Genomic DNA, 56,141 nt, shown 5'->3' with positions numbered 1-56,141 from the left:
CCCTCGTCGTGATGGGCGCCCTCGACCCCGACTGGGTCGACCCCGAGGCCGAGGCCCGCTCCATCGTCGCCGCCCTGCCCGAAGGACAGGGGTCGTACGTGATGATCGAAGGCGCCGGGCACTACCCGCACACCCAGTTTCCCGAGGAGGTCGCCGCCGCGATTCTGCCCTTCCTCAAGGACCACGCCCGTGCCTAGGGCCTCCCTGTCCCGGGAGGCCGTCGTCGGCCTCGCGCTGCGCGTCGTGGACGAGGAGGGTCCCGCCGCGCTCACCCTGGCGGCGGTGGCCGCCCGTGCCGGAGTGGCCACGCCGTCCCTGTACAAGCACGTGCGGAACCTCGCCGAGCTGCGCGAGCTCCTCTCCGCACACGTGATGGGCGAGATCTCGGCCCGCATCGGCGACGCCGTGCTCGGCCGATCGGGCGACGAGGCCCTGCGCGCCCTGATGGCCGCCTGGCGCTCGTACGTCCGGGCCCACCCCGGCCGCTACGCGGCCATGATCCAGAGCCCGCAGCCGGGCGTGGCCGAGGCGGGAGGACACCTGGTGGACGTCATGTCAGCGGCCCTGCGCTCCTACGACCTGACCGACCCCGAGACGGTCCACGCGGTCCGCTGCCTGCGCTCGGCCGTCCACGGCTTCTCCCTGCTGGAGGCCGCGGGCGCGTTCGGCCTGCCCGAGTCGCTCGACGACACCTACGAGCTGCTCACCCGCATGGTCATCGCCGGCCTGCGCGAGCCCCGGCCCTGACCCCGGAACGTCCCGCGCGGGGATCGGGACCCCGAGGCCGGCCGGAACGCCCGTATCGGGAGGTACGGCCCGCCGCCGCGCGGAAGATCCCGGGACCGGTCCCGGGATCCGCGGGGACGGGGCGTCTGCGTACCGCGTGCTCAGCGGTGCGGGCGACAGGACCCGGGATCCGCGGGAACGGAGGTCCCGGAACCGGCCGGAACGCCTACGCCGGGACGTACCGCTCGTCGCCGCGCAGGAGGTCCCCGGCCCCCGGGACGGCCGGCTCCGGCGCCTCGGCGGGGTCGTGGCCGAGGCCGGTGATCCGGTTGCCGCTGTCGACGTGGACGATCCGGGGCCGGAAGCTCCTGGCCTCGGCGTCCTCCATCTGGCCGTACCCGATGATGATCACCAGGTCGCCCACGTGGACGAGCCGGGCGGCGGCGCCGTTGATGCCGATGACCCCCGAGCCGCGGGGGCCGGGGATCGTGTAGGTCACCAGCCGGGCGCCGTTGTCGATGTCGACGATGTGCACCTGCTCGCCGGGGAGCAGTCCCGCGGCGTCCAGCAGGTCCTCGTCGATCGTCACCGATCCCACGTAGTGCAGGTCGGCCTGGGTGACGACGGCCCGGTGGATCTTGGAGGTGAGCATGGTCCGGAACATGCCTGAAGAAGCCCTTCCGTGTGGTCGCGCCGCCCCGTGGCGTGCACGCCTGATGCGGAATATATCCGAGCCCGTCCCGGGATCTGTTCGCCGTGTGCTCCGTTCCCATCGGATTCCACAGGGGCGTCCGGTCCCGTCACGTGACGGGACCGCGGGCCGTGCTCGGGAGACGCGCGGAGATCTCCCGCACCCGCCGCGTCGCCGCCCCGATCGCCGCGGGCCGCCGCCGGGAGACGCGCGGAGGCGTCAGAGCGTGACGGTCACGTTGTCGATCAGCCGGGTGGAACCGACCTTCGCCGCCACGGCCAGGATCGCCTCCCCCTCATGGTCGTCGCCGGCCTCCTCGAAGGTGGCCGGGTCGACCAGGACGAGGTAGTCGAGGGACACCGCGGGCTCGCCGTCCAGGACCTCCCGCGCGGCCCGGCGGATCTCCGCGGGCGTCCGCCGCCCAGCCCCCGCGAACAGCGCCCGGGACAGGCTCAGCGCGGCCCGCCGGTCGTCGCCGGACAGGTACCGGTTGCGGCTGGACAGCGCCAGGCCGTCGGCCTCGCGGACCGTGGGGCCGCCGACGACCGCGACCGGCACGTCGAGGTCGGCGACCATCCGGCGGATCATCGCGAGCTGCTGGGCGTCCTTCCGGCCGAACACCGCCACGTCCGGCCGTACCAGGTTGAACAGCTTGAGCACCACGGTCAGCACGCCGTCGAGGTGGCCGGGCCGGAAGGCGCCCTCGGCGATCGTGCCCATCCGCCCCGCCGACACGCCGACCTGCCGGTCCGGCAGGTACATGTCGTCGGCGGAGGGCGCGAACACCACGCTCACCCCCTCGGCGGCGCACACCGCAAGGTCCGCGTCGAACGTCCGGGGGTAACGGGAGAAGTCCTCGGCCGGGCCGAACTGCAAGGGGTTCACGAAGACGCTCACGACGACGTGGTCCGCCCGCTCCCGGGCCAGCCGCATGAGCGAGCGGTGCCCCTCGTGCAGCGCGCCCATCGTCGGCACCAGCGCCAGCTCCGCCGTACTCCGGGAGATCCCGCCGTGCGCCCCGAGCGCCCGGCGCGCCTCGGCCAGCTCGGCGCGGTTGCGCGCCACGATCACGTCCATATGTTGCCTCCCAGCGCGTCCAGGAGGCGCTCGGCGGTCTCGGGCTTGAGCAGCCCGGCCGCCAGCGCCCGGTCCGCCGTGAGCCTAGCGAGCGCCACGTAGGCGTCCGCCGCCTCGGGAGCGGCCAGGATGAGGGCGTCGATGTGCTTGCGCACCGTCCCGGCGTCCCCGCGCACCACGGGCCCGGTCAGTCCCGCGAGGCCGAGCCGCAGCACGTTGTCCAGGGCGGCGCCCAGCAGCGGGCCGAGCATCCTGCCCGGCTGCTCCACGCCGATCCGCCCCAGGAGGTCGGCGGACTCGGCGACGAGCGTGACCATGTGGTTGGCGGCGCCGGCGAGTGCGGCGTGGTAAAGCGGCCGGTCGGCGTCCTCGATCCAGACCGGCTCGCCCTCCATCTCGATGACCAGCGCCTCGGCGACCGGGCGGAGCGGGCCGGGCGCGGTGACCCCGTAGGAGATGCCGACGAGGCGGCGCAGGTCGTCGTCCCGGCCGGTGAAGGTCATCACCGGGTGGAGCGCCAGCGGCAGCGCGCCCGCCTTGGCGGCCGGGTCCAGCACGCCCAGGCCGTACGCGCCACTGGTGTGGGCGACCATCTTGCCGCGCAGGTCGGCGCCGGTGCCGGCGAGGCCGGAGACCAGGTCCGGCAGGACGTCGTCGGGGACCGTCAGCAGGACGAGGTCGGACTGCGCCACCACCTCCTCCGGACGGCACGGGGTGACGCCGAGCCGCTCGGTCGCCCGTTCCCTGGAGGAGTCGGAGACGCCGCTCGCCGCGACGATCCGGTGGCCCGCCCGCGCCAGGGCCGCACCGAGGGCCGAGCCGACCCGGCCGGCCCCGACGACCCCGACGGCAAGGCGCGCCGGATGATCACCTGCGTCCATGTTGTCCTGTCCTTGACCGCATCGGGGGCTCCGTGTCCAGTTGACCAGAGTAACGGGCTCGGCTTTCCCGGCCACGCACCGGCACGTGCCGGAACGCCCGCGCCGTACGGCCATGCGCTGAGTGGATCATCGGCCCCCGTGGAACACCGCCGGACCGGTAGCGTCGTGGGCGTGTGGCTCACCTGGCGCGTCGCGATGGAGCAAGCGCTCTACGGAGAGAACGGCTTCTACCTGCGGGAGCGTCCCTCCGGGCACTTCCGGACCTCCGTCGGCGCCTCCCCCGTCTTCGCCGAGGCGGTGCTGCGCCGGCTGGTGGCGGTGGACGACGCGCTCGGCAACCCGCCGGTGGTCGACCTGGTGGACGTCGGCGCCGGTGAGGGCGAGCTGGCCGCCCGGGTGCTCACCGCCGCGCCACCCGGCCTCCGCGAGCGGCTGCGGGCGACCGGGGTGGACCTCGCGTCCCGGCCGCCCTCGCTGCCGGCGGAGATCCGGTGGGCGCACGCCGTACCGAACGGCGTCCGCGGCCTGGTGATCGCCAACGAGTGGCTGGACAACGTGCCCCTGGACGTCGCCGAGCAGACGGCGGACGGCCCCCGGCTGGTCCTGGTGGACCCCGTGGACGGCGCGGAACGCCTCGGGGAGGCCCCCTGCGACGCCGACCTCGCCTGGCTGAACCGCTGGTGGCCGATGCGGTCGCCCGGCGAGCGTGCCGAGATCGGCAGACCGCGCGACGAGGCGTGGGCCTCGGTGATCGTACGGCTGGCGGCCGGGGAGGCCGTCGCGATCGACTACGCGCACTCCCTGGCCGAGCGCCCGCCGTACGGCACGCTGACCGGTTACCGCGACGGGTCCCTGGTCCCGCCGGTGCCGGACGGGTCGTGCGACGTCACCGCCCACGTGGCCCTGGACGCCTGCGCGGCGGCCGGTGAACGCGCCGGGGCCGGCGGGGAGACCGGCGACACGGGCAAGGCCGGGGACACCGGAGAAGCCGGGACCACCGCCGGGGCGCGGAGCACACACGCCGGGGGTGGCGGAGGCGTCGGGGGCGTCGGGGGCGTCGGGGGCCTCGTCACGACGCTGACCACCCAGCGCCGGGCGCTCCTCGGCCTCGGCGTCACCGGTACCCGCCCGCCTGACGAGCTCGCCCGCACCGACCCGCGCGGCTACCTCCGGGCCCTCGCCAGAGCGTCCCAGGAGGCGGAACTGATCGCCACGGGCGGCCTGGGCGACTTCGGCTGGCTGGCCCAGTCACGTCTCTGATCCGGCCGTCCCTCCCGGTTCCTCCCGGTCCAGGGCGTCCAGGGCGTCCAGGGCGTCCAGGGCGTCCAGGCCGAGACGCCTGACCCTTCTCCGTCGCGAATGAACTTTCCGGAAATCTCGTTTTTTCCGGGAACCGTGGATGGGGTCCGCGGCAATCACAGGTGTCAGGACGGACAGCGAGAGGCACCAGATGCGACAGGAGAGCCGGGCGGCGACACCACCTCGGCCCGCAGCCCCGGACGGGACCGACGACGCCACGGTGATCACACGATCCCGGTACGAACCCGAACAGTTCGCCGTACTGTTCGCCCGCCACGCGCCGGCGCTCAAGCGTTACGTCATCAGGCGGCTGGGCCAGGACCCGGCCGAGGACATCGTCGCCGAGACCTTCACGCTGGCCTTCCAGCGCCGGGAGTCGTACGACCCGGCCTACGGCGACGCCCGGCCGTGGCTGTACGGCATCGCCACCAACCTCATGAGGCGCCACCGCCGCCAGGAGATCGGCATGTACCGGGCGCTGAGCCGTACGGGGACGGACCCGGTGGTCGAGCCGTTCACCGACGAGGTCGACCGGAGGGTGGCGGCGGACGGGCAGCGGCGACGGCTCGCCGCCGCGCTGGCCGGGCTCTCCCGGCCGTACCGGGACACGCTGCTGCTGGTCACGTGGGGTGATCTCAACTACGAGCAGGCCGCGCTGGCGCTCGGCGTCCCGGTGGGGACAGTGCGCTCGCGGATCAGCCGGGCCCGGGAGAGGCTGCGCCGGGCGCTCGGCGGCGTCGATCCGGCCATCGAGAACGAAAGGGAGATCGGATGAATGAGATCGAGCTGCTCACGAGCCTGCGGGACGAGGTCCCGCACCGGCCCGACGTGCGCGCGGAGGAGCACCGGCTGCTCGCCGAGATCCGCGACGGCTCCCCGTCCCCGGGCGGGCGGCCCTCACGTCCGGCGTTCCGCCCGCGCTGGGGTCTCGCCCTGGCCGGGGCGGGCCTCGCGGCGAGCGCCGTGGTCGCGCTCCAGGCCGGAGGGACCGGTGGGATCGGCGGGACCGGGGAACCCCGGGAGCGGCCGGCCGTCGCCGGGCCGTCGGCCGGCCGGCCGCCCAGCGCGGCCGTCGTCCTTGAGAACGCCGCGCTCGTCGCCGCCCGCGCCGAGGACGCCGACATCCGTCCGGACCGGTGGGTCTACCGCAGAGAGTCGCAGCATTTCCCGAACGGAGGCCTGCCGACGTTCGAGACCTGGACCCGGATGGACGGGCGCAAGGAGGCCCTCCGGGAGGAAGGGGGAAACCTCAAGATCGGCGATGGGGAGAAGGGGCCGACGAACCCCGTCAGGACCCAGCGTGACGTGGACGCCCTGCCGACCGATCCGGACGCGCTGCTCGCGCACTTCCGCGGCATGGAGCGGGACATGTCCCCGCTGTCGATCTGCCAGCCAGATTGCCCGGCCGGGACCGAGACGGACGTCAAGGCGTTCGGGGCCATCGGGTGGTACCTCAAGTACGGTCCCCTCATCTCCCCGGAGAAGACCGCGGCGATGTACCGGGCGCTGGCGAGGATCCCGAACGTCAGGATCGAGGAGAACGCCACGGACGGAGACGGCCGTACGGGGGTCGGCGTCGTGCTCGACCTCGGGCCGGCGGGCAAGGGGTACTACATCCTCGACGCCCGGGACTACCACTACCTCGGCACGAAGGTCGTGAACGGCGACGACACCGCCGCCATGTCGGTGCTGGGCTCCGGCGTCGTCGACGAGCCCGGCCAGATCCCCTGACGCGACGGGCTCCGGGAGGTCCACCCCGTCCGGACGTGACGGTCGCGGGGGCGCGTCACACGGGGTGGACCATGGCGTCATGGCTGCTTCGCCCGCGATGATTCGCAGCCATGACGCGATGACCGCCGGGGCGATGAGTTCTCCTCCTCCGGGCGGTCTGTCCCCGGGTAGGGACGCACACGCCCGGAGAAGGAGGACATTCCCATGTTCGAGCCGATCACAGAGCTGCACGAGGGGTTCAGCGAGCCCGGCGCCGAGGCGCGGCCGTGGCGGGAGGTGGCCGGCGTGCTGTCGGCTGCGGAGATGTTCTGGCTGTCGACCGTACGCCGCGACGGGCGGCCGCACGTCACGCCGCTCCCGGCGATCTGGCTCGACGGGGCGCTGCACTTCAGCACCGGCCCCGGCGAGCAGAAGGCGAGGAACCTGGAGCACGACCCCCGATGCGTCCTGACCACCGGCACCGACCGGCTCAGGTCCGGGCTCGACGTCGTGGTGGAGGGGACCGCCGTACGGGTGACCGACGAGGAACCGCTCGGCAGGCTCGCGGAGCGGTGGAAGACCGAGCTCGACTGGGACTACGAGGTCGCCGACGGGATGTTCCGCGGCGGCGACGGCCGGCGGGCGCTGGTCTTCGGCGTCACCCCGGCGAAGGTGCTGGCCTTCGGCAAGGCGCCCTACAGCCAGACCCGCTACCGCTTCCCCGCCTGACCGTCACCGGTTCCCCCGGCGGCCTCTCAGGCGCCGACGGTCCCGTCCACGCCCTCGCGCAGGAGGTCGGCGTGCCCGTTGTGGCGGGCGTACTCGTGGATCAGGTGCAGCATCACCAGCCGCAGCGAGACCTCCTCGTCCCACCTGGGGTTGTACGCCGTCACGTCGAGCGACTCGGCCTCCCGCTCGATCCGGCGGGAGTGCTCCACCTCCGACTGCCAGGCGGCGAACGCCTCCGCGCGGGTGGACGCGCTCGCGTCATAGGCCACCTGGTAGTCGCCCTCGTCCGACCAGACGAGCGGGACGTCCTCGCCGTTGATCACCTTGCGGAACCACGTGCGCTCCACCTCGGCCATGTGGCGCACCAGGCCGAGCAGCGAGAGCGTCGAGGGCGGCATCGACCGCCGCCGCAGTTCCTCGTCGGACAGGCCGTCGCACTTCATGGCCAGCGTCGCGCGGTGGTAGTCGAGGAAGGCGCGCAGCGTCTCCCGCTCCCCCGCGGTCAACGGCGGCCCGATCCGCTCCGTGGTCACTGCCTGCCCCTTCCGATCGGCGGTTCCCCGGTGCCGGGCCGTACCGCACCGCAAGGACGGCGTGATCGCGATGTTCACCGGCGGTCCCCCGGCGCCGGGCTGTACCGGCTCCGAGCCCCGGCGCGTGCCCGCACCGCTCCGGGAGAACATAGCGGCCCGCCGTCACCGCGAGTCCAGGCGGCCCCCGCCGTACCGGCGTCCTCCGGAAGGTTCAGTCAGGAATCGCGTAGGTGTACGACCACACGAACCGGCTCGCCGCGTGCACCCCACGCGCGTACTCGACCACCTGTCCATCGGCCGTACGGGTGACGCGCCGCACCTCCACGACCGGTTCCCCCGAGGGGAGATCGAGGAGGAGGGTCTCCTCGGCGGTGGGCATGCGGGCCTGGATGTCCTCGGTGATCTCGTGCGGGGGAAGACCCTGATCGGCCAGCACGCGGAACCCGCCGCCCGGACCGGCGATCCCGGGCGCGGGATCGACCAGGGGCGTGCCCTCGACATGGGCGGGCAGATAGTACGAGGTCATCGTGTGGGTGGGGACACCGTCACGGGTCATGACGCGTGCCCGTTCGTACACCGGAGAGCCCGCCTCGACACCGAGCGCGGCGGCGACCGGTTCATCGGCGGCGACAAGGGACACGTCCTGTGTCTGGTGTCCCCGCTGGCGGGTGGAGTCGCTGTCCGGAGCACCGGTGGCGAACGCCTCGACGCCGGTCTGCTCCCAGCGGTGCCGCGCGTAGCGGTCCGGTCCCAACCGGCGGATCGGATACGACTCGCGCACGTAGGCGCCCGAGCCGTGCCGGGTGACCACCGACCCTTCGTTCCTGAGCAGGATCAGCGCCTTGCTCGCCGTACTCCGGGACACGTCGTAACGCTCGGCGAGATCCCGGACGGAGGGCAGCCTGGCTCCGGCGGGCAGACGACCGGCCGCGATGTCGTCGCGCAGATCGGCCACGATGCGCTGCGCGGGTGACTGAGGATCTGGGTGCATATGAGCACCCTACCGAAGTGTCGTAGGCCATTTCCTTGACGACAAGCCTGACCGGCCTTAACTTTATGTGTCCTACGACACTTAGATGGACCCGCCAGGACGCTCGCAACGCCTGACGGGCCCTTGATCAGGAAGCAGCTCCTGACCCATGACGAACACTGGTGCTCCGGTGCTCGACCGAGCCGCGATCAGCGGATGCGGTTGTTTCGCCGACGGGCCGCCGATGCCGATGGGATGTGCCCACTGCGGGCACCCGCCGTACGGGCACGGCTGCCCCGGCCGGGCCGCCGACCACGACTACGCGCAGCCATCCGGCGAGCTGATGGCCGAGAGGATGGATACGCATCACCGGCTGGAGCCGAGGCGCGTGCCGCGCTTCGCGCCGCCCGTCGTCGTGGCGCCGGCCGAGGTGATCCCCCTGGTGCCCGCCCAGCGCCGCTCCGAGCCGACCGTCCCGGCGGTCCGGCGGGTCCCGCCCCCCGTCCGGCAGGCGCCGACGGCCGGGCGCCCGCTGGACGCGCGACCCGCCCTTCAGGCCCGCGCACCTCAGGTCCCCGTCCCGCAGGAGCCCCGGGGCGTGGCGGCCTCTGTTCCGCCCGCTGTCGGCGCGGGCAACGAGATCCCGGTGATCACCGACGTGAGCGGTGAAATCCGCCCTGTCGCCGGCACGAGCGGCAGAACCAGCACGCCCACTGGAACCGGCCCGTCCGGCGTCACCGACGTACGGACAGACGCTGGACACGATGACGGAGGTCCGACCCGTGGAACAGCCCGAGACAGCACGACCCCGACCGGCGATTCCCGGGTGGCGAATCATCCGCAGCGACGCCGGACGGTTCTGGGCCAGCCGGGAACGACCCTTCGCCGAGGGGTCACGGTGGGACGGCCCGCCGTACCGAACCGCCTGGATGACGTGTCCGCCCCCTGAACCGGCATGGCGGTGCGGAGCGCCCCGTCCCGCACCGCCATGCTTCGCATAGAACGAAGATGTCTTCGCTTATACCGAATATCGAAGGGTTGCCTGGAGGGTCGCAAGGCAATCGACCGACTCAGGTCGTCGATCGCCGATCTGGTCAGGTAAAGACCCTCGCGAATTCAAAGCGTGGTCAAGCGAACACTTATAGTGTTCACGTCATGCCCACCCGAGAACACGAGATCTGGCTCGAACTCATCAAGGAACGCCCCACCCTCGCCGCCGATCTCCTCGACTGCGTCCGCCCCGACACCGTCCCCGCCCACACCCACGCCCGCATCGAATCGGCCGACCTCAACGACCACAAACCCACCGAATACCGCGCCGACACCGTCGTCAGCCTCCGCGACGAGCACACCGACATCGTCGCCGCCGTCATCGTCGAGGTCCAACGCCGCAAAGACCTCCACAAACGCTGGAGCTGGCCTGCCTATCTCGCCACCTTGCGCGCCCGCCTGCACTGTCCCGTCCTGTTGCTGATCATCAGCCCCCGCCCCGGCACCGCCGCCTGGTGCGCCCAGCCCATCGCCCTCGGCCACCCCGGCCTGACCCTCACCCCCCTGGTCCTGGGCCCCGACCGGATCCCCGCCGTCACCGACCCCGCCCAGGCCCAGGACAACCCCGAACTGGCCGTCCTATCGGCCCTCGTCCACGGCCACGGCGACGACGGCGAGAAAATCCTCACCGCGATGCTCCACGGCCTGGACCACCTCGGAATCGACCAGGCGCAAGGTTATATTGACGAAGTGCTGGCCATGCTCCCTGTAGCGGCCCGCCAGATCCTGGAGGCGATGATGCGCACCGGCACCCGCGAGTACAAGAGCGAATACGCCCGCCACTACTTCGGACAGGGCAAGGCAGAGGGCATCGCCGAAGGCGAGGCCAAGGGCGAGGCCAAGGGCGAGGCCAAGATGCTGCTGCTCGTCCTGACCGCACGCGGTATCGACGTCCCCGACGACGTCCGCGCCCGTGTCCTCGAATGCACCGACCTGGATCAGATCGAGCAGTGGGGCCGCCGCGCCGGAACGGTCGCCACCATCGACGAACTCTTCGGCTAGCCCGACGTCGTCCCGGCCTCCCCTGGGGGGTTCAGATCGTCACGTTGAGGGCCGTGAGGCCGCGGATGACGTAGCCGGGGCCCCAGGTCGGCTCGGCGGTGAGTTCCATCTTCGGGGCCCGGCGCAGCAGGGCGCCGAACGACTCGATCAGCTCGATCCGGGCGAGCGGCGCGCCGAGACAGAAGTGGATGCCCGCGCCGAAGGAGATGTGCGGGTTGTCCACCCGGCCCACGTCGAGGCGCTCGGGGTCGGCGAAGACCTCGGGGTCGCGGTTGGCCGAGCCGAACAGCAGCGCCACCTCCGAGCCGCGCGGGATGTCGATCCCTCCCACGGTGATGTCCTCCAGCACCCAGCGCTCGAACATCTGCAGCGGGGTGTCCCAGCGCATCAGCTCCTCGATCGCACCGGGCAGCAGGCCGTGGTCGGCGCGCAGCCGTTCCAGCTCGGCCGGGTTGCGGAACAGCGACCACCAGCCGTTGCCGGTGACGTTGACCGTGGCCTCGTGGCCGGCGTTGAGCAGCAGCACACAGGTGCCGACCAGCTCCTCCTCGGTGAGCCGGTCGCCCTCGTCGGCCACCTGGGCGAGCGCGCTGATCAGGTCGTCACCGGGGTCGGTACGGCGGGCCCGCGCCAGCTCGACGAGGTAGGCGGAGAACTCCTCGGCCGCGCGCACGGCGGTGTGCTGGGCCTCGACCGAGGGGTTGAGCTCGTACATCCCGCAGATGTCGGCGGACCAGGGCCGTAGCAGGTGCCGGTCGGCCTCGGGCACGCCGAGCATCTCGGCGATCACGGTCACCGGGAGCGGCTCGGCCACCTCGGAGATGAGGTCGCCGCCGCCGCGTTCGGCGAACGCCTCGACCAGCTCTCCGGCGATCCGGGCGACCTTGGGGCGCAGCGTCTCGACCATGCGCGGGGTGAACGCCTTGGAGACCAGCCGACGCAACCGGGTGTGCACCGGCGGCTCGACGTCGAGCATCCCGGCCCTGATCACCCGCCAGAACGGGTCCTGGAACTCCGGGTCGTCCGGCCTGCCGAACTCGGCGTGGGTCGCCACGTGCAGGTAGGACCGGCCCAGCCGGCGGTCACGCAGCAGCGCGTTGACGTCGGCGTGCCGGGCGATCAGCCACTGGCCCGTCGGCTCGAAGAAGCCGACCGGCCGCTCGCGCCGCAGCTCGTCGTAGACGTCGTAAGGGTGGGCGACGAATTCCGGATTCCAAGGATCAAAGCGCACGTAGACATCGTAATGTCCCAGGTGGCCGGGCCCCAAGACCCCGGAGATCCGCGAGACATCTGTCCGCATTCCGAGACACGGAGCTTGCGGCGGGGCCGCTGTCGTCGGTTATAGTCCCGGGTAGGTCATGAGTGCCAGCGACAAGCCCCGGCTAGCTGGCCGGCAACCCTCGCGTCCGCGGCGGGGTGCCCCGGGTGAGGACCTGGTCCGGCGCGAGGTGCGCCGGGCAAGCGCGGGCTCCACGCATCAACGCCGTGGCTTGGGGTCCGATGACCTCATAAGGAGCACGGGCGTGTCCACTCTGACGATCTTCGCCTCCACCGCCCCCGCCGACACCGCTTCCGGCGACGCGGCCGACTGCACCACGCGAACCGCCGCCGGAAACGCCCCGGCCGCCCCGGAAACCGCCGCCCCCGCCGCCGCAAGCGCCCCGGCCGCCCCCGGAACCGCCGTACCGGGAACCACCCTCCCCGGGACCCGCGTGCCCGAGGCCCGGCGGATCCCCGCGGTGCTCGGCGCGGACCTCGAGGTCCCGGTCCGCGGCGGCCGGCTGGTCCCCTACGCCAACTTCGACTACGCCGCCAGCGCGCCCTGTCTGGAGCCGGTGAGCGCCGCCGTCGCCGCCGCGCTCCCGGCCTACTCCAGCGTCCACCGCGGCGCCGGCTACGCCTCCCAGCTCACCACCGCCCGCTACGAGCGGGCCCGGCACACGGTCCGCGCCTTCGCCGGGGCCCGCCCGGACGACGCGGTGGTCTTCACCCGCAACACCACCGACGCCACCAACCTGCTGGCCCGCTGCCTGCCCGAGGGGACCACGGTCGTGGTCTTCGACACCGAGCACCACGCTTCGCTGCTGCCGTGGCGGCGTGCCGTACGGCTGGCGCCGCCGGCGTTCCCGGGTGAGGCGGTCCGCGCCACGGACCGGGCGCTCGCCGAGATCGAGGGCCCCAAGCTGCTGGTCGTGACCGCCGCCTCCAACGTCACCGGGGAGCTGTGGCCGATCGCCGCGCTGGCGCACATCGCCCACCGGCACGGCGCCCGCGTGCTGGTGGACGCCGCCCAGCTCGTCCCGCACCGCCCGGTCAACCTGACCGCGCTCGACCTGGACTACGTGGTCTTCTCCGGCCACAAGCTCTACGCGCCGTTCGGCACGGGCGCGCTGATCGGCCGCCCGGACTGGCTGTCCGGAGCCGAGCCGTACCTGCGCGGCGGGGGCGCGGTGCGGGCGGTCACGGACGGCGGGGAGGCCGACTGGCACGACGACCCCGAGGCCCGCCACGAGGCCGGCACCCCGAACGTCCTCGGCGCCGTCGCCCTCGCCGCCGCCTGCGACGCGCTGACCGCGACCGGCTGGACCGCGCTGGTCCGCGAGGAGGAGCGTCTCCTCGCCCGGCTGCGCGCCGGGATCGCCGGGATCGAGGGCGTCCGCGAGCTGTCCCTGTGGGACCCCGCCCACCCCCGCGTCGGCATCGTCTCCTTCACCGTGGCCGGCCGTACCGCCCGGGAGGTCGCCGAGGTCCTGTCCTCCGAGTACGGCATCGGCGTCCGGGACGGCAGGTTCTGCGCCCATCCCTTCGTCCGGCACCTCCTGGACGCCCACCGCCCGGACACCGAGCCTCAGGACGCTCACCACCCGGGCGCCGACCATCTGGACACGCGCCACCAGGACATCCACCACCCGGACACCGAGCCCCGGGACGCCGTCCGCGGCACCCGGCGGCCGGTCGCCGCGGACGGCGGCTGCGACGACGGGACCGCCTCGGCCGTCCGCGCGTCGATCGGCATCGGCACCACCGACGAGCACGTGGACCGGTTGGTGTCCGCTCTGCGGGAGATTGCCGCGCGACGCTGACGTGGGAGCATGAGCCTATGAGTGAGCGTCGCACCGAAGGGGCGTCCCGGGAGCTGCACGTGGGCATCGGAGCCGGAGCGGAGGCCGTACGGCCGGCCCCGGCCGACGGGCCGGCGGCTCCCGGCGCGCAGGGCAAGGAGCTCGCCACCGAGGACATGGTCCTCAACATCGGACCGCAGCACCCCTCCACCCACGGGGTGCTGCGGCTGCGGCTCACCCTGGACGGAGAGCTGATCAGCTCGGCCGAACCCGTCGTGGGCTACATGCACCGCGGCGCGGAGAAGCTGTTCGAGGTGCGCGACTACCGGCAGATCATCGTGCTGGCCAACCGGCACGACTGGCTGTCGGCGTTCGCCAACGAGCTGGGCGTGGTGCTCGCGGTGGAACGGATGATCGGCATGGAGACGCCGCCCCGGGCCGTCTGGACCCGCACGCTGCTGGCCGAGCTGAACCGGGTGCTCAGCCACCTGATGTTCCTCGGCTCCTACCCGCTGGAGCTCGGCGCGATCACCCCCGTCTTCTACGCGTTCCGTGAGCGCGAGACCCTCCAGGCCGTGATGGAGGAGGTCTCCGGCGGGCGGATGCACTACATGTTCAACCGGGTCGGCGGCCTGAAGGAGGAGCTGCCCGAGGGCTGGTCGGAGCGGGCGGCGCGGGCCGTCGCCGACGTGCGGCGGCGGCTGCCCGACATCGAGAACCTGATCGTGGACAACGAGATCTTCCTCGCCCGCACCCGCGGGGTGGGCGTCCTGGACCGCGAGACGATCATGCAGTACGGCGTGAGCGGCCCGATCGCCCGTGCCTCCGGCGTGGACATGGACCTGCGCCGGGACGAACCCTACCTCGCCTACGGCGAGCTGCCGGTGCGGGTCGTCACCCGGGAGGCCGGCGACTGCCACGCCCGGTTCGAGGTGCTGCTGGAGCAGGTGAAGGTCTCCCTCGACCTGGCCGACGCCTGCCTGGAGCGGCTGCGCGAGCTGCCGCCGGGGCCGATCAACCAGCGACTGCCCAAGGTGCTCAAGGTCCCCGAGGGCCACACCTACGCCTGGACGGAGAACCCGCTCGGCCTCAACGGCTACTACCTCGTCTCACGCGGCGAGAAGACCCCGTGGCGGCTGAAGCTCCGCTCGGCCTCCTACAACAACGTCCAGGTGCTGCGCGAGATGCTCCCCGGCCACCTGGTCTCCGACATGGTGGCCATTCTCGGCTCGATGTTCTTCGTGGTCGGCGACATCGACAAGTGACGCCGCCGGGGCCGGGGCGGGGCCTCTCCGGTGAGAGCCGGGCCGCGACGCCGGACCCGGCGGGTCACCGAGACCCCGGCCTCAGCTCCCGGCCTCCCGGCCCTTCTCGGTGGGATCCTTGGGCACCCGGCAGCAGTGCTCCAGGTACAGCGCCGCGCAGACCAGCACCACGCAGCCGACGAACGAGCCGCCGGCGATGAAGAAGTCACGGCGTGGCACGCCCTGTTCCAGCAGGTCCGCGGTGTAGAAGGCGAACCCGGCGAAGACGCCCGCGAAGACGGCGCCGCCGTACGCCGACGCCTGGGCGAGGGCGGCCAGGCGGGCCACCGCCATCGGCTCGACGGGTTTGGTGTCCGGCCTGCGCTCGATCCGGGCCTTGGTCATCCACCCGGTGTACGCCTCGCCGAGCGCCAGCAGGAAGACGGTCGGGATCGCCGTCCACGGCACGGTCGGCAGGGACGAGTAGAACGGCTTCAGCGCGACCCAGGTGAGGACGCCGAACACGACGATGAGCCCGACGATCACGTCGGGGCGGCTGGGCCTCACTCGGGCCTCTGCAGCGTCAGATCCGCGCGCGGCCGCACGCCCTCCTGGTCCAGCCCGGCCAGCAGGTCGGTGACCCGCCGCCCGGCCAGCGTCGCCTCCGGATCGACCCGCGACCACGGAACCAGCACGAACGCCCGCTCGTGCGCCCGGGGGTGCGGCAGCGTCAGCTCCGGGTCGCCGGAGACGACGTCCCCCACCGTGATGAGGTCGACGTCGAGGGTGCGGGCGCCCCAGCGTTCCATCCGGATCCGCCCGAAGGCGTTCTCCACGTTCTGGGCGCGTTCGAGGATCGTCCGGGGGTCCAGGGAGCTCTCGGCGATCACCACCGCGTTGAGGTACGGGCCCTGTTCGGGGCCGCCGACCGGGTCGGTCTCGTAGACCGGCGACACCGCGACGAAGCCCAGCCCCGGCGCGTCGAAGAGCGCGTCCAGCGCGCCCTGCAGGGTGTCGAAGCGGTCGCCCAGGTTGCTGCCGAGCGCCAGCACGACCTTCATCCGCGGCCCTCCCGGCTTCTCCTGATCGTCACGACCACGTCGTCGAACGGCAGCGGGATCGGCGCGGCCGGCTTGTGGACGCTCACCTCGGCCGACTCCACCGGCTCGTACGCCAGGCAGACGTCGGCCAGACGCCGGGCGAGCGTCTCGATCAGGTCTACCGGCTCGCCCTCCACGACCTTCACCAGTTCCTGGGCGAGCTCGCCGTAGTGCACGGTCCTCGTCAGGTCGTCCGCTGCCGCCGCGGGGGCGGTGTCGAGGAAGAGCGTGACGTCCACGACGAACTCCTGACCCAGCTCCCGCTCGGCCGCGAGCACGCCGTGCCGTCCTCTCGCCCGCAACCCCCGCACGCTGATCCGGTCGGTGCCTGTCGGATCTGTCACGCCGCCTCGTCCTCCTCCTCGTCGTCGTCGCTCTGCAGCACGGGCGAACCGTGGTGCAGCCAGAGCCTCCAGCCCTCGGCCGTCCTGACGAAGGTGTTGCTCGCCACCACCTTGCCCGCGGCGAAGCTGGAATCACCTTCGTCGCCCGCGGTGAGGATGTTCTCCTCGCAGGTGAGGATGGCGACGTCGCCCATGACCATCACCCGGACGTCGGTCAGCACGAACTGGATGTAGGGGGTGTTGGCCATGAGCAGCGCCCAGGAGCGCAGCACCTCCGGGCGGCCCGACACGATCGGCCACCCGGGATGCACGCAGCTCACCTGCCGGCCGTCCATGTCCTCGGCCCAGATCTCGGTCATCCGGTCGAGGTCGGCGTTCTCGATCGCGGTGTAGAACGACTGGTTGACCGTCTCGACGGCGGTGGTGTCGACGCTCATGCTCTCGCTCCCTGGACGGCTGCGGCGATGCGGACGGCGTCCGCGTTCGGGCGTACGTTGTGCACCCGCACGCACCACGCCCCCTGCCGGGCGACGATGGCCGTCACGGCGAGCGTGGCGTCGTCGCTGCGGTCGAAGGGCCGTGGCGTACCGTCCGGATCGGCGAGCAGCCTTCCCAGGAAACGCTTCCGGGACGCTCCGATGAGCAGTGGGTAGCCGAGCGTGGCGAGCCGGTCGAGCCCGCCGAGCACGGCCCAGTTGTGCTCGGCGTTCTTGGAGAAACCCAGTCCCGGGTCGAGCACGATCTGCTCCTCGGCGACGCCTTCGGCCAGCACCGAGGCCACCCGCTTGGCCAGTTCCTCGCGTACCTCGGTCACGACGTCGCCGTAGACCGCGCGGTCGTTCATCGCGTGGCTGTGGCCGCGCCAGTGCATGACCACGTACGCCACGCCGGTCGCGGCGACGGCCCTCGGCATCTCCGGATCGGCCAGCCCGCCGCTGACGTCGTTGACCAGCACGGCCCCGGCGTCCACCGCGGCGCGGGCGACCTCGGCCCGCATGGTGTCGACGCTGACCGTGACGCCCTCGCGGCTGAGCTCCCGGATGACCGGCTCGACCCGGGCCAGCTCCTCGTCGAGCGGCACGCGCGCCGCGCCGGGCCTGGTGGACTCCCCTCCCACATCGACGATGTCGGCGCCCTGCTCGACCAGCTCCAGACCGTGCCGTACGGCGACCTTCGGGTCGAACCAGCGGCCGCCGTCGGAGAACGAGTCGGGGGTCACGTTGACCACGCCCATCACCAGGCACCGGCCGCGACCGGGCACCCCCGGCACCTTCCACGTAGTCATGCCGACAAGCCTAGGCGTTCCCCATGCTTCGCCAATATCGTGGGTCCGGCTTGCGAGAGGACGGGTCCGTTCCGGCCGGTCGGGGGGACGGGCGGCGCCGGGACGGCGCAGAGAGCGGTGGACGGCACTTCTCGCGATCATCTCCCGCGTGGGTCGCCTTTCCCGGCCAGCCGATCGAGGAAGCGCTCGGAACAGGAACTCGGAGCATGCCGGACGGCCGGCAAGTGTGGCGATACTAACCCGATCCGGGGAGGCCCGACAGGTCTTTCCGCCCGGCCCGTACGGCGAAGCCCCGCCGGAACCGCGGGGGCGGCACCGGCGGGGCTTCGAGGGCCGGGCCCGGTGGACGGGCGGCCCGGTGGATCCAGTGGGTCCGACGGACTCAGCGGATGATGAGCGACATCGCCTCGGCGCGGGTCTTCTCGCTGTTGCGGAAGTCGCCGCGCACCGCCGAGGTGATCGTCTTCGCGCCGGGCTTGCGGACCCCGCGCATGGTCATGCACAGGTGCTCGCACTCGATCACGACGATGACCCCCCGGGGCTCAAGCACCCGCATGAGCGCGTCGGCGATCTGGGAGGTCATCCGCTCCTGCACCTGCGGGCGGCGGGCGTACACGTCGACCAGCCTGGCCAGCTTGGACAGGCCGGTGACCTGCCCCTTCTGGTTGGGGATGTAACCGACGTGGGCGACGCCGTGGAACGGCACCAGATGGTGCTCACAGGTGGAGTACACCTCGATGTCCCTGACGAGCACCATCTCGTCGTGGTCGACGTCGAAGACCGTGGTCAGCACGTCCTCCGGCGTCTGCCGCAGCCCGGCGAACTGCTCGGCGTAGGCGCGGGCGACCCGGGCCGGGGTCTCCTGAAGGCCGTCCCGGTCCGGGTCCTCACCGATCGCGATGAGGATCTCCCGGACGGCCTTCTCGATCCTGGCCGAGTCGATGCTCGCCGGCTGTTCGGGCTCCACGCTCAGCTACCGTCCCTCGGGGCGGTGTCCGGGTAGGCGCCCGAGGTGCCCGCCGGGAGCGCGCCGTTGCCGGACTGCTCCTTGGGGGTGAGGATCGGCGGGCGGTTGGACGGCAGCCGCTTGCCGTAACCGGAGTAGGAGGGACGCTTCTCCCTGACGACCACCGGGGCGAAGATCTGGAGGACCTGCTCCCGGGAGAGGGTCTCCTTCTCCATCAGCTCCAGCACGAGGTTGTCGAGCACGTCGCGGTACTCGACGAGGATCTCCCACGCCTGGTCGTGCCCGGACTCGATGAGGCGGCGGACCTCCTCGTCGATCGCCGAGGCGATCTTCTCGGAGTAGTCGCGCTCGTGACCCATCTCACGGCCCAGGAAGACCTCGGCCTGGCCGCTGCCGAACTTGCGGGCGCCGAGCTGCTCGCTCATGCCGTACTCGGTGACCATGCGCCGGGCGATGGAGGTGGCCTTCTCGATGTCGTTGGAGGCGCCGGTGGTGGGCTCGTGGAACACGAGCTCCTCCGCCGTGCGGCCGCCCAGCAGCATCGCGAGCTGGTCCATCATCTCCGAGCGGGTCGCGAGGAACTTGTCCTCCATGGGCAGCGTCATCGTGTAACCGAGGGCGCGGCCGCGGGACAGGATCGTGATCTTGTGGACCGGGTCGGAGTTGGGCAGCGCGTGCGCGACCAGGGCGTGACCGCCCTCGTGGTACGCGATGATCTTCTTCTCCTGGTCCGACATGACCCGGGACTTGCGCTCGGGGCCGGCCATGACGCGGTCGATGGCCTCCTCGAGGGTCTCCATCGTGATCAGCTTCTGGTCGGCGCGGGCGGTGAGCAGCGCCGCCTCGTTGATGACGTTGGCCAGGTCGGCGCCGGTGAAGCCCGGGGTACGGCGGGCGATGACGTCGAGGTCGACGCCCTCGGCGAACGGCTTGCCACGGCCGTGGACCCTGAGGATGCCCTTGCGGCCCTCCAGGTCCGGACGGTCGACGGTGACCTGACGGTCGAACCGGCCGGGACGCAGCAGCGCCGGGTCGAGGATGTCGGGCCGGTTGGTCGCGGCGATGAGGATCACGCCGCCCTTGACGTCGAAGCCGTCCATCTCGACGAGGAGCTGGTTCAGCGTCTGCTCGCGCTCGTCGTGACCGCCGCCGAGACCGGCGCCGCGGTGACGGCCCACCGCGTCGATCTCGTCGATGAAGATGATCGCCGGGGCGTTCGCCTTGGCCTGCTCGAACAGGTCGCGCACCCGGGAGGCGCCGACGCCGACGAACATCTCGACGAAGTCGGAACCGGAGATCGAGTAGAACGGCACCCCGGCCTCACCGGCGACCGCCCTGGCGAGCAGGGTCTTGCCGGTTCCGGGCGGGCCGTACAGCAGGACGCCCTTGGGGATCTTGGCGCCGATCGCCTGGAACTTGGCCGGGGCCTGCAGGAACTCCTTGATCTCCTGGAGCTCCTCGATGGCCTCGTCCGCGCCGGCGACGTCGGAGAAGGTGGTCTTGGGGGTGTCCTTGGTGATGAGCTTGGCCTTCGACTTGCCGAAGTTCATCACCCGCGAGCCGCCACCCTGCATCTGGTTCATGACGAACAGGAAGATCAGCACGATGAGGATGATCGGCAGGAAGCTCACCACGAGGCCGACGAGGATGTTCTCCTTCGGCACGTCGACGGTGTAGCCCTTGGACAGCTTTCCGGCGTTCTGCGCTGTCTGAAGCTGGTCGGCGAGCTGGACGCCCTGCCCGGTCACCCACGAGGAGTAGTAGCGCTTGCCGTCGGCCAGTGTGACCTCGATGCGCTGGTCCTTGTCGATGATCTTGGCGTTGGCGACCTTGCCCTCGTTGATCCAGCTGACGATCTGGGACGTGTCTTTCTTCTCGAAGTTGCCGTCACCACCCCACATGGTGCTGACGAGCAAGAGCAAGACGACGATGCCCAGGATCCACAGCAGTGGCCCACGTGTAAATCGCTTGAGATCCATCCGATGCGGAACCCCGGCGGGCCCGTCCCTTCCTGACCATGGCCTGGAGACCCCGGGCGAGCCCGGGGTTGCGGCATCCCTAACCGCTTCCAACTGACTACCCAGAGACGGCGCTATAGACCTTCTCTTAGAAGTCCGAAGGTACACCGACGTGCCGTGCGGGGTAACCGCTGTGGCAGCACCGGCTTTGCCCTACCAACGTACGTCAGGTGGGTGTGTGTTCCCTGCCGCGGTGGGCGATGTCGCCTTTTCGGACGGCCCGCTTCGCGCAGGGCGTACTTTTCAGGCCTCTCCGTACACGTGCGGCGCGAGAGTCCCGATGAAAGGGAGGTTCCGGTAACGCTCGGCGTAGTCCAGGCCGTACCCGATCACGAACTCGTTGGGGATGTCGAAACCGATGTATTTCACATCGATCGGAACCTTGACCGCGTCCGGCTTGCGCAGCGCGGCGCAGATCTCCACGGAGGCGGGGTTGCGCGACTTCAGGTTGTGGACCAGCCACGAAAGGGTCAGGCCGGAATCGATGATGTCCTCGACGACCAGCACGTGACGGCCCGCGATGTCGGTGTCGAGGTCCTTCAGCACCCGCACGACGCCGGAGGACTTGGTGCCGGCGCCGTAGGACGACACGGCCATCCAGTCCATCTGGACCGGCAGGTGCAACGCCCTGGCCAGGTCGGCCATGACCATGACCGCCCCCTTGAGCACGCCCACGATCAGCAGGTCCTGGTCCGCGTAGTCCTCGTCGATCCGGGCCGCCAACTCCTTGATCTTGGCCTGGAGCTCGTCCTCGGAGATGAGGACCCGCGCGAGGTCCTTGTCCATGTCGGCTGCGTCCACCTGGGATTTCCTTACGAAGCGGGACTGGCTGGCTGTCTGGCGAACACCAGGGTGCCATACCGGCGGACCACCCCAATCCCCCCGGGGACCTCCACGCGCCGCTGTCCCCGCCAGCCGGTGACCAGGCCGTCGATCCGCAGGATGTGCCCGGCCGCGAGCGTGCCCGGGGGTGAGCCCGACTCGACCGCGGCCCGCCGCAGCACCCTCCGGCGGACCGCCGCGGGCGCCTTCTCCAGCTCCGGTACGGCCAGCGCGACCCCGCCGATATCGCTAAGAGCGCAATCGGCGACGACGGCGCGGGCGTAGACCTCGTCCGCCCAGCCGTCGAGGGCGTCGGCGTCGTCCCGGCACAGGGACGCGGTCCGGGCCAGCGCCTCGGCGACCCCGGGGCCGAGCTCCTCCTCCAGGGCGGGCAGCAGCCGCCGCCGGACCCGGACGCGGGCGTAGCGGTCGTCGAGGTTGTGCGGGTCCTCCCAGGGAGTGAGGCCCAGCGCGGCGCAGGCCGCCGCGGTCGTCCGCCTGCCCAGCTCCAGGAACGGCCGCCGGTACAGCCCGGCGCGGGCCGGCATGCCCGCCAGCGACCGGGTGCCGCTGCCCCTGGACAGACGGAGCAGCACGGTCTCGGCCTGGTCGTCCCTGGTGTGCCCGAGGAGCACGGCCGCCGCGCCCAGCCGCCCCGCCGCCTCAGCCAGCGCGCCGTACCGGGCCTCCCTGGCCGCGGCCTCCGGCCCTCCGGCGGTGCCGACGTGGACGGCCGGAGCCTCGGCGGGGTCGAGCCCGAGGACGGGCGCCAGCCGCACGACGTCGGCGGCCCGCGCGGCGGAGCCCTCCTGCAGCCCGTGGTCGACGGTCACCAGACCGGCGCGCAGGCCCGCGCGGGGCGCGGCGAAACCCGTCGCGGCGGCCAGCGCCAGGGAGTCGGCGCCGCCGCTGCACGCGACGAGCACGAGGGAGCCGGGCGCGAGGTCGTCCAGCGCGTGCCGTACGGCACGGCGGACGTCGGCGACGGCCGGAGGCGGACCCATGCCCGCCATTGTCCGGCCTCGGGACGACCGGCGACGCCATCGGCCCCGCCGGAATCCGCCCGGCGGGCCCGGCCCGCCGGAGCCCGCCTCGCGCGGCCTGTCCCGCCGGAGCCGGCCTCGCCGGGTCCGCCGTCAGTCCTCGGCGCCGCCGGGCTTCTGGGCGTCCCCGGGCTTCGGAGCGTCTCCGGGCTTGGAGGTGTCTCCGGGCTTGGGGGTGTCTCCGGCGTCCGGAGCGCCGCCGGGCTTCTGGGCGCCCTCGGGCTTCGGGGTGTCCACGGGCTCCGGAGTGCTTTCGGGCTTCGGGGTGTCTGCGGGCTTCGAGGCGCTCGCGGTGTCCGAGGTGCCTCCGCCGCCCGGGGCACCGTCTCCGCTGCCCGGGGCGCTCACCCCGGTGTCGCCCGCCTCGGAGGCGGCGCCGTCGCCGCCCGCGGGAAGGGGCGTGACGGCTCCGACCCCGGAGACGGCCCTCACCTCGGCCACCCTGGCGATCCACCGCTCGGGGTGGGCGATCTCGTCCGTGGTGGGGAGGGTCTCGGGAGACGTCCAGACCTTGTTGAAACCGTCCATGCCCACACGGTCGACGACCGCGCGGACGAAGGCGGAGCCCTGGGCGTACTGCTTCATCTTGAGGTCGATCCCGAGCAGCCTGCGGATCGTGCGATCGACCCGGGAGCCGCCCTCGCGGCGGTGGTGGAACTTGGCGCGGATCTCGGCGACCGAGGGGACCACCGACGGCCCGACGGCGTCCATGACGTAGTCGCCGTGCCCCTCGACCAGGGTCATCACCGCGGTGAGCCGGTCGAGGATCGCCCGCTGCTCGGGCGTCTGGATCGCGTCGATCAGGTTGCCCTCACCGCCCCGGACGGCGTCGGCCACCGCGTCGGCGGCCGAGCGGAACCGCTCCAGGAGCGTGCTCAGGTCGATGTCCGAGGCGAGCAGGAACTGCGTGGTCTGGGAGCGGACGTATTCGCGCAGCCACGGGACGCCGGTGAACTGCACCCGGTGGGTCTCCTCGTGCAGGCAGACCCAGAGCCGGAAGTCGTCCGGGTTGACGCCCAGCTCCTGCTCGGTGTGCACGATGTTGGGGGCGACCAGGGTCAGGCGGCCGGTGGGCGCCTCACCCCTGGGATCCGGCGGGAGGAACAGCTCGTACTGGCCGAGGACGCGGGACGCCAGGAAGGCCAGCACCGCGCCGACCTCGACGCCGGTGACGCGCGCGCCCATCGAGGTCACGATCGCCGGGGTCTGGGCGCCGCGGGCGGCCAGCCGTTCGGTCAGCGGCTCCAGCACCACCCGGAAACCGTCGACGTTGGCCTTGATCCAGCCGGGACGGTCGACGATCGTCGCGGGCTGCGGCGCGGTCTCGGTGTCGATTCGGGTGAACTCGCGGACGTGCCCTTCGGCCTCACGGGACAGCCGCCGCAGTTGTGCGACGGCCTGGCGGGCCTCCTCTCGGCTCACTTGCGGCCCGGGGCGCACCAGGCGCGTTCCGGTCGCTACGGCAAGATCCCAGTCGATCACCTGCATACCGTCCACCGTACGTGGTGAGCGTCCCGAGCGCGCCATCCGAGTCGTCCGCGCCGCGGGAAGCCGTGGAAGCCGGCCGCCGGCGTCGGTCCGGCCGCCCCCGGGCGGCCCCGGGCGGCCCCGCACCGGCCGCCGGAGACGCCCCGGTCGCGGGAACACGGCCGTCGGCGGCAGGCGTCGGCCCGCGGCCGGCGGCGGCGGGTGTCAGCTCGCGGCGACGGTCGCGGCGAGCCTGTCGAGGGCCGCCTCCGCCTTGCCCCATCCGGGCGGGACGTCGTCCGCCATGAAGGCGAACGCCACCAGCCGGCCCTCCCGCGTGGTGGTCACACCGGTCAGCGCGTTGACGCCGTTGAGGGTGCCGGTCTTGGCGCGGATCAGGCCGTAGACGGAGTGGTCCTTGGTGAAGCGGTGGCCGAGGGTGCCGGTGAACCCGGCGATGGGCATGCCGCTGATCACCGAACGCAGGTGGGGGTTGGCCGGGGAGGCCGCCAGCGCGACCAGCCGGGCCAGGCTCGCCGGGGCGATGCGGTTCCTGGGCGACAGCCCGCTGCCGTCGAAGACCTGCACGCCCTCCACGCCCAGCCCGCTCAGCACCTTGCGCACGGCCTCCGACGCGCCGTCGACGGAGGCCGGCATGCCCTCCTTGAGGGCGACCTGCCTGGCCAGCGCCTCGGCGAGGTCGTTGTCGCTGAGCGTCAGCGCCCGCTCGACCAGGGCGTAGACGGGCGCGGAGTCGACCCTGGCGATCTCCTGGGCGCCGGCCTGGGCCCTGGCCCGCGTGGCGCCGCCGCCGGAGACCGCGACGCCGTACTTGGGCAGCAGGGTGGTGAACGTCTGGTACGCCGTCCGGGAGGGGTCGGCGACCCGCTGGCGGACGCCCGGCCTGACCCTGCCCTCGTCGATCATGAGAGCGGTGGTCGGGGCGGCCTCGCCGTCGGGGATGTAGTTGGGCTTCCAGGTCGGAGGGACGCGCGGGCCGGTGTAGAGGCTGTCGTCGTAGGCCACCGAGACCTTGGTGATCCCGGCCGCCTTCAGCGCCTTGGCCGTCCGCCGGGCGAGGACCGGCAGGGACGCCGGCACGGGGTAGACCGGACCGGCGAGCGGCTTGGGACCGGCGAGCGTGGGATCGCCCCCGCCGACCAGGATGATCGAGTTCGCGGTCGCCCCCCGCACCACGCGCGTGCTCAGCCTGGTGTCGGGTCCCAGGGAGGCCAGCGCGGCGACCGAGGTGGCGACCTTGGTGGTGGACGCCGGCGTGACGCCCGCCTCGGCGTCGCCGTCGAAGATCACGCCACCGGTCCGGACGTCGAGGACCGCTGCGCCCACCCTCTTGCCCAGTGCGGGGTCCCCCAGCGCCTCGGTGAGAGCCCCGGTCAAAGTACCCTTGGCAGGGAGAGGTCCGTTCCCCCCCGCGACCAGCACCGGACCCGCGGTGACGACCGGGACGGGAGGCGGCTCGGCCGAAGCGGTCGATTCGGGCGCCTTCTTGGTCAGCAGGTCGCTGGTGAGCAGGTGGGCACCGGCCGCGACGACGAAAAGCTGCAGCAAGACGAGAGTGACCAAGGCCACCAACCGCTCGCGCCGCATCACGTCGCCGACCTTTCGCCAAACGGTACCCAACAGGTTCAACGCCTACGAGACACTAATGCCCATCCGGGTGTACCCGGGGGCTTGAGCGGAGGAACAGCGGTGGAGTTCGACGTTCTCGTTGAGATTCCCAAGGGACAACGGAACAAGTACGAGGTGGATCACGAGACCGGACGGATCAGGCTGGACCGGCTGCTCTTCACCTCCACGCAGTACCCCGCGGACTACGGCTTCATCGAGCACACCCTCGGTGAGGACGGCGACCCCCTCGACGCGCTGGTGCTGCTCCAGGAGCCGACCTTCCCCGGCTGCCTGATCAGGTGCCGCGCGGTCGGCATGTTCCGCATGACCGACGAGAAGGGCGGTGACGACAAGGTCCTGTGCGTCCCGTCCACCGACCCCCGGATGGAGCACATCCGCGACATCCACCACGTGGCGGAGTTCGACCGCCTGGAGATCCAGCACTTCTTCGAGGTCTACAAGGACCTGGAGCCCGGCAAGTCCGTCGAGGGCGCCAACTGGGTCGGCCGGGTCGAGGCCGAGGAGGAGATCGCGCGCTCGATCAAGCGGGCCGAGACCTCCGGCGAGCACTGACCGGACGGCCGCCGGCCCGGCGGTCGCCCGTCCGGCGACCACCGGGCCGGCGGCCGTCAAGCGTCACACCGGGTGTCACACCGGGCGGGTCACGCCGGGTTGTCACACCGGGCGTGACGCGCCGGATGAGCCGGCCGGGCGGGTCGCGCCGATGAGGTCACCGCGCCACATCGGCGCGATCCGCACGACGTCCCCGGTCTGCGGGGCGTGCACCATCAGCCCGCCGCCGATGTAGATCCCCACGTGCCGGACGTCCGCGGGGTTCCCGGTGAGCCGGCCGAAGAACAGCAGGTCACCCCGGTGGAGCCGGTCGAGCCGCACGCGCCGTCCCGACGACCACTGGGATCCCGTCCAGTGGTCCAGCCTGATCCCGGCCCGCTCCCACGCCCGCATGGCGAGCCCCGAGCAGTCGTAGCCGCGGGGCCCGCTGGCGGCCCAGACGTACGGCTTGTCGAGCTGTGTGAGCGCCCAGTCGGCGACGACGTCGCCCGCCGTCTGCCACGGAGCGGGGTCGAGCCACCAGTCCGGCTCAGGCCACCCGCCGTCCGCGCCCCGCCCCCAGGGGCCGCCCCCGGTACGTTCCCGCAGGCCACGGCCTCCGATGGCGCGTTCCCCGGCTACACGCTCCCCGGTCAGGCGGGTCCCGGCGAGGCGGCTCCCGGCGGCGTGGGCTCCGGTCACGCGGCCTCCCGCGAGACGGTTCCCGACGGCTCGGGCTCCGGCGGGACGTCCCGTCCTGAGCGCGCCCGCCGGCCGCCGGACCCACCGGTCCGCCCCGGCCCATCCGGCCGGACCCCCGGTACGGCCCAGCACCGCGCGCCGCACGAGCCTGATCCCGCCGTACGCCCACGGGCCCGCGGATCCACCTCGGACGAACCCCAGGGGACCCACCGGCCCCACGCCGACACGGCCGCGCATCGCCGCTCCCGTGCCTCGGGCACCGCCGCGTGCCGCATGCCGTACGGCCCCGGTACGGCCCGGCCGCGCATGACCGGCGTGCCGGGTGCGGCCCGGGTCCACATATCCGGCATATCCGGTGTGCCCGGTGCGGCCCCGCGCGGCGCGCCACCGCCCGGAGAGGCGGGCCGCGGCGCTCCTGGCCGCGGAGGCCCGGTCACGCAGAAGGGTCCGCTCGGCGGCGATCCGCCGTACCTCCGCCAGCTGGGCGGAGGCGGCCGTCTCGGCCTCGGCCCGCTCCGCGGCGGTCCGGCTCGCCGCCGAGCGGTGCCGCACGTGGACCTCCTCGGCGCGGGCTTCGAGCGCGAGGAAGAAGTCCAGGGCCCGCCGTAGCCCGTCGAGCCTCCCGGGCGACGACGGCGCGTCACCCGTCCCGGAGGGAAGGACCTCCCGGAGAAGAGGCACGGTGAAACCGGCCGGGAAGTCGTCCGCGAGGGGAGCGGCGGGCGACGCCGGAAGAGCCGCGCCGACGGGAAGGGCACGCGCGGGGAGGTCCGCGCGGGAGGGGACGGGCCACGACGAGGAACTCGGACCCGAGGAGAGGGAAGGGCGCTGCGGTAAGCCCGCCGGAGGTGAGGCGGGGTCCGTCGGGGAGGCGACCGGAAAGGCGGACCGGGACGACAGGCCCACCGGGGGTCGGGCGGGGTCCGTCGGGGAGAGGGCCGGGAAGGCGGTCCGGGAGGGGAGGAGAGCCGGGGCGAGAGCGCCGTACCGGTCGGGGAACCCGGCCCGTTCCAGCTCGGCCCCGGCCTCGCGGACCCGCTCGCCCGCCTGTTCGGCCAGCGTCCGGGCCCGGGCCGCCTCGGCCAGCTCGCCGTCATGGATCTCGGTCAGCGTCTTCACCCTGGCGGCCAGTCCGGCGGATCTCTTCCGGGCGCTCGCGAGCCGGTCGGCGGCCGCGCGCGCCTGTTTACTTCGCTCGACGGCTCTGGACCGGGCCTCCGCCACCTCGTCGGCGGACGGGCCCGGCCTGCCCTGTCGCGCGTGGGCGGGCAGGCCCGCGCCGGTGATCAGACAGCAGGCCAGGCCCGCCACGGCCACGGCGTGACAGCGTCGTCGTCTCTTCCCCGCGGAACGCATGCGTTCAATCTCCGAATCACCGTGTGGCGCTGTGCGATGCACGTCACAGCATGATCAGTGTGATCACCGATTGCCTCAGGATTCCCACTCGTCACTCTGTGCACACATTTCACTCACGCACTGCGGTCATTCCGGGGGTCCGTGGGGCGGACCGGGGTCCGGTGGCCCGGGGGTGCCCGCGGGGCCCGCCCCGGACGGGGCCGGCGTGGCCGGGGTGGGCGAGGTGGGCGAGGTGGGCGGAGCAGGCGGCGTGGACGGGATCGGCGGGGCGGGCCGGGAGACGGTCGGGCAGGGCAGGTCGGGCCGGGCCGGGTGGTCATGCCCTCGCCGCTGGGGCTCCCGCGACCCGTCGTGGCGCGGAGGGCGTTCCCCGGACGCGGGAGGACCGGGCCGATGGGGGCCGGAGGCGGGAGGACCGGGCCGGTGAGGGCCGGACGCGGGAGGACCGGGCCGCCCGCCGGAACCACCGGAACCTCCCGGACCTCCGGGCCGCCCGCCGGAACCACCGGAACCTCCCGGACCTCCGGGCCGCCCGCCCGAGCCGCCGTGGCCACCATGGCCGTCAGAGCCGTCAGTGCCGCCCGGCCCGGTGACCGGTCCGCCGGCCGGGTCCTCACCGGACGCGCCGGTCGGGGTGGGCCGCGCGGAGGGCGCCGAAGTGGGCCCTGTCGTGGGCCCTGTCGTGGGCGCCGAAGTGGGCGCCGAGGTGGGTCCGGTCGTGGGCGCGGGGACCGGCTCGCGGCCCCGGGTGGGAGCCGGGGTGGGGACCGGCGGCGGCAGGGGCTCCGGAACGGGGCCGCCGAGGTGCCCGCCGTCCGCTCCGCCGAGCCCGGTGAAGGCGATCGGCGCGATCGGCCGGGCCGGTCCGGACCCGGCCGGGTGCGCGGCCTCCCGTCCGTCCAGGGAGCCCAGGACCGCCGAGGGTCCGGACGGGCCCGAGGTCCGCGGCAGGAGCAGGCCGGGCGGCTCCCCGGTCACCGGTCGTGCCTCCGGGGCGCCGGCGGCGTCCTCCCGGAACTCACCGATGAGCTGGACGGACATCAGCGCCACGGCGGCCGTCGCCGCGAGCGCAGCCACCGCGCCGGCCACAGCGCGAGCCCTGCGGCCCTTCCGGAGATCCGGGCGGCCGGGAAACCCGGCGGCGTCGAGCAGGCCGGCCCTCCGGGCGACGTAGCGGCGGTAGGGGACGAGGTCGGGGTCGGTGAAGGAGCTCATCACCCGCACGCGCAGCGTCCCGGGCGGCACGACAGGCGGCAGGACCGCGAGGACCTTGCCCGCGGAGACCTGCCGGGCCCGATGCGGGGCGCAGGCGTCGCAGCCGCTCACGTGGCGGGCGGCCCGCCGCCGGGCCTGCGGGGTGAGGCGGCCCGGCGGGCCGTCCAGAGACCGAGCCAGGTCCGCGCAGTCGTGGTGGTCCCGGCGGGTGAGGACCTCGACCGTGATCGCGTCGCGGAGCCGCTCCCGTGCCGCGTCGTCCATCGCGCCGGCTTTCCTGGCCGAAACCCCCAGCACCCGCGCGAGGTCGGGGACGGACAGGCCGTGCCGGTGAAGGAGTTCGAGGACCTCCTGGTCCTGCGGGGACAGACTCCGGACGGCGTTCCACGCCGACGCGGCCAGGCCGGCGGCGCCGTCCCCCGGGAGGACCGGAGCGGCCGTTCCGGATCGGGGGGAGCCGGGTCGCGCGGTCTCCCGCCCCGGGGACGCCGGGCCGGAGGACGTCCGGTCCGCGGCCCCCGGACCGGGCATCCCCGGCTCCGGGGCCGCCGCGGGGCGTCGCCGTACGCACTCCCCCCGAGCGAGTGCGTACAGCCACGCCCGCAGCCGGGCGGGGTCGGCGAGCTCGTGGATGCGGGCCTCCGCGGTGATCAACGTGTCGCGGAGCGCCACCTGAGTCCCGTCGGGGCCGCCGAGCATGAACCAGCAGTATTGGTAAAGGCCCGGGGCGTGGAAGTCGTACAGCGCGGCGAGAGCGCCGGGCTCGCGCCGGCGGAGGGCTTCGACCAGAACACCGTTGTCCATGTGACAGACGGTAAATGATTGGTAACTTAAAGTTCTACCGATTCTTGCACGTTGACGGCCGTTGTCAGCGTTCCGTCTGCGAGGCGGGCAGACGGTTCCCTCGGCACCGGGGTGGATCTCTTTGGCTTATGGGGGTTCACGGTGATCCGCCGGATCCGTGGCGCGGCCGGGCCCCGGTCACCGAGGCCGGATCCGGACGGTCGGGACCGGGCCGGGACCGGACGGTCAGGGGCGGGCGTCGGCGGTGAGCGTGGCGGGCCTGCCCCGGTCCTTGGCGAAGGGCGCCGTGGTCGGCTTGGCCGTGTTGACCGGGGCGATGCCACCGAGGGCCAGTGCCTCGTACGGGCGGCTGGTCGATCCCCAGGTGCCCGCGTGCACCTCGGCGCGGTCGATCTTCCCCGTGTCCGGGACGCTCTGGATGTTCAGGATGAACCTGCGTCTGGCGTTCGCCCGGACGTCGTCCACGAACGTGCTGCCCCCGCCGAGCAGCCTGCCGTTCCGGTCACGCAGGAGCGCGGTGACCACCAGGTTCCCGGCCGGAAGGTGGTACGGCGAGCCGACGTACCCGGTGACGAGGTAGCCGTGGCCCTGCCGGGCCGTCAGGACGCCCGTGACGGGAAAGCGCTCGAACGCCGAGGCGATCCGGGCGGCCGGGTGCCACTGGGCGGAGCTGTAGGTGACGCTGACCTGTGAGGGCTTGCGCGCGGCGGTCGTCTGGCCGCTGAAGGGGAGCGTCCCGCCCGGCGGCACCGCGTCGAGTTGCTGCTCGGTCCGCACGACCTCCCGGCCCAGGGCGTCCTTGGCGACCACCGTGGCCACCACGTGCTCCCCGAAATGCCAGGGGTTGGCGTTGGAGAGCACGCCGGCCCAGTTCACGACGTAGCCGTCGTCGCCCTTGACGACGGAGGAGACCTGCTCCCTGACCGTGAGCGGCCGCAGAGGGGCCGCCTGCCGCTTCTCCGTGCCGGAGGAGCATCCGGCCAGGAGCAGCAGGGCTATAACGCCGACGATTCGGGTGCTGTGCGTCACCCCATGGTGATAACCCGTATTCGGGACGCACTCCCAGGGGACACGCGGGGAACGGCGGCATTCTTTACCCCGCCCCGGCGGCCCCTACCTCGCGCGGACCACCCGGCTCTCGTCCCAGACCGGCTCGGGGGCCTCGTAGACCTTGCCATCGGAGCCGAACACCAGGTAGCGGTCGAAGTCGTCGGCGAACCAGCGGTCGTGGGTGACCGCGACCACGGTGCCGTCGAAGGCGTCGAGCCCCTCCTGCAGCGCCTCGGCGCTGGCGAGGTCGAGGTTGTCGGTCGGCTCGTCGAGCAGCAGCAGCGTCGTGCCGGACAGCTCCAGCAGCAGGATCTGCAGCCGCGCCTGCTGACCGCCCGACAGCGTCTCGAACCGCTGTTCGGCGACGTCCCCGGCCAGCTCGTAGCGGGCCAGCGCCTTCATCGCCTCGTTCTTCAGCCGGGCATGCTCGGTCATCACGATCTCGCACGGCGTCCGGCCGGTCAGCTCGGGACGGGCGTGGGTCTGGGCGAAGTGGCCGGGAACGACCCGGGCCCCGAGCCTGGCCACGCCGGTGTGCCGGACGTCCTCACCGGCCATCAGGCGCAGGAAGTGGGACTTGCCGGAGCCGTTGGAGCCGAGGACGGCGACCCGCTCGCCGTACCAGATCTCCAGGTCGAACGGCTTCATCAGGCCGGTGAGCTCCAGGCCCTCGCAGATGACGGCCCGTTTGGCGGTCCGGCCGCCTTTGAGGCGCATGCTGATGAACTGCTCCTTGGGCGCGGCCTCGGGCGGCCCGGCCTCCTCGAACCTGCGCAGCCGGGTCTGCGCGGAGTGGTAGGCGGCGGCCATGGTGTCCATGTACTTCGCCTTGTTCTTCAGCGTGTTGACCAGCTGCTTGAGCTTGGCGTGCTCCTCGTCCCAGCGCCTCTTCAGCTCGTCGAGGCGCTCGTTGCGCTCCCGGCGCGCCTGGGCGTAGGTGCGGAAGCCCCCGCCGTGCACCCAGATGTTGCCCGACTCGACGGTGATGATCCGGTCGGCGGCGTTGGCCAGCAGCTCGCGGTCGTGGCTGACCAGCACCACGGTCTTGGGCGTCTCGCGCAGCGCCTGCTCCAGCCAGAGCTTCCCCGGCACGTCGAGGTAGTTGTCCGGCTCGTCCAGCAGCAGCGTCTGGTCGGGCCCGCGCAGCAGCGCCTCCAGCACCAGCCGTTTCTGCTCGCCGCCCGACAGCGTGTTGACCTCGCGGTACTTGCACCGGTCGTACGGCACGCCGAGCGCGGCCATCGTGCAGGTGTCCCAGAGCACCTCGATGTCGTAGCCGCCCGCGTCGGTGTAGTCGGTGATGGCCTGCGCGTAGCGCATCTGGGCCTTCTCGTCCTCGCGCTCCATCATCACGAGCTCGGCGGCCTCCAGGCGCTCGGCGGCCTCCCGTACGCGTTCGGGGGCGACGCTGAGGAGCAGGTCGTGGACGGTCCGCCCGTCGCGGATGCCGCCGATGAACTGCCGCATGATCCCGAGCCCGCCGGAGCTCGCCACGCTTCCGTCGACCGGCTGGAGGTCGCCCGCGATCAGCCGCATGAGCGTGGTCTTCCCGGCGCCGTTGGGGCCGACGAGCGCGGCCTTGACCCCGTCGCCGATCCGGAACGACACGTCGTTCAGCAACGGCCGCCCGTCCGGCAGCACATACGTCAGATGCCCGACCTCGACGTGTCCCACGGCGTCTTCCCTCTCTCAAGTCCCCGGGAAGGGTACCCGCCGCCTTCGGCCGTCGGCATCCTGGTTTCCGTTCCGGTACGGCACAGCCCGGCGTCGTGGCTCGAACCGCCCGTCGCTGATCCGTCCTGCCGCCGGGGAGTTCACGCGGGGCTTCCATCCGAACGTCGATGCTCGACCGTTCGTATGGAATTCGTATGGAAGAGGAGCGAGAACGCTTCGATCGCCACCGTTACGGCACCGCGCGTTCACACCGGGCGAAAGGCCGCAGCCGATGAGACGTCAAGATCCGCGATCACTCCAGCTCCGGCTCCGGCTCCGCGACCATCCGGCGACCAGACGAGGTCGGACCCCTCCCAATCCTCGGAGCAGTTCGGTCTTCACCATGCCTTCGACCGCGTGGCAGAGCTTGGCGTCCGTCGTGAGAAGGGGGACTCCACGAAACCCCTTCTTCGCAGCACTCCGGCCACCTCGATCCGGGCGAAGTCCGCTGTCTCCAATTCGACGAGATCGTCTAGAACGCCTCCTGGACCTCGCGGGCATGCTCGAATCCGGGCTGATCGACGAACCAGCGAAGGAAGACGCCGGTGTCGACGATGTGGGCGTCAGCCACGCGACTCGTCCCGGAGCCGGTCCAGCTCCTCATCCACCCCGGTCACTCCTTGCATCCGATCACGGATGGATTCCAGAGCCATCGCGGCCTTCTCCCGCCGACGAGACGACGACACGTTCTCTCTGACGAGCGCGAGCACCGGCAACACCCGGCTCTCCGGCAACTCGTCCACCAGTAGGTGGAGTTCCTCACGCATCGCGCTCATAACCGCAGTGTACGACCCTGTTCCGGTCGAAAGCAGGGTTACCGTCAGCTCTGCTCCGAAGAGACTTGTAGGGTCGGCGGAATGAGGATCACCGTCCTTGGAGCGTGCGGGGCGTGGCCGGAGACGGGGTCGGCGTGCAGCGGATATCTCGTCGAGCACGACGGGTTCCGTCTGGTCATGGACCTGGGCTACGCCACGTTCCCCCGTCTGCTGGAGCACGTGGCGGCCGAGGAGGTGGACGCGGTGTGGATCAGTCACGGGCACCCCGACCACTGCGTTGACCTCAACCCCCTGCTCCGCGCCCGTGCCCTGGGGGACGAGCCGGTTCCCGCGCTGCCGGTGTTCGCGCCGCCCGGGGCGCTGGACGCCGTACTCGCACTGGACAAGCCGGGGATGCTGGCCGCCTCCTACGCCCTCCACGAGGTCGTCCCCGGCGACGCGTTCGAGATCGGGCCCTTCAGAGCCGGCACCCGCCTGCTGCCCCACCACGTTCCCAACGCGGGCATCCGGCTGGAGGCGGACGGCGCCGTCCTGGCCTACACCGGCGACACCGGGCCGAGCCCGGAGGTGGTCGAGCTGGCGCGCGGCGCCGACCTGCTGGTGGCGGAGGCCACCTACGTCGACGAGGTGCCCGGCGGGGACGCGCCCTACCTCACCAGCGCCCGGCAGGCCGGCGCGCAGGCGGCCCGTGCCGGCGCGGGCCGCCTGCTGCTGACCCACCTGTGGCCGGGAACCGGCCGCGAGGCCGCCCGGCGGGCGGCGGAGGCGCGGTTCGACGGCGAGACCGGCGTCGCCGAATCCGGACAGGTCATCGACCTCGGCCGCTGATCCGGCGTGACGCGGCCGTTCCCCGCCCGGGTCCCCGGATTTCCCGCTTGAGTCTCCAGCGGCTGGAATTCGTAGCGTCCACCCGACGAACCGATCAGGACCGAGGGGTGGAGCATGCCGCCGAGAAACACGTTGTTCGAGACCACGATCCATCTCGACGCGGGCAACGCGGCCGTGGCCGAGCTGGGCAAGGCGCTCGGCCCGACCGGGGTGAACCTCGTCGCGGTCAAACGCGAGTACGACGAGAACACCGCGACACGGCGGGGCGAGGTCGTACCGGTCGTGATCACCGTGCTGGAGGACCGGTCGTTCCGGCTGCGGTACAAGACGCCGCCGACGGCGTTCCTGATCCGGCAGGCGCTGGGGACGAAGGGCTCGGCCCGGCCCGGCCACGACCGGGCCGGCACGCTGACCGTCGAGCAGCTCAGGGCCATAGCCGTACGGAAGCTTCCCGATCTGAACACCACGGACATCGAAGCCGCCATGCGCATCATCGCCGGTACGGCACGCTCGATGGGCGTGGCGGTCGAAGCGGGATAGCGGCCGTGCCCAGGAGGCCCCGGCCACCCGTGCTGCCGCCGTTCCGTGAACTGGACCCGGAGCTGGAGCGGGCCGAGCGGCTGCTGGAGGCCGGCGCCCTCGGCCGGGGCGGGCTGGCGTCCGTGCTGGCCGCGCTGCCCGACGAGGACGCCGCCGCCGGCGAGCTGAACGAGACTCTGGCGCGCTACGGCGCGGTGCCGAGGCTGCGGCGGGAGGGCGGACGATGGCGGCTGGTGGTCCTCACCGAGCGGTCGCCGTCCGGGGAGACGGCCGCGGCAGCTGGCGTGACCGGCCGCCCATCCCACGGCCGTCCCGGTCCACGCTCCGGCTCACCGGCGCCGGGAACCGGCCGCGAGGCGGCGGAAGGATCAGGGACGTTTGGCGACGGACAGCAGGGCCGCCGCGTCCTCCAGCGCCGTCACACTGTGCCGGGCCTGCGGGACGATGATCAGGTCGCCGGCGCTTCCCTCCCAGGAGGTCTCGCCGCTGTCCAGCCGCAGCCGTCCGCGCAGCACGAGCAGCGTCGCCTCGCCGGGGTTGTCGTGCTCTGCCAGGGTGGTGCCCTCGGTCAGGGCGAGGACGGTCTGCCGCAGGACGTGTTCGTGCCCGCCGTACACGGTCGCGGCGCTGCGGCCGGTGGCGGCGGTCGCGGCGCGTTCGAGGTGTTCCCGGGCCAGGGCGTCCAGCGAGAGCTTCTGCATGGTCATCAGTCTGCCACCGGGGGGTGACGCGGCCGGGGACACGGCTCGCCGCGTCCGTGACCGGCCCGGCCTCCCGGCGCCTTCGCCGGGCCGGCCGCACCCCGTGGTCACGACGGCTCCAGAGGCGGATGATGGCGAAGTGCCGGAAACCCCCCGCTTCGCCCGCGTGCCCGTCGTCGTGACCGCCCTGGCCGTCTCCGCCGTGCTGCTGGCCGTGAGCCCCCGCTACGGCTACCACCGGGACGAGCTGTACTTCCGTCTGCTGGGCGAGCACCCGGCACTCGGGTACTTCGACACCCCGCCGCTGACCCCGATGATCGCCCGCGTCTCGATCGGGCTGTTCGGGGACGGCGTGACCTCGCTGCGCGTCCTCCCGGCCCTGGTCGCGGCCCTCGTGGTGGTCCTGACGGCCCTGCTGTCCAGGGAGCTGGGCGGGGGACGGACCGCTCAGGTCCTCGCCGCGGCGGGCGTCGCCACCGCGACCATGGTCCTGGTCGCCGGGCACACCCTGCTCACCCTGAGCATCGACCTGCCGCTGTGGGTCGCGGCGGCCCTGTTCTGTGTCCGGGCACTGCGGGGTGACGGGCGCTGGTGGCTCGCGGTGGGGGCCGTCGCGGGCGTCGCGACCTACAACCGGCAGCTCGTCGTGCTGCTCCTGGCCGCCGTGGGCGTGGGCGTGCTGGCCGCCGGCCCGCGCGACGTGCTGCGGGACCGCCGGATCTGGTTCGGCGCGCTGCTGGCTCTGGCGCTCGCCGCGCCCAACCTGGTCTACCAGGCGACGCACGGCTGGCCGCAGGTACAGATGGCCGCGGCGCTGGAAGCCGACGACGGCGCGGAGAACCGGGTCATGTTCGTGCCGCTGCAGGCCCTGCTGCTGGGACCGGTTCAGGCGGTGCTCCAGGTGGCCGGCGCCGTACGGCTGTGGCGGGAGCCCCGCCTGCGGTGCCTCGTCCTGGCCTACGCGGTGGCTTGCGCGCTGATGCTGTACTCGGGAGGGCGCGCCGACTACGTCGTGGGCATGCTCGTGCTGCTCTTCGCGGCGGGCTGCGGCCCCGCCGAGCGGTGGATGTCCGGCGCGGGGCGTACGGCGGAGCATCCGGCGCGGCGGCCGTCGGAGCGGACGGCGGGGCGGGCGCGGCGACCGTCGGAGCGGGCGGCGGGGCAGACGGCGGGGCAGGCGGGGCGACCGTCGGGGCGGGCGGGGCGGCGCGCGTTGCTCGGCGGGTTCCTGGCCGCCGGCGCGCTCGTTTCGGCCGTCGTCGCGCTGCCGGTCGTCCCGCCCGCGTCGCTGGAGGGGAGCCCGGTCGCCGCGATGAACGAGGTGGCGCGTGAGTCGGTCGGCTGGCCGGAGTTCGCCGCGCGGGTCGCCGCCGTGGTCCGGGATCTGCCGCCGGCGGACCGCGCGCGGGCCGTGCTCCTCACCGAGAACTATGGCGAGGCCGGGGTGCTGGCCCGCTATGCCCGGCAGTACGGCCTGCCCGCCGTCTACAGCGGCCACAACGAGCTGTACCGGTACGGCCCGCCGCCCGCCTCGGCGCGGGTCGCGGTGGTCGTGACCGACGCCCCGGTCCGTTACGGGCGGTCGTTCGCCTCGTGCGAGCGGCGCGGCCGGATCGACAACGGCGTCGGACTGTCCAACGAGGAGCAGCACCTGCCGATCCTCGTCTGCCACGACCCGGCGGCGCCGTGGGACCGGCTGTGGCCGCGGTTCCGCCACTACAGCTGACCCCGGTCCACGACCGCTCCGGGCCCGTGGCAGGGCCGCCCGTCCACCGCGTGACCGTCCCGGGCGACCGGTCCGCGTGACCGTCCCTGGAGACCGGTCCGCGTGACCGTTCCGGGTGACCGGTACCGGCGACCGGCTCGGAAGCGGCCGGCCGGCGCGGCGGTCCGGCCGGTCCCGGCGGCGTGGGGACGGCGGTCAGGCCGGGCCGGTCGAGGCGCGGACGTGGAGCTGGGCGGGGACGACCACCGGCCCGACGGCCGGCTCGCCGGACAGGCGGGCGATGAGCAGTTCGACGGCCGCCCGGCCGGTCTCCTCCGGCGCGAGGTCGAGCGCGGTGATCGCGGGAGAGGCGATGCGGGTCTGCTGCGCGTCCGACCCGGCCGTCACGAGCAGGTCGTCCGGCACGGCCACCCCGAGCAGCCGGGCCTCGGCGAGCAGGCCCGCCGCGTGGCGGCCCGTCTGGCAGTGGACGGCGTCGGGCCGCTCCCCCGTGCCGGTGAGCAGCCGCCGGGCGGCGTCGCGCCCGCCGTCCTCGCCGGCCGCCTCGGGGACGCGCAGCACCCGCGCCGCCATGGCGTGGCGGGCGGCCCACTTCCGGTAGGCGTCCTCGGAGTCGACGTTCCAGGCGTTGTCGTCCGTACCGGCCAGGAAGGTGACGCGCCGGGCGCCGCGCGAGCGCAGCAGGTCGAGCATGCGCTCGGTCTCGTCGGCGTCGTCGGTGCCGACCCAGTCGGTGAAGTCCGGCCGCCCGGGGTCGCGGCCCACCGTGACGACCGGCATGGACGCGTCGAGGAGCCGGGTGAGGACCGGGTCGTCGCGCGTCGGGTCGCCGATGACGTAGCCGTCCACGCCGAGGGCGGCCCGGGAGACGTCCGAGCGCGTCAGGTCGGGCACCAGCATGAGCCCGAGGCCGTGGTCGAGCGCGGTGACCGCCGCCGCGCCGGCGAACCGGACGAAGTAGTCGACGCCCTCGGGGATGTAGGAGCCGATGGAGTCGAGGGGGCGCATGTCGAGGCCGAGCACGCCGGTGCGCCCGCGGCGCAGGCCCCGCGCCATGGGGTGGGCGCGGTAGGCCAGCCGCTCGGCGACGGCGAGCACCTTGCGGCGGGTCTCCTCCGAGGCCGTTCCCTTGCCGTTCAGCGCGTGGGAGACCGTGGTGACCGAGACTCCGGCCTCGCGGGCGACGTCTCTGATCGTCGCGCGCACGGCGGGGAGCGCCTCCTTCGACATAGGTAAAGAGTAGGACACAAAACCTTTTACTAGGGGTTTTTCTCCGATACGGTCCAGTTCCCAAAACGTTTTGTGCGTGGTGCCGCCGCCGATCGCGTCGCAGGGGCCACCCACCGTCTCGAGGCGCGGACGGTCACCCGCCGTCCCGCCGCGGGACCGACCCCCTTTGAAGTGTTCGGAGGACAAGGATGCGTATACGTGCGACGGCGGCCCTCGCCGTCACGCTCGGCCTGGGCCTGACCGCGTGCGGCGGCGGAGGATCCGGCGGCCCGGCCGCCCCCACCGGTCCGGCGGCCGCGCAGAAGACCGGCGACCTGATCGTCACCACCCCCGCGGCGAAGGGCGAACTGGACAGGGCCACGTGGAACCTGCCGTTCGGCGAGCCCGCGTCGCTCGACCCGATCAAGGCGTTCAACTACCCCGAGAACACGGTCGTGGCCAACCTCTGCGAGGGCCTGATGCGGCTCGACCCCGACTACTCGGTGAAGCCCAACCTCGCCGAGAAGGTCGCCACCCCCGACCCGAAGACCTGGGTCTACACCCTGCGCGAGGGCGTGACCTTCTGGGACGGCGAGCCCATGACCGCCGACGACGTGGTGTTCAGCCTCCGCCGCCACCTCGACCCCGACGAGGGCAGCTACTGGGCGTCCGACCAGATCACCGGGAACATCGACTCGATCGGCAAGACCGGCGAGCACGAGGTCACGATCCGGCTGAAGAAGCCCGACGCAACGCTCAACTCCTACATGGCCACGCCCGTCGGCGTGGTCGTCGAGAAGGCCCAGCGGGAGAAGGCGGGCTCCAAGTACGGCACGCCCGAGGGATCGGTCATGTGCACCGGCCCGTTCAAGGCCGCCTCCTGGGAGAAGGGCTCCAAGATCACACTGGAGCGCAACGACGCCTACTGGGACGCGGCCCGCAAGGCCAGGACGAAGCAGCTCGACCTGCGGTTCATCGTCGACCCGGGTGCGATCGCGAACGCGCTCGACACCGGCGCCATCGACGGGTCATACGACGTGCCCGTCGGCGCGCTGGACCGGCTGTCGGCGTCGCAGAACGGCAAGCTCTACCTCGGGAGGTCGCTGCAGACGGTCGCCGTCATCAGCACCGGCAACGGCCTCCTCGGCGACCCCGCGGTACGGCGCGCGCTGGCGATGGCCACCGACCGCGAGGCGATCGCCCAGACCGTGTTCGCCGGGACCGCCCAGGCGTCGCGCTCGCTGGTGCCGCGCGGCGGCTGGTCCTACGGCGACGAGGTGTTCGGGCCCGCCTACGACGCCCTGCCGGACACGAAGAAGAACGTCGAGGAGGCGAAGAAGCTCGTCGCGGGCAAGACCGGCGGCGCGCCGATCACGATCGCCTACCCCAGCGAGCGCCAGTTCTACGCCGACATCCTGTCGGAGGTGGCCAACGCCGGCCGCGAGCTCGGCCTCACCATCCAGCCCAAGGGCGTGCCGAGCGCGCAGTACGGCGCCTTCTTCTCCGACGCCAAGGCGCGCGCCGGATACGACGGGTTCATGACGACGAACTACATGGACATCCCCGACCCGCTCGCCTTCCTGCGCACGATCGCCGCCAAGGGCGGGTCGCAGAACTTCAACGGCTACGAGGACCCGCAGGTGCAGGACCTCATCGGGAAGGCGGCGGCCACCGCCGACGACACCGAACGCGCGAAGATCACGACGGAGATCCAGGCGAAGGTCATGGAGCAGACGCCCTGGATCCCGATCGCGGCCCCGGCCGTGCAGCTGTTCCTCAACAAGCGGGTGACCGGGGTCCCGGCCTCGTTCGTCTACCTCTACCACCCCTGGGCGGCGAGCCTGGGGGCGGCCTGACCACGACCGGCCCGGGGCGCGGCGGCGCGCCCCGGACCCCCGTAACGGAGTCCTCGTGCAACGCTTCGTGATCCGGAGGCTCGGTGCGCTGGCCGTCACCCTCCTGTTCTCCAGTTTCGTCATCTACGGTGCGATGTACCTCGCGCCCGGCACCCCCGAGAGCTTCCTCGTCCAGGGCCGGACGGTCAGCCCCGAGGTCCTCGCCTCCATCCGCGCCCAGTACGGCCTGGACGACCCCTTCCTGCTGCGCTACTGGCACTGGCTGACCGGCGTGTTCACCGGCGACCTCGGCGAGTCCCTCACCACCCGCCAGGACGTCGCCTCGCTGCTGGCCTCCCGCATCCCCACGACCGCCTGGCTCACCGCCTACGCCGCCCTGCTGATCGTGGTGTTCGGCGTCGTGGCCGGGGTGGTGGCGGGCCTGCGCGGCGGCCTCGCCGACACGGCCGTGCTGCTGGGCTCCAGCGTGGGCTTCGCGGTCCCCACCTTCTTCGCGGCGCTGCTGCTGATGAGCGTCTTCTCCGTGACGCTGGGCTGGTTCCCGGTCTTCGGGGCCGGCTCCGGCCTCTCCGACCGGGTGCTGCACCTGACGCTGCCCGCGGTGGCGCTCGCGCTGCCCGCGGCGGCGGTGGTCGCCAGGATCACCCGCACCGCCGTGGTGGAGGAGCGCGACACCGAACACGTCTCCGTCGCGCTGTCCCGCGGCGTCCCCTGGCGTACGGTGGCCCGCCGGCACATCGTCCGCAACGCCATGCTGCCGGTGACGACGATCGTCGGGGTGAACATCGCCGCGCTCGTCGCGGGCGCGACGGTCGTCGAGCACGCCTTCACCCTCGACGGCGTCGGCGCGCTGCTCATCAACGCCGTGCAGCAGAAGGACTTCGCCGTCGTCCAGGCCGTCGCCCTGGTCCTGGTCGCGGTGTTCGGCGTGGTCAACCTCGTGATCGACGTCCTCTACGCGGTGATCGACCCGCGCGTCCAGCTCGGAGGTGAGAGCGCGTGAGCGCCGTGTCCCCCGTACCGGGTCCGTACGACGGAGGTGAGGCCGCGTGAGGACCACGACCCTCGCCCCACCCACCCGGCGGCCCGGCGGCCCGGTCGGCAGGCGGCTCGGCGGTCCGGCCGGGCGGCTCGGCCCGCTCGGCGTCGCCGCGGTCGCGGTCGCCGCGCTGCTCGTGCTGGCCGCGCTGCTCGCGCCGGTGCTCGCGCCGTACGACCCCGACATCGGCAGCATCGTCCAGCGTTACCTCCCGCCCGGTCCCGATCACCTGCTCGGCACCGACCAGTCGGGCCGCGACCTGCTGTCCCGGCTGCTGTACGGCGCGCGGACCAGCCTGCTCGGCGCGGCCGCCGTCGTGGTGATCGCCGGGGTCGGCGGCACCCTGCTGGCGCTCGTCGCCACCTGGTTCGGCGGGCGCGTGGACGCCCTCGTCGGCCGGGTGCTGGACCTGCTGTTCGCCTTCCCCAACCTGCTGCTGGCGATCATCGTCGTCGCGGTGTTCGGCACCGGCATGGCGCAGGCCACGGTCGCGCTCGCCATGGCGTACGTGCCCTACACCGCCCGGGTGCTGCGCAGCGTCGCGCTGCGGGAACGGCGGCTCCCCTACGTCCAGGCGGCCGAGTTGCAGGGTCTGTCCGGGGTCACGGTGAGCGGGCGGCACCTGCTGCCCAACATCGCGCCGCAGATCCTCACCGGCGCCGCCATCAACTTCGGCTACGCGATGATCGACCTGGCCGCGCTGTCGTTCCTCGGCCTCGGCGTCCAGGCGCCGACCGCCGACTGGGGGCTGATGGTCTCCCAGGGGCAGGACTCCCTGCTGCAGGGACATCCGCAGCAGAGCCTGCTCGCGGGCACGTGCATCGTCGTCGCGGTGGCCGCGTTCAGCGTCATCGGCGAACGGCTCGGCGGCCGCGCCGCGGGAGGCAGGGCATGAGCGTTCTCGAACCCGGCACGGCGGAGCGCGGCACGCGCGTTCCCGCACCCGGCGCCCCGGGAGGTGCGGCATGAGCCTTCTCGAACTCGATGACGTCCGTCTCGCCGTACCGCACCCCTCCGGGGACCGGACGCTGCTGCGCGGCGTCTCGCTGTCGGTGGCGCCCGGTGAGGCGCTCGGCCTGGTCGGCGAGTCCGGCTCGGGCAAGTCGATGACGCTGCGGACCGTGCTGCGGACCGAGCCGCGCGGCGCCCGCGTCACCGGCCGGGTGCTGCTGGACGGCCGGGACGTGCGCGGCCTCGGCCCGGCCGACCTGCGCCGGGTGCGCGCCGAGTCCATGGCGATGATCAGCCAGGACCCCCGGGCCGCGCTGAACCCGCTGCTGCGGGTCTCGCGGTTCCTCGTCGAGGGACTGTGCGACGCGCGGGGGCAGGACGAGCGGACGGCCACCCGCCTGGCCCGCGACCTGCTCGCGCAGGTCGGGATCACCGACGTGGACCGCTGCATGAACTCCTACCCCCACCAGCTGTCCGGGGGCATGCTCCAGCGGGTCGTCATCGCCGCCGCCGTGGCGGGCTCGCCGCGGCTGCTGCTCGCCGACGAGCCGACGACCGCGCTCGACGTGACCACGCAGTCGGAGGTCATGGCGATCCTCGACGAGCAGCGGCGCGAGCACGGCATGTCGATGGTCTTCGTGACCCACGATCTGGAGCTGGCCTCGGCGGTGTGCGACCGGATCGCCGTGATGTACGCCGGGGAGATCGTCGAGGTCTCGACCCCGGAACGGCTCCACGCGGCGCCGCGGCACCCGTACACGCGCCTGCTGCTCGACTCGCGGCCCAGCCTCACCGCGCGGGCCCCGGTGCTCCCGGTCATCCCGGGACGGCCGGTCGCCGCGTACGAGGCAGGCGAGGGCTGCGCGTTCGCCGGCCGCTGCCCCTGGTCGGAACCCGGGTGCACCGGCGGTGAGATCCCGCTCGTCCGGGACGGTGACCGCGCCGTACGGTGCGCGCGCGAGGAGGAACTGGCGGGCGAGCTGGCCCACGCGACGGGGACGGAGGCGACGGCGTGAGCGCTTCGGACGGGAACGTCATCGAGATCAGCGGGTTGCGCAAGCGGTTCGCCACCGGCCGGGGCGCGGGACGCCGTACGGTCGACGCCCTCGACGACGTCAGCCTCACCGTGGCCGGCGGAAGCTGCCTGGCGGTGGTCGGCGAGTCGGGGTCGGGCAAGACGACCCTGGCCCGGATCCTCGTCGGGCTGGAGGCGGCGGACGAGGGAGAGGTCGTCCTCGCCGGACGCCCGGTGGCCCGGCGGCCGCGCCGGGCGGAACGGCGGGCCCGCGCCCGGGACGTCCAGATGGTGTTCCAGGACCCCAACGGGTCGTTGAACCGCCGCCGCACCGCCGGATCGGCGATCGCCGAGGTGCTGACGGCCCACCACCGGGTCACCGGCGCCGAGGCGCGCCGCCGCGTCGAGGAGCTGCTGGAGCAGGTCGGCCTGCGCCCCGCGCACGCCCGGTCGCTGCCCGGCGAGCTGAGCGGCGGCCAGCGGCAGCGGGTGGCGATCGCGCGGGCGCTGGCCGCCGAGCCCCGCGTCCTCGTGCTCGACGAGGCGGTCGCCGCGCTCGACGTGTCGGTGCAGGCCCAGGTCCTGAACCTCCTGTCGGAGCTCCGGCGGGACCGCCGGCTCACCTATCTGTTCATCACCCATGACCTGTCCGTCGTACGGCAGGTGAGCGAGGAGGTCGTCGTCATGCGACAGGGCCGCATCGTGGAACGCGGGAGCACGGCCCAGGTGCTGGACGACCCGCGGCACCCCTACACCAGGCTGCTGCGCGACAGCGCTCCCCGGCCGGGATGGCGGCCGGTCCGCGCCGCAGGCCTCGACGCCGCGGACGGACGCGACGCCACGGAGGGGCGTGACGCCACGGAGGTCGAGGCGTGAACCACCGCCCGCATCCGCTGCTGGAGGAGACCGGCCCCCGTGCCCGCGGCCGGGAGCGGGGACGCCGGACCGCCGCCGGGATGGCCCGGACGTGGCGGACGTACGCCGACCTCTTCGACGCGACCGCCGCGACCGGCGGCAGGTCGCTCGACGTCCCCGCGCTCGCGCTGGCGAGCGTCGCGGCCACCCGCGCGTGGGCGCCGGACCTCGCCGAGGAGATGGAGGGCGTGGCCGAGGGCGCGGGTGTGCCGCTGTGGGTCGTCGCCGCGCTCAACGCCCGGACCGAGATCCTGTCCGAGGCCGCCGCGGTCCGCGCGGGCGAGTGCTCCACGCTGGTCCATGTGGGGACCTCCCGCACCGTGGGCGGGCAGAGCTGGGACTGGCACGAGGAGCTGGCCGGCGGCTGGCATCCGCAGTCGGTCCGCGGCGCGGCGGGCGACCCGGCGGACGGCGGCACGCTGGCGTTCACCGGCATCACCGAGTACGGCATCCTGGGGAAGATCGGGCTCAACGAGGCCGGGGTGGGCGTGCTGTTCAACATCCTCGGCCACACCGGCGACGGCGCGGGCGGCGTGCCCGTCCACCTCGTCGCCCGCAGGGTGCTCGGCTCCGCGACGTCGTTCGACGACGCGATCGACGTCATCACCGGCGTTCCCGTCTCCGCCTCCACCGTGATGACGGTCGTGACCGCCGACCGGGTCGCGTCGGTCGAGGTCAGCCCGGCGGGCGCCGCGGTGGTCCGTCCGGACGCCGGGGGCTGGCTGGTCCGCACCAACCACTTCCAGGACCCGGTGCTGGCCGCCGGGGAGCACCGGGGACGGCTGGAGCCGGAGACCTACGACCGGCTGCGCGTGCTGGGCGAGCGGGTCCGCGGACGCGACGGGATCGGCGGCCCCGGGGACCTCGCCGCGCTGCTCACCGTCCACCCCGGCGACGGGGCCGAGGTCTGCTGTCACGCCCCGGCCGGCGGACGGCTCGGCACCCGGTGGGCGACCCTCGCCACGGTGCTGGTGGAGCCGGCCGCCGGTCTGTTCCAGGTGCACGACGGCGGCCCCTGCACGGCGGGACCCGGAACGTGGGAGACGCTCGCCGTCCCCGCGCGGTGATCCGGCCGGCCGTCCCGAGGTGATCGGCACGCCGGATCACGCCGGACGAGCCACCGTCCCGAGATGATCGGCACCGCGGATCACGCCGGACGAGCCGTACCGATCCGGCGGGAGCAGGCGGGCGGGGGCGGGACGAGCGGGAACGCGGTCGCCTGGAATCCCCCGGGGCGCGGTCAGGGGTTTCCCGGACGGACCAGGCCGCTGCGGTAGGCGATGACGACGAGCTGGGCGCGGTCGCGGGCGTCCAGTTTGGTCAGCAGCCGGCTCACGTAGGTACGGGCCGTGGCCGGACTGATGAAGAGCGCCTCCGCGATCTCGGCGTTGGAGCGGCCCAGCGCGATCTCGGCGAGCACCTCGCGCTCCCGCTCGGTCAGCCCCGCGACCAGGCCCGGATCGAGCCGCCCCGACGCCTCGGCCACCGCGTTCAGGACCCGCTGCGTCACCGCCGGGGACAGGAGCGCGTCACCGGACGCGACGGTGCGCACGGCCTCGCGCAGTTCCTCGGGGCCGGTGTCCTTCAGCAGGAACCCCACCGCGCCCGCCCGGATCGCCGCGAACAGGTACTCGTCGGTGTCGAAGGTGGTGAGCACGACCACCCGGACCGGGCGCAGCCGGTCGTCCGCGACGATCCGCCTGGTCGCCTCGATCCCGTCCACACCGGGCATGCGCACGTCCATCAGCACGAGGTCGGGCCGTAACGCCCGCGCCGTCGCCACGCCGGACGCGCCGTCGTCCGCCTCCCCCACGACCGTGATGTCCGGCGCCCGCTCCAGCAGTGCCCTCAGACCGGTGCGGACGAGGTACTGGTCGTCGACGAGCACGACCCGGATGACCTGCCCGCCACCGGTCTGCCCACCACCGGCCCGCCCATCACCGACCTGCCCGCCGCCGGCCCGATCGGCGATCATCGGGCGGCCCCGGCGGCGTCCGCGCCGATCCGTCCCCGTGGCGCGAGCGGAAGCGTGACGGCCACCCGGAACCCTCCGTCCGGGCCGTTCCCGGTGCGCAGGGCGCCGCCGAGCACCGCCACCCGCTCCGCCATGCCGAGCAGCCCGCGGCCCTCCCCGGGCCTACTCCCGTGCCCGATGGCGCCCCGGCCGTCGTCGGTGACGGTTATCTCCAGCTCGGCGCCGTAGCGGACCAGCACCTCGGCGGAGGCTGCGCCCGCGTGGCGCAGCACGTTGGTCAGCGCCTCCTGTACGACACGGTAGGCCGCCGTGTCGATGACGCGCGGCAGGTCCACCGGCTCGCCCGCGATCCGCAGCCGTACGGGCAGGCCGCTGTCGCCGGCCGTACGGACCAGCCGGTCGAGCTGGGCCAGCCCGCCGACCGGCGCGAGGACGCCGTTCCCGTCCGTCCCGCCGTCCCGGCCGTCTCCGGAGTCGCCGCGCAGCAGCCCGAGCGTCGCGCGCAGTTCCCTCATCGCCTCCCCGCCGGCCTCCCGGATCACCCCCAGGGCTGTGGCCGCCGCGGGCGGGTCGTCCTCCAGCGCCTCGGCCGCGACCGCGGCCTGAACCGAGATGACCGTGACGGTGTGGGCGAGGACGTCGTGCAGCTCGCGGGCGATCCGCAGCCGTTCCTCCTCCGCCCGCAGCGCCGCCGCGCGCTCCCGTTCCGCGGCGGCCCGCGTCTCCCGGTCGCGGATCTCGGCGCGCAGCAGCCGGCGCGCCCTGATGCCGTCGCCGAGAGCGATCATCGCGACCATCAGCGCCACGGTCGAGGCCAGTTCCAGCCCGAACAGGTAGGCGGGGTCGTCTCCCTCGCGGAACCGGAAGAAGGTGGACAGCGCGGTCACCGCCGCGGCCGTCCCGGCCGCCCACCTCCACCGGCCGTCCTCGGCAGCGGAGTACAGGGCGCCCGCCAGCGGCAGCGCCAGGCCGACCGGGGGGAACCGCAGGACGTAGTAGGCCACCAGCCCGGCGGCGGTGACCAGCAGGACCGCCACCGGGAACCGCCGGCGCGCGAACATCAGCGCGCCGAACGCCACCGCGAAGAGGTAGGCGGTCACGGGCGGTGCCGTCTCGCCGCCGACGTCGGCGCTGATCGCGACGGCGTTCACCGCGGCGACGGCCGCCCCGACACCGGCGTCGACGGCGACCGCGCGTATCCGGGATCTCCCCATGCGTGCAGTTTATGGAGGTCACTCCGGGTGCCGCCGCCGTCCGGAGGCGTATTCCGGCACCGGCCGCATACGCCGGGAGGCGACATCGGACGGCGATCGGAGCCGCCCGGAGGCGACATCGGACGGCGCTCCGAGCCGCCCGGAGGCGACACCGGGCGGCGCTCCGAGCCGTCCGGGTGCGACACCGGCTGTCGCACCCGGCCCGCTCGAACACGACATCCGATGACGTTCCGATCCGTCCGGAGGCGACACCCGATGACGCTCCGAGCCGCCCGGGCACGACACCCGATGACGCTCCGAGCCGGACGACCGCGAGCCCCGTGGCGCCTAGGTTCTGTTCCGTGGGCCATCCCGCCTGACCAGCCGTGACAGACGGGACGGGCCGGACGGCCCACGGACCCGGAACCGGCGTCCTCCCGCGCCGGAGACGCAGGCGAACACCACGAACGGAGCTCCCGATGACCCGCCTCTTCGACCTCCTGTCACGCGTCCCCCCGCGTGTCACGACGGTGATCCTGCTCGTCCTCGTATGGACGTCGCTGATCTCGTGGGGAGGCATCCTCGGCGAGACGGTGATGCTCTACCCGAACATCTTCCGCGACCCGCCCGCCTCTCTCGACCTCGCCCGCGAGTTCATCGTCGCCGGCGGGCCGTCCGACTTCTTCCCCCCGCTCGGGATGGTCTTCATCCTCGGCGCCGTGGTGACGTCGCTGCTCACCTGGCGGACGCCGGCGGTGCGCTGGTGGATCATCGGCGCCACCGTGGCGTTCGTGTGCGCCGAGTTCGTCTTCTCCGCCGTCTTCTTCTGGCCGCGCAACACGATCATGTTCGTGGACCCGGTCGGCACCCACCCCGCCGGCTACCTCCGCACCGTCGCCGCCGAGTTCGTCGCCGGGCACTGGGTGCGGGTCGCGGGCGGCGCGGTGACCTCGGCGCTGACGTTCACAGGGTTCCTGCGCTGGTACCGGAACCGGGTGACCGCGCCCGCCGGAGGGACCGCCCGGGACCGGCGCGGAGCCCCCGCCGGGTGATCCGCGGGGGACCGGGGCAGGGTCGCCGCCCGGACTCGGCGTGAAGCCGTCGGCAGGAATCGGGGCGGAGCCGCCACCGGGACTCGGCGCGGGGCCGCCGGCAGGACGCGGCCCGAGGTTTCACGTGAAACCTCGGGCCGTCCTCAGTCCTCCGCCTTCCTGCCGTTCACGCCGACGGCGTACCATTCGTCGCCGAAGCTCTCCACATCGTGACCGGTGACGTCACCCGGCCTCTGGTCCCTGACGTAGCGGTAGAGCGGGTGACCTCCGTAGGTCACCTGCCGCGTGCCGTCCGTCCGCCGGACGGCGCCGAGCAGCGACGCCCTGGCTCCGCTTCCGGCCCGCGGCCGATCCCCGGTGAGATACGGCGGCCACACCGTGGCGCAGTCGCCGTAGCAGGCCGACCTGCCCCTCCGGTCCTTCTCGAAGAGGTACAGGGTGCGGCCCCCGGAATCCGTCAGCACCTTCCCGAGCCTCGTGTCGCCCAAGCCGACCAGGGACCGGGTCGCCGGCGAGACGGGCGGCCCGCCGTAGGTGGGTGACGCCCCGGCCCGTACCGCGGCGTCCGGCCCGGTCGCCCCGGCCTCGCCCGCGCCGCAGCCGGTCGCGAGAAGTCCGAGCGCGAGCACGCCGATGGGGAGTGTTCTCTTCATCTCCGGCCTCCAGGAGAGTGTGGTAGACACTCCCGCCAGGACACAGGTGATCATCCGTCTCCGGAGCCGCGACACGAACCGCTTGGCGATGCCTTTGCCCGGCCCCGCCACCGCTCCCCCCGCGGATACGGCAATCGGCAAGCAACCCACGCGGCCTGCGCATCTACCCTGAATGCATGATCTCCAAGGCTGAGTTGTTCGCCGGTACCGCCGCCTACTACGCGCGACACCGTACGGACTACGGGCCGGAGGTCATCGACCACATCGCCGCCGCGTTACCCCTGGACGCCGCGTCACGGGTGCTGGATCTGGGCTGCGGACCCGGCACCCTGGCCATCCCCCTCGCGGCCAGGGCCGGCGAGGTCGTGGCCGTCGATCCCAGCGAGGAGATGCTCGCCGAGGGCGCCCGGCACGGCGTCCCCGGGATCCGCTGGGTGCGAGGCGACTCCTCGATGCTCGGCGGGCTGCCGCTCGGCCGGATCGACCATGTCGTCATGGGCCGCTCCTTCCACTGGATGGACCGCGAACGGGTGCTCGACGACCTCGACCGGCTCCTGCCCCCGCACGGCGCGGTCGTCGTCGTCGGTCCCGTCCACGATCCGGAGGAGCCCTCCTGGGAACCGGTGGCGCGGGCCGTACGGCGGGACTTCGGGCTGGAGTGGCGGGCGAACAGCGAGTCGTACGAGCAGACCGGGCGGCACCACGACGACGTGCTGCGCGGGTCGCCGTTCCGCCGGGTGGAGTCCCGGTGCTTCACCCGCGTGATCCGCCGTTCCACCGAGGACGTCGTGGGCCTGCAGCTGTCGTTCTCCTACTCCTCGCCCGCCCTCCTCGGCGACCGGCTGCCCGCGTTCACCGAGGCGCTGCGTGAGGCGCTGGCCGCGGCGAACCCGGGCGGCGCGGACTGGGAGGATGAGGACATCACCAACGTCCTCATCGCCCGCAGGCCCTGACGCGTCCCGCGGTCCCCGGCCGCCACGGTCCCTGCCGGGGACCCGGGGGATCAGCCGCCGAGGAGCGGAAGGTCGAGCCGGTTCAGGCGGTCGGGGTCGGACAGCACGTCGATGGCGGCGACGCGCCCGCCGGTGACGGTGAACGCCATCACGGCCAGCGGCCGCCCGTTCGCGGCGACGACCACCCCGGCGGCCCCGTTGACCAGTGCCGGCCGTACGAACGGGGAGAACCGCCCGAAGGTGACCGCCTGCCCGGCCACGTTCCGCGCGCCGCGGAACGTGACGGTGTGGCGGGTGCGTGCCGTGCCGCCGTCGGACCGCAGCACGACCTCCGGGTCCAGCACGGCGACGAGCGCGTCGAAGTCGCCGTCGCGGGCGGCCGCGAAGAACGCGTCGACCACGTCGCGTTGCCGGGTGAGGTCGGGGTCGGGCGCCGGGGCCTGCCCGCGCACCCGGCGGCGGGCCCGGCTCGCGAGCTGCCGCGCCGCGGCCGGAGACCGCTCGATCACCGGGGCGATCTCCTCGAACGGCACGGCGAACATGTCGTGCAGCACGAACGCGAGCCGCTCGGCCGGTGACAGCGTCTCCAGCACGACCAGCAGCGCCAGCCCGACCGAGTCGGCGAGCACCGCCTCGCGTTCGGGATCGGTCCCGGACTCCGGGCAGACGATCGGGTCGGGCATGTGCGTCTCGAAGGGGTCCTCGCGCCGCTGCCCGCGTGAGCGCAGCACGTTCAGGCACACCCGCGCCACCACCGTGGTCAGCCACGCGCCGAAGTTCTCCACGCCGTCGGCGCCGTCGCGGTCGAGGCGCATCCACGCCTCCTGCACCGCGTCGTCGGCCTCGCTCACCGAGCCGAGCATCCGGTAGGCGACCCCGCGCAACCTGGGCCGATGCTCCTCGAAACGCTCGGCCAGCAGATCGCGCCCGTCCAACGTGTCACATTCCTTCCTCGCGGCGTGTCACCACAGTAAACCCGCGGAAGCGGGCCGAAACGCCCGGAAGATCACCTTCCGGACCGGACGAACGTGGAGAGATCATGACGTCACCCATCCTGGTCACCGGCGGCACCGGCACGCTCGGACGCCTCGTCGTGCCGCTCCTGCGCGACGCGGGCCGCGACGTGCGGGTGCTGACCCGCCGCGACCGCGGGCCCGCTGACGGCGTCGAGTACGTGACCGGCGACGTGAGCACCGGCGAGGGGCTCGACGCGGCGGTGAAGGGGGCCGGGATCATCGTGCACTGCGCCGGGAGCGCCAAGGGCGACGAGGTCAAGGCCCGGAACCTGGCGCGGGCGGCGGCCTCGGCCGGCGTCGGGCACCTGGTGTACATCTCGGTCGTCGGCGCCGACCGGGTCCCGGTCGTCAGCGGCGTCGACCGCGCCATGTTCGGCTACTTCGCCGCCAAGCGGGAGGCCGAGCGCGTCGTGGCCGGATCCGGCGTGCCGTGGACCACGCTGCGCGCCACCCAGTTCCACGACTGGATCCTGATGACGCTGGGGCAGATGGCCAAGCTGCCGGTGATGCCGCTCTGGGCCGGTGCCCGGTTCCAGCCGGTCGACGCGGGCGAGGTGGCGGCCCGGCTGGTGGAACTGGCGCTGGGCCGGCCCTCCGGTCTCGTGCCCGACATCGCCGGCCCCCGCGTGTACGGCATGGCCGAGCTGGCCCGCGACTACCTGCGGGCCAGCGGCAAGCGCCGGTTGATCATGGAGGTCAGGACCCCCGGGAAGGCCGCGGCCGCCTACCGGGAGGGCGCCAACCTCGCCCCCGACCGGGCCGTCGGCCGCCGCACCTGGGAGGACTTCCTTGCGGAGCGGGTCGGATAGGTCCGGCGGCGCCCGGTCGCCGGACCGTTCATCCGCTGCCCGGCCGCTCCGCCGCTGCCGGGCCGTTCAACCGCTGCCGGGCCGCTCCGCCGCTGCCCGGTCGTTCATCCGCTGCCGGGCCGCTCCGACGTCAGGTAGGCGCGTACCGCGTGGTCGTAGCGGGCCCGGTCGACGTTCCACGCCTCGGTGTGCTCGCCCCGCGAGAACTCCTCGAAGGTGATGTCCCAGTTCAGCCGGCGGCCCGTGGCCACCAGGCCCCGGGCCTCCTCGATCGGGTGATCGGTGTCAGGGGTGGTGTGGATCAGCAGCAGCGGCGGCCTGACCTTCGGCGGGTGGCGGATGAGGCTGAGCCGGTCCACCTCCACACCGGTCCTCCACCGGGTGACCTGGTTCGACAGCGGGACGACGAACGTGGGCAGGTGGTAGTTCTTCGCGCCCTGCTCGGCGGTCATCCGCACATCGATCATCGGCGCGTCCATGATCACCTTGTTGACCAGGCCGGCCAGTCCCGACCTGGCCAGGAACTGTCCGATGATCTGTCCGCCCATCGACGTTCCGTACAGCACGAACCGCCTGGCCCCCAGCTGCCGCGCCCTGCGCAGCGCGGCCTCCAGGTCGCGCCACTCCGAGTCACCGAGGTGGAGGAGCCCGTCGGGGGAGGACGGCGCGCCCTCGTCGTTGCGGTAGCTGATGTCCAGGAAGGGTAGTCCGAGGTCGTGCACGACGGGAAGGACCTTCAGCTCGGCCTTGCGCCGCCCGTTCTGCCCGTGCACGGCGACGAACCAGGTGGTCCCCCTGCCGGGCACGTACCAGGCGGGGGCGGGGCCCAGCTCGGTCGGGATCATGATCTCGGAGAAGCCGATGCCCCAGGCCACTTCGGGATCGCCCGGTGGGACGTTGCCGAAGTATCCCGGCGTACCCAGGGAGGGCACGGGTCCGCGCAGCACCCGGCGCGTGACCTTCCCGGGTGATCGCGCCACGATGTCGCCCAGCATCGTGTGCGCGCCCGTCCACTCCAGCCAGTAGGTGCCGGGTTTGGTCGTCTGATGCGTCTCGGTCAGCGTGACCGTCCCGCCCCCCACGGTTCCGTCCCCCACGGCGAGAACGCTGGTGTTGCTCTCGCCGTAGTGGACGACCTTCACGCCGGCCTCGCTGCCGAACCAGGCGCCGGACGCGACCGCGCCTGCCACCAGGACCAGCACGACGACCAGGGCCCCCCTGAACACCAGGGCCTTCCTAGACGCTGAGGCCATTGAGGATCCTCCGTATGTTCCGCTCGCACAGGTCTTGCGAAGGCGGGCTCGTCCGGTCCGATGCGCCCCCTGAGGTAGAGCCGGACCAGCCCCTGGGTGGCCGAGGCCGATGCCAGGGCGGCCTCCAGCGGAACATCCGTACGCCGGGTTCCGCCATGTATACAACGTACACCATATGGTTAACGACGTATACCTCCGAGGGATCGGACGGTCGGGATCATGCGCCGCCACGCCGGCGGCCCGCCCGCTCCCGCCGCCGGCGCCCCGGCCCCCGCCAGGGCCGGAACCGGCACCGATGGAGGCACGTCCACCCGAGGCCGTTCCGTCCGCCCGCCGGGGTCGGAACCCTCGGTTCTGTCGGTGTCGCCTGCGAGTATCTCTCCATGCCGACGACAGACCTCGCACCCATCGCCGCCTTCTGGGACACCGTGGCGGACGCCTTCGACGACGAGGCCGACCACGGTCTCCGGGATCGGCGGGTGCGTGACGCGTGGACCCGGCGGCTCGCCGAGTGGCTTCCCGACGGCCCCGCCGACATCCTCGACCTCGGCTGCGGGACCGGCTCGCTGACCCTGCTCCTCGCCGAGCTGGGGCACCGTCCCACCGGGGTCGACCTGTCACCCCGGATGATCGAGCAGGCCGGGCGCAAGCTGTCCGCGGCGGGCTTCGACGTGCCCTTCATGGTCGGTGACGCGGGCAACCCGCCCGTCGCCGCCTACGACACTTTCGACGCGATCCTCGTCCGGCACCTCGTCTGGACGCTCCCCGACCCGAGGGAGGCCCTCGACCGCTGGCTCGGCCTGCTCGCCCCTGAGGGGCGGCTCATCCTCGTGGAGGGCCGCTGGAACGCCTCGGGCGGCGACGCCCCCTACGCGTCCGACTCCCCGCCGCTGCCCTGGCTCGGCGGCGTCCCCGCCTCACGGCTGGTCGAGACGCTGGAGCCTCGGGCCCGGGTCGTCCACGTCGAGCAGCTCACCGATCCGGCGCTGTGGGGCAAGCCGATCGACGACGAGAGGTACGTCGTGATCGCTCACCCGGAGCCCGCCGCATGAACCGGCCGGCGGGAGGGCGGAAAAGGACTCCGCCGCGTGGGTTCCGGCCCTCATCCCCTCACCCGCGCAGAGCCGCACGATGACCTTCATCCGCGTACAGGCACCAGGCGCCCATGAGACCGAATTCTCGTTTGGGTAAAGGATCAGGTTCTGCCATGTTGGGGACGGCACACCGAACCCACCGTTCCACGATCGGGAGGCCCTCATGAGTCCCAGTCCGCGCGAGGTCTTCCTCCGTCTCGTCCACGGTGTGGCCGAAGGCCGCTCCGATGAACTGCCGGACCTGTATGCGGATGTCACCGACGTCCGGCACCCGATGGCGACGCCTGAGTCCGAGCCGTTGACGAGCCGGAGTGCGCTCCGGGAACACTTCACCATCCCGGCCGGGGTGTCGCTCCCCGAGAGGCGGGTCGTCGACGTCGTCGTTCACGAGACCGCGGACCCCGAGGTGATCGTCGCCGAGTTCGCCTACGAGTTCCCGAAGGCCGACGGCTCGGCGACCAAGGTCCCCTGCGTCTTCGTCGTGCGCGTCCGGAACGGTGAGATCATCGAGTCACGCGACTACATCGACCCGATCCGATCCGCCCGGGCGCGCGGTCGCGTCGACGCCCTGGCGGCGGCACTCCGTACGGACACGCCCGCGTAGCGGACGGCCGCCGGCCACCGCCCCGGCCCGCCGCTCATCGCAGCGGTCCGCGTGACCGCCGCGATGAGCGGCGGGTCATCCCATGAGGCGTCGTGGACGACCAGGGCCAGCTGGACGCGGTTGTCCAGGCCCGACTTGGTGAGGATGCGGGAGATGTAGCCCTTGACCGTGCCCACGCTCATGTGCAGCTCACCGGCGATGACGGCGTTGGTCTTGCCCTGCCCGACCGCGAGCGCCACCTCCCGCTCGCGGTCGCTGAGCGTCGCCAGCACCCGCCGGGCGTCGGCCCGCCGGTGGTCGTCCTCCTCGGGCAGCAGACGGTCGATCAGCCGCCGGGTGACGCTCGGCGACAGGCTGGGCTCGCCCGCGACCACACGCCGGATCGCCTCGACGATCCCCTCGGGCGGCGTGTCCTTCAGCAGGAACCCACCGGCTCCCGCGCGCAGCGCCCGGAAAACGTGCTCGTCGACGTCGAACGTGGTCAGGATGATGACCTCCGGCGCGTCCTGACGGGCGCGCAACCTGCGGGTCGCGTCGATGCCGTCGACGCCGGCCATCCGGATATCCATCAGCACCACGTCGGGAGAGTGCTCGCCGACCGCGGCCTGGACCTGCGCGCCGTCGGCCACCGCGCCCACCACCCGGAGGGAGGGCGCGCGTCACCCGATCGGGTCGGCAAGGCCTCATGTCACGAGTTCTCAGCACACATGCTCGGTCATGGTTGTGTCCCAGCGCATACCGGCGGCCATGTGCTCCAGGTAGCCCGCGTCGCTGACCGTCACCGCGATCTCTGCGTAAGGACGTTCAGCGAAGGAGCGGTTCCTCAGAAGCTCCCATGGGCCATAATCGTCCAGATCGGCAGGGCCGTCCGGCTCCTCCGGGTCCCAGGTACTACATCTGTAGATCGTTAACCGATTCGCCTGCGTGACTGTGGGTAGATGG

54 protein-coding genes, 1 pseudogene and 1 riboswitch (1 of these 56 running past the window's edge) are annotated in these 56,141 nt (G+C 73.0%); of the genes and pseudogenes, 24 read left to right on the top strand and 31 right to left on the bottom strand.

The annotated features are described in order from the left end of the window. Together AB0D67_RS13375 and AB0D67_RS13370 are read left to right on the top strand one after the other, a co-directional pair. On the top strand, positions 1 to 197 hold the 3' portion of the coding sequence (locus AB0D67_RS13375; protein WP_362933515.1) for an alpha/beta hydrolase. It extends 667 nt beyond the left edge of the window; 197 of the gene's 864 nt are visible here — the last part of the coding sequence; its start codon lies off the left edge, out of view; its stop codon occupies positions 195 to 197. Then, a complete protein-coding gene (locus tag AB0D67_RS13370) occupies positions 190 to 747 on the top strand; it encodes a TetR-like C-terminal domain-containing protein (protein ID WP_362933512.1) in 558 nt (185 codons plus the stop codon). Before AB0D67_RS13375 ends, AB0D67_RS13370 begins: the two co-directional genes overlap by 8 nt. A 205-nt stretch (positions 748 to 952) precedes the next feature. Here the strand turns inward: AB0D67_RS13370 and panD are convergent, their stop codons facing one another. The 3 genes from panD to AB0D67_RS13355 all read right to left on the bottom strand — a co-directional run bounded on the left by panD (position 953) and on the right by AB0D67_RS13355 (position 3,375). After that, the gene (gene panD, locus AB0D67_RS13365; RefSeq protein ID WP_362933509.1) at positions 953 to 1,390 is read right to left on the bottom strand and encodes an aspartate 1-decarboxylase; all 438 of its coding nucleotides are present in this window, start codon (positions 1,388 to 1,390) and stop codon (positions 953 to 955) included. A gap of 246 nt (positions 1,391 to 1,636) precedes the next feature. Then, positions 1,637 to 2,494, bottom strand: a complete 858-nt coding sequence (panC, locus tag AB0D67_RS13360; RefSeq protein WP_362933506.1) for a pantoate--beta-alanine ligase — start codon at positions 2,492 to 2,494, stop codon at positions 1,637 to 1,639. Further along, the gene (locus tag AB0D67_RS13355) at positions 2,485 to 3,375 is read right to left on the bottom strand and encodes a DUF2520 domain-containing protein (RefSeq protein WP_362933503.1); all 891 of its coding nucleotides are present in this window, start codon (positions 3,373 to 3,375) and stop codon (positions 2,485 to 2,487) included. Before AB0D67_RS13355 ends, panC begins: the two co-directional genes overlap by 10 nt. Positions 3,376 to 3,546: 171 nt before the next feature. Here AB0D67_RS13355 and AB0D67_RS13350 point away from each other — a divergent pair, with 171 nt between their 5' ends. The 4 genes from AB0D67_RS13350 (at position 3,547) to AB0D67_RS13335 (ending at position 7,113) form a co-directional block, all read left to right on the top strand. Next, entirely contained in the window at positions 3,547 to 4,635 is a 1,089-nt protein-coding gene (locus tag AB0D67_RS13350; RefSeq protein WP_362933500.1) for an SAM-dependent methyltransferase, read from the top strand. Between the two features lie 190 nt (positions 4,636 to 4,825). Next, a complete protein-coding gene (locus tag AB0D67_RS13345) occupies positions 4,826 to 5,449 on the top strand; it encodes an RNA polymerase sigma factor (protein WP_362933497.1) in 624 nt (207 codons plus the stop codon). After that, the gene (locus tag AB0D67_RS13340; protein WP_362933494.1) at positions 5,446 to 6,405 is read left to right on the top strand and encodes a CU044_5270 family protein; all 960 of its coding nucleotides are present in this window, start codon (positions 5,446 to 5,448) and stop codon (positions 6,403 to 6,405) included. The genes AB0D67_RS13345 and AB0D67_RS13340 overlap by 4 nt, the downstream gene beginning before the upstream one ends. Before the next feature lie 204 nt (positions 6,406 to 6,609). Then, positions 6,610 to 7,113: a pyridoxamine 5'-phosphate oxidase family protein gene (locus AB0D67_RS13335; protein ID WP_362933491.1), complete on the top strand. Its 504-nt coding sequence runs from the start codon at positions 6,610 to 6,612 to the stop codon at positions 7,111 to 7,113. A 26-nt stretch (positions 7,114 to 7,139) separates the two neighbouring features. On the opposite strand, the gene AB0D67_RS13330 is transcribed toward AB0D67_RS13335, so the two are convergent. Further along, positions 7,140 to 7,646, bottom strand: coding sequence for a DinB family protein (locus tag AB0D67_RS13330; protein ID WP_362933488.1), 507 nt, complete (start codon positions 7,644 to 7,646; stop codon positions 7,140 to 7,142). Positions 7,647 to 7,857: 211 nt separating this feature from the next. After that, positions 7,858 to 8,637, bottom strand: a complete 780-nt coding sequence (locus AB0D67_RS13325) for a GntR family transcriptional regulator (RefSeq protein WP_362933485.1) — start codon at positions 8,635 to 8,637, stop codon at positions 7,858 to 7,860. A gap of 1,134 nt (positions 8,638 to 9,771) precedes the next feature. On the opposite strand from AB0D67_RS13325, the gene AB0D67_RS13320 reads away from it, so the two are divergent. After that, positions 9,772 to 10,668 carry a hypothetical protein gene (locus AB0D67_RS13320; RefSeq protein ID WP_362933482.1) on the top strand — a complete coding sequence of 299 codons (897 nt, stop codon included), beginning with the start codon at positions 9,772 to 9,774 and terminating at the stop codon, positions 10,666 to 10,668. Positions 10,669 to 10,699: 31 nt separating this feature from the next. Here the strand turns inward: AB0D67_RS13320 and AB0D67_RS13315 are convergent, their stop codons facing one another. Continuing rightward, complete coding sequence (locus AB0D67_RS13315) at positions 10,700 to 11,899, bottom strand: cytochrome P450 (protein WP_362933479.1); 1,200 nt, start codon at positions 11,897 to 11,899, stop codon at positions 10,700 to 10,702. A 123-nt stretch (positions 11,900 to 12,022) separates the two neighbouring features. After that, positions 12,023 to 12,138, top strand: a riboswitch (SAM riboswitch). 242 nt (positions 12,139 to 12,380) lie between these two features. Between AB0D67_RS13315 and AB0D67_RS13310 the strand changes: the two genes are divergently transcribed. Further along, positions 12,381 to 13,751 carry an aminotransferase class V-fold PLP-dependent enzyme gene (locus tag AB0D67_RS13310; RefSeq protein ID WP_362933854.1) on the top strand — a complete coding sequence of 457 codons (1,371 nt, stop codon included), beginning with the start codon at positions 12,381 to 12,383 and terminating at the stop codon, positions 13,749 to 13,751. A 17-nt stretch (positions 13,752 to 13,768) separates the two neighbouring features. Beyond that, positions 13,769 to 14,995: an NADH-quinone oxidoreductase subunit D gene (locus AB0D67_RS13305; RefSeq protein WP_362933476.1), complete on the top strand. Its 1,227-nt coding sequence runs from the start codon at positions 13,769 to 13,771 to the stop codon at positions 14,993 to 14,995. Between the two features lie 81 nt (positions 14,996 to 15,076). On the opposite strand, the gene AB0D67_RS13300 is transcribed toward AB0D67_RS13305, so the two are convergent. From AB0D67_RS13300 to dacB, 11 genes and pseudogenes are all read right to left on the bottom strand, one after another. After that, complete coding sequence (locus AB0D67_RS13300; RefSeq protein WP_362933473.1) at positions 15,077 to 15,541, bottom strand: DUF3180 domain-containing protein; 465 nt, start codon at positions 15,539 to 15,541, stop codon at positions 15,077 to 15,079. Further along, entirely contained in the window at positions 15,538 to 16,035 is a 498-nt protein-coding gene (gene folK / locus AB0D67_RS13295; RefSeq protein ID WP_362933470.1) for a 2-amino-4-hydroxy-6-hydroxymethyldihydropteridine diphosphokinase, read from the bottom strand. The genes AB0D67_RS13300 and folK overlap by 4 nt, the downstream gene beginning before the upstream one ends. Continuing rightward, on the bottom strand, positions 16,032 to 16,418 hold the full coding sequence (gene folB, locus AB0D67_RS13290; protein ID WP_362933467.1) for a dihydroneopterin aldolase: 387 nt from the start codon (positions 16,416 to 16,418) through the stop codon (positions 16,032 to 16,034). The genes folK and folB overlap by 4 nt, the downstream gene beginning before the upstream one ends. Then, positions 16,415 to 16,855, bottom strand: coding sequence for a nuclear transport factor 2 family protein (locus tag AB0D67_RS13285; protein ID WP_362933464.1), 441 nt, complete (start codon positions 16,853 to 16,855; stop codon positions 16,415 to 16,417). The genes folB and AB0D67_RS13285 overlap by 4 nt, the downstream gene beginning before the upstream one ends. Then, positions 16,852 to 17,703 (bottom strand): dihydropteroate synthase, encoded by an 852-nt coding sequence (gene folP / locus AB0D67_RS13280; protein ID WP_362933460.1) that lies wholly within the window; start codon positions 17,701 to 17,703, stop codon positions 16,852 to 16,854. Before folP ends, AB0D67_RS13285 begins: the two co-directional genes overlap by 4 nt. A 382-nt stretch (positions 17,704 to 18,085) precedes the next feature. Beyond that, on the bottom strand, positions 18,086 to 18,676 hold the full coding sequence (gene folE, locus AB0D67_RS13275) for a GTP cyclohydrolase I FolE (protein ID WP_362933851.1): 591 nt from the start codon (positions 18,674 to 18,676) through the stop codon (positions 18,086 to 18,088). Then, positions 18,673 to 20,649, bottom strand: coding sequence for an ATP-dependent zinc metalloprotease FtsH (gene ftsH, locus AB0D67_RS13270; RefSeq protein WP_362933457.1), 1,977 nt, complete (start codon positions 20,647 to 20,649; stop codon positions 18,673 to 18,675). The genes folE and ftsH overlap by 4 nt, the downstream gene beginning before the upstream one ends. Before the next feature lie 282 nt (positions 20,650 to 20,931). Beyond that, a complete protein-coding gene (hpt, locus tag AB0D67_RS13265) occupies positions 20,932 to 21,489 on the bottom strand; it encodes a hypoxanthine phosphoribosyltransferase (protein WP_362933454.1) in 558 nt (185 codons plus the stop codon). Positions 21,490 to 21,500: 11 nt separating this feature from the next. Next, entirely contained in the window at positions 21,501 to 22,514 is a 1,014-nt protein-coding gene (gene tilS / locus AB0D67_RS13260; protein ID WP_362933451.1) for a tRNA lysidine(34) synthetase TilS, read from the bottom strand. 477 nt (positions 22,515 to 22,991) lie between these two features. Then, positions 22,992 to 24,041: pseudogene (locus AB0D67_RS13255) on the bottom strand (zinc-dependent metalloprotease); the annotation flags it as partial. Positions 24,042 to 24,245: 204 nt separating this feature from the next. Further along, positions 24,246 to 25,589 carry a D-alanyl-D-alanine carboxypeptidase/D-alanyl-D-alanine-endopeptidase gene (gene dacB / locus AB0D67_RS13250; RefSeq protein ID WP_362933448.1) on the bottom strand — a complete coding sequence of 448 codons (1,344 nt, stop codon included), beginning with the start codon at positions 25,587 to 25,589 and terminating at the stop codon, positions 24,246 to 24,248. 141 nt (positions 25,590 to 25,730) lie between these two features. Here dacB and AB0D67_RS13245 point away from each other — a divergent pair, with 141 nt between their 5' ends. Further along, a complete protein-coding gene (locus AB0D67_RS13245; RefSeq protein ID WP_362933445.1) occupies positions 25,731 to 26,222 on the top strand; it encodes an inorganic diphosphatase in 492 nt (163 codons plus the stop codon). Between the two features lie 102 nt (positions 26,223 to 26,324). Here AB0D67_RS13245 and AB0D67_RS13240 read toward each other — a convergent pair whose 3' ends face one another. The 5 genes from AB0D67_RS13240 to AB0D67_RS13220 all read right to left on the bottom strand — a co-directional run bounded on the left by AB0D67_RS13240 (position 26,325) and on the right by AB0D67_RS13220 (position 33,817). Further along, the gene (locus AB0D67_RS13240; protein ID WP_362933442.1) at positions 26,325 to 28,259 is read right to left on the bottom strand and encodes a C40 family peptidase; all 1,935 of its coding nucleotides are present in this window, start codon (positions 28,257 to 28,259) and stop codon (positions 26,325 to 26,327) included. A 126-nt stretch (positions 28,260 to 28,385) separates the two neighbouring features. Further along, entirely contained in the window at positions 28,386 to 30,278 is a 1,893-nt protein-coding gene (locus AB0D67_RS13235; RefSeq protein WP_362933439.1) for a sigma-70 family RNA polymerase sigma factor, read from the bottom strand. Between the two features lie 225 nt (positions 30,279 to 30,503). Then, entirely contained in the window at positions 30,504 to 31,307 is an 804-nt protein-coding gene (locus AB0D67_RS13230; RefSeq protein WP_362933436.1) for a hypothetical protein, read from the bottom strand. An 84-nt stretch (positions 31,308 to 31,391) separates the two neighbouring features. Further along, positions 31,392 to 33,002: an ATP-binding cassette domain-containing protein gene (locus tag AB0D67_RS13225; RefSeq protein WP_362933433.1), complete on the bottom strand. Its 1,611-nt coding sequence runs from the start codon at positions 33,000 to 33,002 to the stop codon at positions 31,392 to 31,394. Between the two features lie 602 nt (positions 33,003 to 33,604). Further along, the gene (locus tag AB0D67_RS13220; RefSeq protein WP_362933430.1) at positions 33,605 to 33,817 is read right to left on the bottom strand and encodes a hypothetical protein; all 213 of its coding nucleotides are present in this window, start codon (positions 33,815 to 33,817) and stop codon (positions 33,605 to 33,607) included. A gap of 81 nt (positions 33,818 to 33,898) precedes the next feature. On the opposite strand from AB0D67_RS13220, the gene AB0D67_RS13215 reads away from it, so the two are divergent. Next, entirely contained in the window at positions 33,899 to 34,645 is a 747-nt protein-coding gene (locus AB0D67_RS13215; protein WP_362933427.1) for an MBL fold metallo-hydrolase, read from the top strand. Positions 34,646 to 34,759: 114 nt separating this feature from the next. Continuing rightward, the gene (locus AB0D67_RS13210; protein WP_362933424.1) at positions 34,760 to 35,185 is read left to right on the top strand and encodes a 50S ribosomal protein L11; all 426 of its coding nucleotides are present in this window, start codon (positions 34,760 to 34,762) and stop codon (positions 35,183 to 35,185) included. 368 nt (positions 35,186 to 35,553) lie between these two features. On the opposite strand, the gene AB0D67_RS13205 is transcribed toward AB0D67_RS13210, so the two are convergent. Then, a complete protein-coding gene (locus AB0D67_RS13205; protein WP_362933848.1) occupies positions 35,554 to 35,886 on the bottom strand; it encodes a cupin domain-containing protein in 333 nt (110 codons plus the stop codon). 139 nt (positions 35,887 to 36,025) lie between these two features. On the opposite strand from AB0D67_RS13205, the gene AB0D67_RS13200 reads away from it, so the two are divergent. After that, positions 36,026 to 37,612, top strand: a complete 1,587-nt coding sequence (locus AB0D67_RS13200; RefSeq protein WP_362933421.1) for a glycosyltransferase family 39 protein — start codon at positions 36,026 to 36,028, stop codon at positions 37,610 to 37,612. Positions 37,613 to 37,807: 195 nt separating this feature from the next. Here the strand turns inward: AB0D67_RS13200 and AB0D67_RS13195 are convergent, their stop codons facing one another. Further along, complete coding sequence (locus AB0D67_RS13195; RefSeq protein WP_362933418.1) at positions 37,808 to 38,842, bottom strand: LacI family DNA-binding transcriptional regulator; 1,035 nt, start codon at positions 38,840 to 38,842, stop codon at positions 37,808 to 37,810. Positions 38,843 to 39,030: 188 nt separating this feature from the next. Between AB0D67_RS13195 and AB0D67_RS13190 the strand changes: the two genes are divergently transcribed. The 6 genes from AB0D67_RS13190 to AB0D67_RS13165 all read left to right on the top strand — a co-directional run bounded on the left by AB0D67_RS13190 (position 39,031) and on the right by AB0D67_RS13165 (position 45,664). Beyond that, entirely contained in the window at positions 39,031 to 40,677 is a 1,647-nt protein-coding gene (locus tag AB0D67_RS13190) for an ABC transporter substrate-binding protein (protein WP_362933415.1), read from the top strand. A 55-nt stretch (positions 40,678 to 40,732) separates the two neighbouring features. Then, positions 40,733 to 41,680, top strand: coding sequence for an ABC transporter permease (locus tag AB0D67_RS13185; RefSeq protein WP_362933412.1), 948 nt, complete (start codon positions 40,733 to 40,735; stop codon positions 41,678 to 41,680). A 46-nt stretch (positions 41,681 to 41,726) separates the two neighbouring features. After that, a complete protein-coding gene (locus tag AB0D67_RS13180; protein ID WP_362933409.1) occupies positions 41,727 to 42,611 on the top strand; it encodes an ABC transporter permease in 885 nt (294 codons plus the stop codon). Positions 42,612 to 42,681: 70 nt separating this feature from the next. Then, positions 42,682 to 43,683, top strand: coding sequence for an ABC transporter ATP-binding protein (locus AB0D67_RS13175; protein WP_362933406.1), 1,002 nt, complete (start codon positions 42,682 to 42,684; stop codon positions 43,681 to 43,683). Further along, positions 43,680 to 44,558, top strand: coding sequence for an ATP-binding cassette domain-containing protein (locus tag AB0D67_RS13170; RefSeq protein ID WP_362933403.1), 879 nt, complete (start codon positions 43,680 to 43,682; stop codon positions 44,556 to 44,558). The genes AB0D67_RS13175 and AB0D67_RS13170 overlap by 4 nt, the downstream gene beginning before the upstream one ends. Further along, entirely contained in the window at positions 44,555 to 45,664 is a 1,110-nt protein-coding gene (locus AB0D67_RS13165) for a C45 family peptidase (protein WP_362933400.1), read from the top strand. The genes AB0D67_RS13170 and AB0D67_RS13165 overlap by 4 nt, the downstream gene beginning before the upstream one ends. 173 nt (positions 45,665 to 45,837) lie before the next feature. Here AB0D67_RS13165 and AB0D67_RS13160 read toward each other — a convergent pair whose 3' ends face one another. Next, positions 45,838 to 46,572 carry a response regulator transcription factor gene (locus tag AB0D67_RS13160; RefSeq protein WP_362933397.1) on the bottom strand — a complete coding sequence of 245 codons (735 nt, stop codon included), beginning with the start codon at positions 46,570 to 46,572 and terminating at the stop codon, positions 45,838 to 45,840. After that, entirely contained in the window at positions 46,569 to 47,786 is a 1,218-nt protein-coding gene (locus AB0D67_RS13155; protein WP_362933394.1) for a histidine kinase, read from the bottom strand. Before AB0D67_RS13155 ends, AB0D67_RS13160 begins: the two co-directional genes overlap by 4 nt. A gap of 458 nt (positions 47,787 to 48,244) precedes the next feature. Between AB0D67_RS13155 and AB0D67_RS13150 the strand changes: the two genes are divergently transcribed. Then, on the top strand, positions 48,245 to 48,817 hold the full coding sequence (locus AB0D67_RS13150) for a hypothetical protein (protein ID WP_362933391.1): 573 nt from the start codon (positions 48,245 to 48,247) through the stop codon (positions 48,815 to 48,817). A 143-nt stretch (positions 48,818 to 48,960) separates the two neighbouring features. Here AB0D67_RS13150 and AB0D67_RS13145 read toward each other — a convergent pair whose 3' ends face one another. Next, positions 48,961 to 49,470, bottom strand: coding sequence for a hypothetical protein (locus tag AB0D67_RS13145; RefSeq protein ID WP_362933388.1), 510 nt, complete (start codon positions 49,468 to 49,470; stop codon positions 48,961 to 48,963). 176 nt (positions 49,471 to 49,646) lie between these two features. On the opposite strand from AB0D67_RS13145, the gene AB0D67_RS13140 reads away from it, so the two are divergent. Then, positions 49,647 to 50,423 carry a class I SAM-dependent methyltransferase gene (locus tag AB0D67_RS13140; protein ID WP_362933385.1) on the top strand — a complete coding sequence of 259 codons (777 nt, stop codon included), beginning with the start codon at positions 49,647 to 49,649 and terminating at the stop codon, positions 50,421 to 50,423. A gap of 50 nt (positions 50,424 to 50,473) precedes the next feature. On the opposite strand, the gene sigJ is transcribed toward AB0D67_RS13140, so the two are convergent. Continuing rightward, entirely contained in the window at positions 50,474 to 51,358 is an 885-nt protein-coding gene (gene sigJ / locus AB0D67_RS13135) for an RNA polymerase sigma factor SigJ (RefSeq protein WP_362933382.1), read from the bottom strand. Positions 51,359 to 51,462: 104 nt separating this feature from the next. On the opposite strand from sigJ, the gene AB0D67_RS13130 reads away from it, so the two are divergent. After that, on the top strand, positions 51,463 to 52,248 hold the full coding sequence (locus AB0D67_RS13130; protein WP_362933379.1) for an NAD(P)H-binding protein: 786 nt from the start codon (positions 51,463 to 51,465) through the stop codon (positions 52,246 to 52,248). 104 nt (positions 52,249 to 52,352) lie between these two features. Here the strand turns inward: AB0D67_RS13130 and AB0D67_RS13125 are convergent, their stop codons facing one another. Next, positions 52,353 to 53,501, bottom strand: coding sequence for a hypothetical protein (locus AB0D67_RS13125; protein ID WP_362933376.1), 1,149 nt, complete (start codon positions 53,499 to 53,501; stop codon positions 52,353 to 52,355). 383 nt (positions 53,502 to 53,884) lie between these two features. On the opposite strand from AB0D67_RS13125, the gene AB0D67_RS13120 reads away from it, so the two are divergent. Continuing rightward, positions 53,885 to 54,553, top strand: a complete 669-nt coding sequence (locus AB0D67_RS13120) for a class I SAM-dependent methyltransferase (protein WP_362933373.1) — start codon at positions 53,885 to 53,887, stop codon at positions 54,551 to 54,553. Positions 54,554 to 54,758: 205 nt separating this feature from the next. Next, on the top strand, positions 54,759 to 55,199 hold the full coding sequence (locus tag AB0D67_RS13115) for a nuclear transport factor 2 family protein (RefSeq protein WP_362933370.1): 441 nt from the start codon (positions 54,759 to 54,761) through the stop codon (positions 55,197 to 55,199). Here AB0D67_RS13115 and AB0D67_RS13110 read toward each other — a convergent pair. After that, the gene (locus AB0D67_RS13110) at positions 55,115 to 55,828 is read right to left on the bottom strand and encodes a response regulator transcription factor (protein ID WP_362933367.1); all 714 of its coding nucleotides are present in this window, start codon (positions 55,826 to 55,828) and stop codon (positions 55,115 to 55,117) included. The two genes, AB0D67_RS13115 and AB0D67_RS13110, sit on opposite strands and share 85 nt — an antisense overlap. A 69-nt stretch (positions 55,829 to 55,897) precedes the next feature. After that, on the bottom strand, positions 55,898 to 56,141 hold a 244-nt coding region (locus AB0D67_RS13105; protein ID WP_362933364.1), incomplete at its 5' end, for a hypothetical protein.

Source organism: Streptosporangium sp. NPDC048047, assembly GCF_040653115.1.
Taxonomy (GTDB): Bacteria; Actinomycetota; Actinomycetes; order Streptosporangiales; family Streptosporangiaceae; genus Streptosporangium.
The sequence above is the reverse complement of the archived record's forward strand: the minus strand, read 5'-3'. Positions and strand labels throughout refer to the sequence as shown.

Excerpts from the sequence above, each read along its gene's own strand:
- panD (WP_362933509.1), bottom strand. The coding sequence starts at position 1,390 with ATGTTCCGGACCATGCTCACCTCCAAGATCCACCGGGCCGTCGTCACC.
- panC (WP_362933506.1), bottom strand. The coding sequence starts at position 2,494 with ATGGACGTGATCGTGGCGCGCAACCGCGCCGAGCTGGCCGAGGCGCGC.
- AB0D67_RS13355 (WP_362933503.1), bottom strand. The coding sequence starts at position 3,375 with ATGGACGCAGGTGATCATCCGGCGCGCCTTGCCGTCGGGGTCGTCGGG.
- AB0D67_RS13345 (WP_362933497.1), top strand. The coding sequence starts at position 4,826 with ATGCGACAGGAGAGCCGGGCGGCGACACCACCTCGGCCCGCAGCCCCG.
- AB0D67_RS13340 (WP_362933494.1), top strand. The coding sequence starts at position 5,446 with ATGAATGAGATCGAGCTGCTCACGAGCCTGCGGGACGAGGTCCCGCAC.
- AB0D67_RS13335 (WP_362933491.1), top strand. The coding sequence starts at position 6,610 with ATGTTCGAGCCGATCACAGAGCTGCACGAGGGGTTCAGCGAGCCCGGC.
- AB0D67_RS13325 (WP_362933485.1), bottom strand. The coding sequence starts at position 8,637 with ATGCACCCAGATCCTCAGTCACCCGCGCAGCGCATCGTGGCCGATCTG.
- AB0D67_RS13320 (WP_362933482.1), top strand. The coding sequence starts at position 9,772 with ATGCCCACCCGAGAACACGAGATCTGGCTCGAACTCATCAAGGAACGC.
- AB0D67_RS13305 (WP_362933476.1), top strand. The coding sequence starts at position 13,769 with ATGAGTGAGCGTCGCACCGAAGGGGCGTCCCGGGAGCTGCACGTGGGC.
- folK (WP_362933470.1), bottom strand. The coding sequence starts at position 16,035 with ATGAAGGTCGTGCTGGCGCTCGGCAGCAACCTGGGCGACCGCTTCGAC.
- AB0D67_RS13285 (WP_362933464.1), bottom strand. The coding sequence starts at position 16,855 with ATGAGCGTCGACACCACCGCCGTCGAGACGGTCAACCAGTCGTTCTAC.
- folP (WP_362933460.1), bottom strand. The coding sequence starts at position 17,703 with ATGACTACGTGGAAGGTGCCGGGGGTGCCCGGTCGCGGCCGGTGCCTG.
- ftsH (WP_362933457.1), bottom strand. The coding sequence starts at position 20,649 with ATGGATCTCAAGCGATTTACACGTGGGCCACTGCTGTGGATCCTGGGC.
- tilS (WP_362933451.1), bottom strand. The coding sequence starts at position 22,514 with ATGGGTCCGCCTCCGGCCGTCGCCGACGTCCGCCGTGCCGTACGGCAC.
- AB0D67_RS13240 (WP_362933442.1), bottom strand. The coding sequence starts at position 28,259 with ATGCGTTCCGCGGGGAAGAGACGACGACGCTGTCACGCCGTGGCCGTG.
- AB0D67_RS13235 (WP_362933439.1), bottom strand. The coding sequence starts at position 30,278 with ATGGACAACGGTGTTCTGGTCGAAGCCCTCCGCCGGCGCGAGCCCGGC.
- AB0D67_RS13220 (WP_362933430.1), bottom strand. The coding sequence starts at position 33,817 with ATGAGCGCGATGCGTGAGGAACTCCACCTACTGGTGGACGAGTTGCCG.
- AB0D67_RS13215 (WP_362933427.1), top strand. The coding sequence starts at position 33,899 with ATGAGGATCACCGTCCTTGGAGCGTGCGGGGCGTGGCCGGAGACGGGG.
- AB0D67_RS13210 (WP_362933424.1), top strand. The coding sequence starts at position 34,760 with ATGCCGCCGAGAAACACGTTGTTCGAGACCACGATCCATCTCGACGCG.
- AB0D67_RS13205 (WP_362933848.1), bottom strand. The coding sequence starts at position 35,886 with ATGCAGAAGCTCTCGCTGGACGCCCTGGCCCGGGAACACCTCGAACGC.
- AB0D67_RS13195 (WP_362933418.1), bottom strand. The coding sequence starts at position 38,842 with ATGTCGAAGGAGGCGCTCCCCGCCGTGCGCGCGACGATCAGAGACGTC.
- AB0D67_RS13190 (WP_362933415.1), top strand. The coding sequence starts at position 39,031 with ATGCGTATACGTGCGACGGCGGCCCTCGCCGTCACGCTCGGCCTGGGC.
- AB0D67_RS13175 (WP_362933406.1), top strand. The coding sequence starts at position 42,682 with ATGAGCCTTCTCGAACTCGATGACGTCCGTCTCGCCGTACCGCACCCC.
- AB0D67_RS13160 (WP_362933397.1), bottom strand. The coding sequence starts at position 46,572 with ATGATCGCCGATCGGGCCGGCGGCGGGCAGGTCGGTGATGGGCGGGCC.
- AB0D67_RS13155 (WP_362933394.1), bottom strand. The coding sequence starts at position 47,786 with ATGGGGAGATCCCGGATACGCGCGGTCGCCGTCGACGCCGGTGTCGGG.
- AB0D67_RS13150 (WP_362933391.1), top strand. The coding sequence starts at position 48,245 with ATGACCCGCCTCTTCGACCTCCTGTCACGCGTCCCCCCGCGTGTCACG.
- AB0D67_RS13145 (WP_362933388.1), bottom strand. The coding sequence starts at position 49,470 with ATGAAGAGAACACTCCCCATCGGCGTGCTCGCGCTCGGACTTCTCGCG.
- AB0D67_RS13140 (WP_362933385.1), top strand. The coding sequence starts at position 49,647 with ATGATCTCCAAGGCTGAGTTGTTCGCCGGTACCGCCGCCTACTACGCG.
- AB0D67_RS13130 (WP_362933379.1), top strand. The coding sequence starts at position 51,463 with ATGACGTCACCCATCCTGGTCACCGGCGGCACCGGCACGCTCGGACGC.
- AB0D67_RS13125 (WP_362933376.1), bottom strand. The coding sequence starts at position 53,501 with ATGGCCTCAGCGTCTAGGAAGGCCCTGGTGTTCAGGGGGGCCCTGGTC.
- AB0D67_RS13120 (WP_362933373.1), top strand. The coding sequence starts at position 53,885 with ATGCCGACGACAGACCTCGCACCCATCGCCGCCTTCTGGGACACCGTG.
- AB0D67_RS13115 (WP_362933370.1), top strand. The coding sequence starts at position 54,759 with ATGAGTCCCAGTCCGCGCGAGGTCTTCCTCCGTCTCGTCCACGGTGTG.